This is a genomic window from Lactobacillus sp. ESL0701 (genome assembly GCF_029433445.1).
Classification (GTDB): Bacteria; Bacillota; Bacilli; order Lactobacillales; family Lactobacillaceae; genus Lactobacillus.
In genome coordinates this window covers 57,672-114,648 of record NZ_JAQTIC010000006.1, presented here as the reverse complement: position 1 = coordinate 114,648, position 56,977 = coordinate 57,672, and the positions used below count along the sequence as shown (strand labels likewise).

61 protein-coding genes and 1 riboswitch (2 of these 62 only partly in view) are annotated in these 56,977 nt (G+C 39.9%); of the genes, 52 read left to right on the top strand and 9 right to left on the bottom strand.

What is annotated here, in order from left to right:
* The 14 genes from PT281_RS05950 to PT281_RS05885 all read left to right on the top strand — a co-directional run.
* Positions 1–91: the 3' end of a MarR family transcriptional regulator gene (locus PT281_RS05950; RefSeq protein WP_277152891.1), read on the top strand. It extends 374 nt beyond the left edge of the window; 91 of the gene's 465 nt are visible here — the last part of the coding sequence; the start codon falls outside the window, past its left edge; the stop codon is at positions 89–91.
* A gap of 3 nt (positions 92–94) precedes the next feature.
* Positions 95–1,060, top strand: coding sequence for a beta-ketoacyl-ACP synthase III (locus tag PT281_RS05945; protein WP_277152889.1), 966 nt, complete (start codon positions 95–97; stop codon positions 1,058–1,060).
* Positions 1,061–1,083: 23 nt separating this feature from the next.
* The gene (locus tag PT281_RS05940; protein WP_277130883.1) at positions 1,084–1,332 is read left to right on the top strand and encodes an acyl carrier protein; all 249 of its coding nucleotides are present in this window, start codon (positions 1,084–1,086) and stop codon (positions 1,330–1,332) included.
* Between the two features lie 3 nt (positions 1,333–1,335).
* Positions 1,336–2,289 carry an enoyl-[acyl-carrier-protein] reductase FabK gene (gene fabK, locus PT281_RS05935; protein WP_277130882.1) on the top strand — a complete coding sequence of 318 codons (954 nt, stop codon included), beginning with the start codon at positions 1,336–1,338 and terminating at the stop codon, positions 2,287–2,289.
* A gap of 2 nt (positions 2,290–2,291) precedes the next feature.
* Positions 2,292–3,218, top strand: a complete 927-nt coding sequence (locus tag PT281_RS05930; protein WP_277152887.1) for an ACP S-malonyltransferase — start codon at positions 2,292–2,294, stop codon at positions 3,216–3,218.
* Complete coding sequence (fabG, locus tag PT281_RS05925; RefSeq protein ID WP_277152885.1) at positions 3,218–3,952, top strand: 3-oxoacyl-[acyl-carrier-protein] reductase; 735 nt, start codon at positions 3,218–3,220, stop codon at positions 3,950–3,952. The genes PT281_RS05930 and fabG overlap by 1 nt, the downstream gene beginning before the upstream one ends.
* A 12-nt stretch (positions 3,953–3,964) precedes the next feature.
* Positions 3,965–5,197, top strand: a complete 1,233-nt coding sequence (fabF, locus tag PT281_RS05920; protein ID WP_277152884.1) for a beta-ketoacyl-ACP synthase II — start codon at positions 3,965–3,967, stop codon at positions 5,195–5,197.
* Positions 5,198–5,620, top strand: a complete 423-nt coding sequence (locus tag PT281_RS05915; protein WP_277152882.1) for a biotin/lipoyl-containing protein — start codon at positions 5,198–5,200, stop codon at positions 5,618–5,620.
* 12 nt (positions 5,621–5,632) lie between these two features.
* Positions 5,633–6,079, top strand: coding sequence for a 3-hydroxyacyl-ACP dehydratase FabZ (gene fabZ / locus PT281_RS05910; RefSeq protein ID WP_277152880.1), 447 nt, complete (start codon positions 5,633–5,635; stop codon positions 6,077–6,079).
* A 10-nt stretch (positions 6,080–6,089) separates the two neighbouring features.
* On the top strand, positions 6,090–7,466 hold the full coding sequence (locus tag PT281_RS05905; protein ID WP_277152878.1) for an acetyl-CoA carboxylase biotin carboxylase subunit: 1,377 nt from the start codon (positions 6,090–6,092) through the stop codon (positions 7,464–7,466).
* Positions 7,466–8,317 carry an acetyl-CoA carboxylase carboxyltransferase subunit beta gene (locus tag PT281_RS05900; protein WP_277152876.1) on the top strand — a complete coding sequence of 284 codons (852 nt, stop codon included), beginning with the start codon at positions 7,466–7,468 and terminating at the stop codon, positions 8,315–8,317. Before PT281_RS05905 ends, PT281_RS05900 begins: the two co-directional genes overlap by 1 nt.
* Complete coding sequence (gene accA, locus PT281_RS05895) at positions 8,307–9,077, top strand: carboxyltransferase subunit alpha (RefSeq protein ID WP_277152874.1); 771 nt, start codon at positions 8,307–8,309, stop codon at positions 9,075–9,077. The genes PT281_RS05900 and accA overlap by 11 nt, the downstream gene beginning before the upstream one ends.
* 167 nt (positions 9,078–9,244) lie before the next feature.
* The gene (locus PT281_RS05890) at positions 9,245–11,386 is read left to right on the top strand and encodes an ABC transporter permease subunit (RefSeq protein ID WP_277152872.1); all 2,142 of its coding nucleotides are present in this window, start codon (positions 9,245–9,247) and stop codon (positions 11,384–11,386) included.
* Positions 11,383–12,120: an amino acid ABC transporter ATP-binding protein gene (locus PT281_RS05885; protein WP_277152870.1), complete on the top strand. Its 738-nt coding sequence runs from the start codon at positions 11,383–11,385 to the stop codon at positions 12,118–12,120. Before PT281_RS05890 ends, PT281_RS05885 begins: the two co-directional genes overlap by 4 nt.
* A 715-nt stretch (positions 12,121–12,835) precedes the next feature.
* Here PT281_RS05885 and PT281_RS05880 read toward each other — a convergent pair.
* Positions 12,836–14,026: a nucleoside transporter C-terminal domain-containing protein gene (locus tag PT281_RS05880; RefSeq protein ID WP_277152868.1), complete on the bottom strand. Its 1,191-nt coding sequence runs from the start codon at positions 14,024–14,026 to the stop codon at positions 12,836–12,838.
* 246 nt (positions 14,027–14,272) lie between these two features.
* Between PT281_RS05880 and deoC the strand changes: the two genes are divergently transcribed.
* The 5 genes from deoC to PT281_RS05855 all read left to right on the top strand — a co-directional run bounded on the left by deoC (position 14,273) and on the right by PT281_RS05855 (position 19,761).
* The gene (gene deoC, locus PT281_RS05875) at positions 14,273–14,926 is read left to right on the top strand and encodes a deoxyribose-phosphate aldolase (RefSeq protein WP_277152865.1); all 654 of its coding nucleotides are present in this window, start codon (positions 14,273–14,275) and stop codon (positions 14,924–14,926) included.
* Between the two features lie 19 nt (positions 14,927–14,945).
* Entirely contained in the window at positions 14,946–16,133 is a 1,188-nt protein-coding gene (locus tag PT281_RS05870) for a phosphopentomutase (protein WP_277152863.1), read from the top strand.
* Between the two features lie 186 nt (positions 16,134–16,319).
* On the top strand, positions 16,320–17,267 hold the full coding sequence (locus PT281_RS05865) for a sugar-binding transcriptional regulator (protein ID WP_277152861.1): 948 nt from the start codon (positions 16,320–16,322) through the stop codon (positions 17,265–17,267).
* 17 nt (positions 17,268–17,284) lie between these two features.
* Complete coding sequence (locus PT281_RS05860) at positions 17,285–18,583, top strand: pyrimidine-nucleoside phosphorylase (protein ID WP_277152859.1); 1,299 nt, start codon at positions 17,285–17,287, stop codon at positions 18,581–18,583.
* 107 nt (positions 18,584–18,690) lie between these two features.
* Positions 18,691–19,761 (top strand): ATP-binding protein, encoded by a 1,071-nt coding sequence (locus PT281_RS05855; protein WP_277152857.1) that lies wholly within the window; start codon positions 18,691–18,693, stop codon positions 19,759–19,761.
* Between the two features lie 54 nt (positions 19,762–19,815).
* Here PT281_RS05855 and thiW read toward each other — a convergent pair whose 3' ends face one another.
* From thiW to PT281_RS05840, 3 genes are all read right to left on the bottom strand, one after another.
* Positions 19,816–20,325 (bottom strand): energy coupling factor transporter S component ThiW, encoded by a 510-nt coding sequence (thiW, locus tag PT281_RS05850; protein WP_277152855.1) that lies wholly within the window; start codon positions 20,323–20,325, stop codon positions 19,816–19,818.
* A 64-nt stretch (positions 20,326–20,389) separates the two neighbouring features.
* A riboswitch (TPP riboswitch) is annotated at positions 20,390–20,481 on the bottom strand.
* Between the two features lie 64 nt (positions 20,482–20,545).
* Positions 20,546–21,190, bottom strand: a complete 645-nt coding sequence (locus PT281_RS05845) for a histidine phosphatase family protein (RefSeq protein ID WP_277152853.1) — start codon at positions 21,188–21,190, stop codon at positions 20,546–20,548.
* Between the two features lie 20 nt (positions 21,191–21,210).
* Positions 21,211–21,825: a matrixin family metalloprotease gene (locus tag PT281_RS05840; RefSeq protein ID WP_277152851.1), complete on the bottom strand. Its 615-nt coding sequence runs from the start codon at positions 21,823–21,825 to the stop codon at positions 21,211–21,213.
* A gap of 152 nt (positions 21,826–21,977) precedes the next feature.
* Here PT281_RS05840 and helD point away from each other — a divergent pair, with 152 nt between their 5' ends.
* Both helD and PT281_RS05830 read left to right on the top strand, forming a co-directional pair.
* On the top strand, positions 21,978–24,272 hold the full coding sequence (gene helD, locus PT281_RS05835; RefSeq protein ID WP_277152849.1) for an RNA polymerase recycling motor HelD: 2,295 nt from the start codon (positions 21,978–21,980) through the stop codon (positions 24,270–24,272).
* 12 nt (positions 24,273–24,284) lie between these two features.
* Positions 24,285–24,731, top strand: coding sequence for a GNAT family N-acetyltransferase (locus PT281_RS05830; protein WP_277152847.1), 447 nt, complete (start codon positions 24,285–24,287; stop codon positions 24,729–24,731).
* A gap of 40 nt (positions 24,732–24,771) precedes the next feature.
* Here the strand turns inward: PT281_RS05830 and PT281_RS05825 are convergent, their stop codons facing one another.
* A complete protein-coding gene (locus tag PT281_RS05825; RefSeq protein ID WP_277152845.1) occupies positions 24,772–25,332 on the bottom strand; it encodes a GDSL-type esterase/lipase family protein in 561 nt (186 codons plus the stop codon).
* Between the two features lie 95 nt (positions 25,333–25,427).
* Here PT281_RS05825 and coaA point away from each other — a divergent pair, with 95 nt between their 5' ends.
* The 5 genes from coaA to PT281_RS05800 all read left to right on the top strand — a co-directional run bounded on the left by coaA (position 25,428) and on the right by PT281_RS05800 (position 30,006).
* A complete protein-coding gene (coaA, locus tag PT281_RS05820; protein ID WP_277152843.1) occupies positions 25,428–26,342 on the top strand; it encodes a type I pantothenate kinase in 915 nt (304 codons plus the stop codon).
* A gap of 120 nt (positions 26,343–26,462) precedes the next feature.
* Positions 26,463–27,035: an elongation factor P gene (gene efp, locus PT281_RS05815; protein ID WP_277152841.1), complete on the top strand. Its 573-nt coding sequence runs from the start codon at positions 26,463–26,465 to the stop codon at positions 27,033–27,035.
* A gap of 240 nt (positions 27,036–27,275) precedes the next feature.
* A complete protein-coding gene (locus tag PT281_RS05810; RefSeq protein ID WP_277152839.1) occupies positions 27,276–27,773 on the top strand; it encodes a PTS glucose transporter subunit IIA in 498 nt (165 codons plus the stop codon).
* A gap of 34 nt (positions 27,774–27,807) precedes the next feature.
* Entirely contained in the window at positions 27,808–29,226 is a 1,419-nt protein-coding gene (locus tag PT281_RS05805; RefSeq protein WP_277152837.1) for a PTS transporter subunit EIIC, read from the top strand.
* Positions 29,227–29,241: 15 nt separating this feature from the next.
* Positions 29,242–30,006: a ChbG/HpnK family deacetylase gene (locus PT281_RS05800; protein WP_277152835.1), complete on the top strand. Its 765-nt coding sequence runs from the start codon at positions 29,242–29,244 to the stop codon at positions 30,004–30,006.
* A 39-nt stretch (positions 30,007–30,045) separates the two neighbouring features.
* Here PT281_RS05800 and PT281_RS05795 read toward each other — a convergent pair whose 3' ends face one another.
* Entirely contained in the window at positions 30,046–31,053 is a 1,008-nt protein-coding gene (locus tag PT281_RS05795; protein WP_277152833.1) for a choloylglycine hydrolase family protein, read from the bottom strand.
* 480 nt (positions 31,054–31,533) lie between these two features.
* Here PT281_RS05795 and trpX point away from each other — a divergent pair, with 480 nt between their 5' ends.
* The 6 genes from trpX (at position 31,534) to PT281_RS05765 (ending at position 36,707) form a co-directional block, all read left to right on the top strand.
* Positions 31,534–32,535 (top strand): tryptophan ABC transporter substrate-binding protein, encoded by a 1,002-nt coding sequence (gene trpX / locus PT281_RS05790; RefSeq protein ID WP_277152831.1) that lies wholly within the window; start codon positions 31,534–31,536, stop codon positions 32,533–32,535.
* Positions 32,532–33,434, top strand: coding sequence for an ABC transporter permease (locus PT281_RS05785; RefSeq protein ID WP_277152829.1), 903 nt, complete (start codon positions 32,532–32,534; stop codon positions 33,432–33,434). Before trpX ends, PT281_RS05785 begins: the two co-directional genes overlap by 4 nt.
* The gene (locus PT281_RS05780; RefSeq protein WP_277152827.1) at positions 33,424–34,203 is read left to right on the top strand and encodes an ATP-binding cassette domain-containing protein; all 780 of its coding nucleotides are present in this window, start codon (positions 33,424–33,426) and stop codon (positions 34,201–34,203) included. Before PT281_RS05785 ends, PT281_RS05780 begins: the two co-directional genes overlap by 11 nt.
* Positions 34,204–34,262: 59 nt before the next feature.
* On the top strand, positions 34,263–34,604 hold the full coding sequence (locus PT281_RS05775; RefSeq protein ID WP_277152825.1) for a hypothetical protein: 342 nt from the start codon (positions 34,263–34,265) through the stop codon (positions 34,602–34,604).
* Positions 34,605–34,733: 129 nt separating this feature from the next.
* The gene (locus PT281_RS05770; RefSeq protein WP_277152823.1) at positions 34,734–35,711 is read left to right on the top strand and encodes an amidohydrolase family protein; all 978 of its coding nucleotides are present in this window, start codon (positions 34,734–34,736) and stop codon (positions 35,709–35,711) included.
* Between the two features lie 21 nt (positions 35,712–35,732).
* The gene (locus PT281_RS05765) at positions 35,733–36,707 is read left to right on the top strand and encodes an NAD(P)-dependent oxidoreductase (protein WP_277152821.1); all 975 of its coding nucleotides are present in this window, start codon (positions 35,733–35,735) and stop codon (positions 36,705–36,707) included.
* Positions 36,708–36,835: 128 nt separating this feature from the next.
* Here the strand turns inward: PT281_RS05765 and PT281_RS05760 are convergent, their stop codons facing one another.
* Positions 36,836–37,276, bottom strand: coding sequence for a MerR family transcriptional regulator (locus tag PT281_RS05760; RefSeq protein WP_277152820.1), 441 nt, complete (start codon positions 37,274–37,276; stop codon positions 36,836–36,838).
* Between the two features lie 236 nt (positions 37,277–37,512).
* Here PT281_RS05760 and PT281_RS05755 point away from each other — a divergent pair, with 236 nt between their 5' ends.
* Positions 37,513–38,940 (top strand): MDR family MFS transporter, encoded by a 1,428-nt coding sequence (locus PT281_RS05755; RefSeq protein WP_277153021.1) that lies wholly within the window; start codon positions 37,513–37,515, stop codon positions 38,938–38,940.
* 3 nt (positions 38,941–38,943) lie between these two features.
* A complete protein-coding gene (locus PT281_RS05750) occupies positions 38,944–39,687 on the top strand; it encodes a DUF4811 domain-containing protein (protein ID WP_277152818.1) in 744 nt (247 codons plus the stop codon).
* A 64-nt stretch (positions 39,688–39,751) separates the two neighbouring features.
* Here PT281_RS05750 and PT281_RS05745 read toward each other — a convergent pair whose 3' ends face one another.
* The gene (locus PT281_RS05745) at positions 39,752–40,513 is read right to left on the bottom strand and encodes a DeoR/GlpR family DNA-binding transcription regulator (protein ID WP_277152816.1); all 762 of its coding nucleotides are present in this window, start codon (positions 40,511–40,513) and stop codon (positions 39,752–39,754) included.
* Between the two features lie 204 nt (positions 40,514–40,717).
* Between PT281_RS05745 and ulaG the strand changes: the two genes are divergently transcribed.
* From ulaG to PT281_RS05700, 9 genes are all read left to right on the top strand, one after another.
* Entirely contained in the window at positions 40,718–41,791 is a 1,074-nt protein-coding gene (ulaG, locus tag PT281_RS05740; RefSeq protein WP_277152814.1) for an L-ascorbate 6-phosphate lactonase, read from the top strand.
* Positions 41,792–41,828: 37 nt separating this feature from the next.
* Positions 41,829–42,305, top strand: coding sequence for a PTS sugar transporter subunit IIA (locus PT281_RS05735; RefSeq protein WP_277152812.1), 477 nt, complete (start codon positions 41,829–41,831; stop codon positions 42,303–42,305).
* Between the two features lie 4 nt (positions 42,306–42,309).
* On the top strand, positions 42,310–43,806 hold the full coding sequence (locus PT281_RS05730; protein WP_277152810.1) for a PTS ascorbate transporter subunit IIC: 1,497 nt from the start codon (positions 42,310–42,312) through the stop codon (positions 43,804–43,806).
* A 30-nt stretch (positions 43,807–43,836) separates the two neighbouring features.
* Positions 43,837–44,142, top strand: coding sequence for a PTS sugar transporter subunit IIB (locus PT281_RS05725; protein ID WP_277152808.1), 306 nt, complete (start codon positions 43,837–43,839; stop codon positions 44,140–44,142).
* An 11-nt stretch (positions 44,143–44,153) separates the two neighbouring features.
* Entirely contained in the window at positions 44,154–44,792 is a 639-nt protein-coding gene (locus PT281_RS05720) for a 3-keto-L-gulonate-6-phosphate decarboxylase UlaD (RefSeq protein WP_277152807.1), read from the top strand.
* Positions 44,793–44,867: 75 nt separating this feature from the next.
* The gene (locus PT281_RS05715) at positions 44,868–45,749 is read left to right on the top strand and encodes an L-ribulose-5-phosphate 3-epimerase (protein ID WP_277152805.1); all 882 of its coding nucleotides are present in this window, start codon (positions 44,868–44,870) and stop codon (positions 45,747–45,749) included.
* Positions 45,750–45,760: 11 nt separating this feature from the next.
* Positions 45,761–46,456 (top strand): L-ribulose-5-phosphate 4-epimerase, encoded by a 696-nt coding sequence (locus PT281_RS05710; protein WP_277152803.1) that lies wholly within the window; start codon positions 45,761–45,763, stop codon positions 46,454–46,456.
* 82 nt (positions 46,457–46,538) lie between these two features.
* Positions 46,539–48,443 carry a beta-glucoside-specific PTS transporter subunit IIABC gene (locus PT281_RS05705; RefSeq protein WP_277152801.1) on the top strand — a complete coding sequence of 635 codons (1,905 nt, stop codon included), beginning with the start codon at positions 46,539–46,541 and terminating at the stop codon, positions 48,441–48,443.
* A complete protein-coding gene (locus PT281_RS05700) occupies positions 48,430–49,830 on the top strand; it encodes a glycoside hydrolase family 1 protein (RefSeq protein ID WP_277152799.1) in 1,401 nt (466 codons plus the stop codon). Before PT281_RS05705 ends, PT281_RS05700 begins: the two co-directional genes overlap by 14 nt.
* A 48-nt stretch (positions 49,831–49,878) precedes the next feature.
* On the opposite strand, the gene PT281_RS05695 is transcribed toward PT281_RS05700, so the two are convergent.
* Positions 49,879–50,535 (bottom strand): hypothetical protein, encoded by a 657-nt coding sequence (locus tag PT281_RS05695; protein WP_277152797.1) that lies wholly within the window; start codon positions 50,533–50,535, stop codon positions 49,879–49,881.
* A gap of 61 nt (positions 50,536–50,596) precedes the next feature.
* Between PT281_RS05695 and yaaA the strand changes: the two genes are divergently transcribed.
* The 9 genes from yaaA to PT281_RS05650 form a co-directional block, all read left to right on the top strand.
* On the top strand, positions 50,597–51,364 hold the full coding sequence (gene yaaA, locus PT281_RS05690; RefSeq protein ID WP_277152795.1) for a peroxide stress protein YaaA: 768 nt from the start codon (positions 50,597–50,599) through the stop codon (positions 51,362–51,364).
* 62 nt (positions 51,365–51,426) lie between these two features.
* The gene (locus PT281_RS05685) at positions 51,427–52,029 is read left to right on the top strand and encodes a histidine phosphatase family protein (RefSeq protein WP_277152793.1); all 603 of its coding nucleotides are present in this window, start codon (positions 51,427–51,429) and stop codon (positions 52,027–52,029) included.
* A 124-nt stretch (positions 52,030–52,153) separates the two neighbouring features.
* Positions 52,154–52,675 (top strand): TetR/AcrR family transcriptional regulator, encoded by a 522-nt coding sequence (locus tag PT281_RS05680; protein ID WP_277152791.1) that lies wholly within the window; start codon positions 52,154–52,156, stop codon positions 52,673–52,675.
* Positions 52,675–53,736: an ABC transporter permease gene (locus tag PT281_RS05675; protein WP_277152789.1), complete on the top strand. Its 1,062-nt coding sequence runs from the start codon at positions 52,675–52,677 to the stop codon at positions 53,734–53,736. Before PT281_RS05680 ends, PT281_RS05675 begins: the two co-directional genes overlap by 1 nt.
* 1 nt (position 53,737) lies before the next feature.
* Positions 53,738–54,412: an ABC transporter ATP-binding protein gene (locus PT281_RS05670; protein WP_277152787.1), complete on the top strand. Its 675-nt coding sequence runs from the start codon at positions 53,738–53,740 to the stop codon at positions 54,410–54,412.
* 465 nt (positions 54,413–54,877) lie between these two features.
* Positions 54,878–55,099: a hypothetical protein gene (locus PT281_RS05665; RefSeq protein WP_277152786.1), complete on the top strand. Its 222-nt coding sequence runs from the start codon at positions 54,878–54,880 to the stop codon at positions 55,097–55,099.
* 89 nt (positions 55,100–55,188) lie between these two features.
* Positions 55,189–55,815 (top strand): TetR/AcrR family transcriptional regulator, encoded by a 627-nt coding sequence (locus PT281_RS05660; RefSeq protein WP_277152784.1) that lies wholly within the window; start codon positions 55,189–55,191, stop codon positions 55,813–55,815.
* Positions 55,816–55,952: 137 nt separating this feature from the next.
* The gene (locus PT281_RS05655) at positions 55,953–56,492 is read left to right on the top strand and encodes an NAD(P)H-dependent oxidoreductase (RefSeq protein ID WP_277152782.1); all 540 of its coding nucleotides are present in this window, start codon (positions 55,953–55,955) and stop codon (positions 56,490–56,492) included.
* A gap of 11 nt (positions 56,493–56,503) precedes the next feature.
* Positions 56,504–56,977: the 5' portion of an NADPH-dependent FMN reductase gene (locus PT281_RS05650; protein WP_277152781.1), read on the top strand. 75 nt of this gene lie beyond the right edge of the window; only the first 474 of its 549 coding nucleotides appear in the window; its start codon is at positions 56,504–56,506; its stop codon lies beyond the right edge, outside the window.

Genomic DNA, 56,977 nt, shown 5'->3' with positions numbered 1-56,977 from the left:
CAGTCAGATTGCGATTATTGAACGCGCCTTGTTGAACTTGCGCGCCTTCCTAGAATTTCCACCCCAAATAGACGGCAAAAAGGAGAAGTAATAAATGGGTCTAAAAATAACACAGACCGCGCATTATGTTCCTCCTAAAGTGGTAACTAATGATGATCTTGCGGCCATGATGGACACTTCGGATGAATGGATTTCCTCAAGAACAGGAATTAAACAGCGTCATCTTGCACAGCAAGAACAAACATCGGATTTGGCTATTAAAGTAGCCAAACAATTGCTTAAGCAAGCCAATTGTTCAGCTGACCAAGTGGATTTTATTATTGTGGCAACAATGTCGCCAGATTATCTAACACCGTCGACAGCTGCAATTGTTCAGGGTGCCATTGGTGCTAATGGAGCCTTGGCATTCGACTTAAACGCTGCTTGTTCAGGCTTTGTTTATGCCTTAGCCGCGGCTGATAAATTACTAACAACTTATCGGCGCGGGATTGTCATTGGTGCCGAGGTCTTATCCAAATTGGTTGATTGGCAGGAACGGTCAACAGCCGTTTTGTTCGGCGATGGTGCCGGTGGGGTCTTAGTTGAGCAAAGTCCTGAGCAATCATTGATTGCCGAAGACCTTACCACTTATGGTCAAGAGGGCAGCACCTTAACTGCTGGTTATCAGCCGGTTAATTCTGCTTTTAATAAGGATGAGGCTGCTGCTCATAAACATTATTTTGAGATGGATGGGCGAGCTGTTTACCGGTTTGCGACCCATGAAGTACCTAATTCAATTGAACGTGCCCTGGCTAAGACTGACTGGCAGCTAGCTGATGTTGACTGGTTTGTTTTACACCAAGCTAACGGTCGGATCTTGACTTCAATTGCACATCATTTGGGTGCAAACGAGCAGAAGTTTTTGAGTAATGTTGCCAAGTACGGCAACACCTCGGCTGCCAGTATCCCGTTATTACTTGATGAAGCAGTTGCGGCTGGTAAGATTCAGCCGGGACAGAAATTAATCTTAAGCGGCTTTGGCGGCGGTTTAACTGCAGGTACTATTGCAATTATTTTTTAACGAATTAAAAGGAGTTTTTTAACATGACAGATGAAGAAATTTTTAACAAAGTAAAAGAAATTATCGTTGATGAAACTGGTGAAGATGAAGAAGCTGTTACCTTAGAAGCTAACATCAAGGATGACTTAGATGCTGACAGTTTGGACATTTTTGAAGTAATCAATGAACTTGAAGATGAGTTTGACATCAAGATTGAAAGTGAAGAAGGTATTGAAACTGTCCAAGACCTAGTTGACTTTGTTAAAAAGCAACTAGCTGCGAAAGAAGGTTAGTTCATGGAATTAACGCCATTTATGAAAAGCCTCGGTCTTAAATACCCGATCTTTCAGGGTGGAATGGCTTGGGTTGCCGATGGAAAATTAGCTGCCGCGGTTTCTAATGCTGGCGGCTTAGGAATTATTGGTGCTGGTAATGCCCCAGGCAGCGTAGTTGAAGAAGAAATTAAAGTCGCTAAAAGCCTGACTGATCGACCGTTTGGTGTCAATGTGATGTTACTATCACCATACGCTGAAGACGTGGTAAAAGTGATTTTGGCTCATCAAGATAGCATTGCTGTTGTTACAACTGGTGCCGGTAATCCTGGTAAGTATGTTGCCGACTTTAAGAAGGCTGGAATTAAAGTGATTCCAGTTGTTGGTTCTGTTGCTTTAGCGCGCATGATGGAACGTGTTGGTGCTGATGCGGTCGTTGCCGAAGGAATGGAGTCCGGCGGTCATATTGGTAAGTTAACCACAATGGCTTTAGTACCGCAGGTTGTCGATGCCGTGAATATTCCAGTTATTGCAGCCGGTGGGATTGGCGATGGTCGCGGCATGGCTGCTGCCTTCATGCTTGGTGCCCAAGGAGTACAGATGGGTACGCGGTTCTTAGTCGCTACTGAGTCTAAAGTTCACCCTAATTACAAGAAGGCCGTTTTAAAGGCAAAAGATGCCAGCACGATGGTTACCGGTGATTTTGCGGGTCATCCATCACGGGTCTTAAAGAACAAGATGTCTAAGAAGTACATTAAGCTTGAAAAAGCTGAGGCACTCAAGGATAATCCAGACTTTGCGCAATTAGAAGAATTGGGCAGTGGTAGTTTACGCCGAGCTGTAATTGACGGTGATACTGATACAGGTTCATTTATGGCTGGTGAAATCGCTGGAATGGTTGAAAAAGAAGAATCAGCAGCTGACATTTTGAATGATGTTTACACGCAAGCTGATAAGTTATTGAGTGGCAAGAATTAACGATGATTGGCTTATTATTTAGCGGTCAAGGTGCTCAAAAAACGGGCTTGACGCAAGATCTTTATGAAACAGTTCCAACATATCGCAAGGTCATTGACCAAGCCGCGACGATTTTGGACTTTGATTTACCTAGTTTATTGTTTGATGAAAGCCAAGCTTCTAAACTTGCGTCAACGCGTTATTGTCAGCCGGCAATTTTAGCCATCAGTTATGGTTTGTACCAACTGATTGAAGCTAATTTGCCGGAAGCCAAATTCGGTATTGGTTTAAGTTTAGGTGAATACAGTGCTTTGGCAGCCAGCGGTCATGTTGATTTCGCGACGGCTCTGCGGCTGATTAAACGTCGCGGCGAATTGATGCAGCAGGCTAGTGACAATACACCAAGCAAGATGGCAGCTGTGATGAAGGCTGATCTGGCTGATGTTCAAGCTGCCTGCAAAGAAGCAACGAGTTTAGGGGCGGTTGGTGTTGCCAACGTTAATACTCCCCAACAGATCGTTATTGGTGGTGCCACTACTGCGGTTGACCAAGTTATTAGTGAACTAACAGCTGCTGGCAAGCGGGTTGTCCCGCTAAAGGTTAGCGGTGCTTTTCATACACCAGTAATGGCACCAATTCAAGCTGATTTAAACGCTGAATTGCGTACAGTTGATTGGCAAGCGGGGACTTTTCCTGTTTACAGTACCACCACGCAGATGGTATTTTCACCAGAAAATCTGACTGCTAATTTAACGCAGCAGTTAGTCTCAACTACCTACTTTGCTAAGACATTGTCTGAACATAAGGCTGATCTGACTGCGGTTATTGAAGTCGGGCCTGGTAGAACGCTCATTTCGTTTGCGCGCAAACTTGACCGTAAATTGCCAACTTATCGCTTGGACAGCAGCGTAGAACTGCAAAAGACCATTGCGGCATTGGAGGCACATTAATGGATTTAAAAGATAAAGTAGTCCTAGTCACGGGGAGTTCACGTGGCATTGGCTTAGCGATTGCAAAGGCTTTTGCTCAACGTGGTGCCAAAATTGTTTTAAACGCCCGCAAGCCAATTGCACCAGAGGTACTAGCTGAATTTGAACAGTTTGCGACACCGATAATTGATATTAGCGCGGATGTTACAAATCCCGAGTCAGTTAAAGACATGATCGCGCAGATTATCGCACAATTTGGTCAATTAGATGTTGTGGTTAATAATGCTGGCATCAATAAAGATGGTCTGCTTAACCGCATGTCTGAAGCTGATTTTAATGCGGTTTTGCAGACTAACCTAGTAGGGACATTTAACGTAATTAGGCAGGCTTTGCGACCAATGTATAAGCGGCGTTCGGGCTGCTTTATTAATTTGGCTAGTGTTGTTGGCTTAACCGGTAATATCGGTCAGGCTAACTACGCTGCCAGCAAGGCCGGCATAATTGGCTTGACTAAGTCTGTTGCTAAAGAAGCTGCTTTACGCAACTTGCGCTGCAATGCGATTGCGCCGGGCATGATTGATACACAAATGACGGCAGCTTTAAGTGAAAAGCGGCAAGAAGAAATTGCCCAGCAGATTCCACTTAAGCGGTTTGGTCAAATTGAAGAAGTTGCCGAGACAGCAGTTTTTTTAGCACAAAACGATTACATTACGGGGCAAGTTATCACCGTTGATGGCGGCCTGACAATGCAGTAAGGAGAAGGGTTAATGACAAGAGTTGTAATTACGGGGATGGGCGCATTGACGCCCATTGGTAATGATGTAGCCAGCTTTGAAGCCAGCATTAATGCGCAAAAAGTTGGTTTTAAGCCAATTACATATTTTGATGCTTCCGCAACCGGTGTTACTTTAGCTGGTCAACTAGATAACTTTGATCCGCTGGTTCATTTGAAGAAAAAAGATACCAAAAGAATGGATCTTTTTACGCAATATGCGGTTTATGCGACTGACGAAGCAATGGAACAGTCTGGCATTAATGCCGAAAATACAGACAGCAACCGCTTTGGTGTTATTTGGGGCTCTGGAATTGGCGGCTTGACCACCATTGAGCAGCAGACCATCAAGATGCATGACAAGGGAATTGACCGCTTGTCGCCAATGTTTATTCCAGTTTCGATTGCTAACATGGCGGCCGGCAATCTCTCAATTCGCTATGGTGCCCAAGCAATCAGTACGACAATTGTAACTGCTTGTGCTTCTGGAACCAATGCGATTGGCGAGGCTTATCGGCAGATTAAGGAAGGTCGCTGCGACGCGATGATTACCGGTGGTTCAGAAGCCGCAATCAACGCTGATGGAATTGGCGGCTTCGCGGCTTTATCAACCTTGTCCAAAGAAACGGATCCAGCTAAGGCAAGTTTGCCGTTTGATGCAAACCGTTCTGGCTTTGTGATGGGTGAAGGTGCTGGTTCACTAGTTCTTGAATCCCTTGAACATGCACAACAGCGTGGTGCAACCATTTTGGGCGAAATTGTTGGTTATGGTACATCTTCTGATGCTTACCATATTACCTCGCCAGATCCAGCGGGAACGCAAGCAGCGCGGGCAATGCAATTGGCAATTGCGGAAGCTGGTATAACGCCTAATGAAGTTGGTTATGTTAATGCTCACGGTACAGCTACTCAAGGCAATGATTCGGCTGAGTCCAAGGCAATTAATCAAGTCTTTGGTTCCGCTAGTTCGGTGTTAGTTTCAAGTACCAAGAGTATGACTGGGCATCTTTTGGGTGCTGCTGGTGCAATTGAGACCATTGCTAGTGTAGCGGCAATGAATTCGGGTCAATTACCTGTCAACGTTGGACTTACTGAACAAGCACCAGAATGTCCAGTGAATTTGGTTACAGCAGAGAATCGCAACTGCCAAGTTGATTACACGATCAGTAATTCGTTTGGCTTTGGCGGCCACAATGCGGTTTTAGCATTAAAAAGGTGGGCTAATTAGATGACTTTTGAGGAAATTCAAAAATTAATAAAACAGGTTAATCAAAGTAACATCACCAAGTTAAACTTGGATTTTGACGGTGGGCACATTGATATTGATAAAAAGCAGGAAGTAGTTGCTTCGGCTTCTAGTGCTAGTCTAGCGCCAGTTGAAAAACAATCTGCTCCCGCTGTTCCCGCAAAGTTGCCCCAAGTTAAATCGCCGCTAGTTGGCATTGTCTATTTGCAAGCTAATCCAGATGAAGCACCATATAAACAAGTGGGCGACCATGTGGAAAAGGGCGACGTAGTCTGCGTGATCGAAGCAATGAAGATGATGACTGAGGTCAAGAGCGACGTTAGCGGCACAATTAGTGAAATTTTGGTTGCTAATGAAGACGTTGTTGAGTACGATCAGCCGTTATTTACGGTAACGCCAGAATAGAGAGTGATGAACATGGTAGAACAGGCAACCCCGCAAACACTTGATATTACACAAATTGAAGAGATTATACCGCACCGCTATCCGATGCTTTTAGTTGATCGGGTACTGGATTATCAAGCCGGCAAGTATGCAATTGCGCGTAAGAACTTAACAATGAACGAAGCCTTTTTCCAAGGACACTTCCCAGGTAATCCGGTAATGCCAGGGGTTTTAATTGTTGAAGCACTGGCCCAGACTGGTGCGATTGCTCTATTGACCCTTCCAGAATTTAAAGGTAAAACCGCTTATTTTGGCGGGATTAAGAAGGCTCGTTTTCGCAAGATGGTGACTCCTGGTGATAGTCTGCGTTTGGAAGTTGAATTAGATAAATTACGTGGCAATGCTGGAATTGGTAAAGCTAAGGCGACAGTTGACGGCGAAGTTGCTTGCACGTGTGAATTAACGTTTGCGATTCAGTAGGGTGTGAAAAATGTTTGAAAAAGTATTAATTGCTAATCGCGGTGAGATTGCAATTCGAGTTATTCGCGCTTTACGGGAGATGGGAATTAAGTCAGTTGCCGTTTATTCGACAGCGGATAAGGATGCCCAGCACGTTAAAGAAGCGGATGAGGCAGTTTGTATCGGTGCCCCGCAACCCGCTGACTCTTATTTGAAGATGGAAAACATTGTCAGTGCCGCGATTTTAACTGGCGCGACTGCCATTCATCCGGGTTACGGCTTTTTGTCAGAAAGTCCTGAATTTGCCCAATTATGCGAAAAGTGCCATTTGACTTTTATTGGTCCGAAGTCGGAAACGATTGCGTTAATGGGCAATAAGGCTAATGCCCGTGAAGCAATGCGCCAGCACCAAGTGCCCGTTATTCCCGGCAGTCAGGGCTTTGTTAAGGATAGTGCTGAAGCGTTAGCAGTAGCTAAAGAAGTTGGCTTTCCGGTAATGCTTAAGGCAGTAGCTGGGGGCGGCGGTAAAGGAATTAGGCAAGTGAATAAACCTGAGGATTTGCCTAATGCTTTTGCTCAAGCACAAGAAGAAGCGCGTTTATCCTTTGGCGACGGCAGAATGTACGTTGAGAAGATTATTTCGCCGGCTAAGCATATCGAAGTTCAAATTATTGGCGATCAGAATGGTCATGTCGTGGCACTGCCTGAGCGTGACTGTTCAATGCAGCGTAATCACCAAAAGGTAATTGAAGAAACGCCTTGTTCACAAATTAATGACCAAGAGCGTGCTTATTTGCAGGAAATTGCGATTAAGGCTGTTCAGGCAATCAAATATGAGAATGTCGGAACAATCGAGTTCCTAATGGATCCAGAACACCATTTTTATTTTATGGAAATGAACACGCGGATTCAGGTTGAACACTCAATTACTGAGGAAGTAGCCCACGTTGATTTAGTCAAAGAGCAGATTAAGATTGCAGCGGGCATGGATCTGACAATAACGCAAGATCAGGTTAAGGTCCACGGCGCTGCTATTGAAGCCCGAATTAATGCGGAAAATCCGGCGAAAAACTTCCAACCACAAGCCGGTACGATTAAGCAGATGTCTTTGCCGGGCGGTTTAGGTATTCGGATTGAAAGCGGCGTTAACAGTGGCGATACTGTGTCACCATTTTATGATTCAATGATTATTAAAATCATTGCTCATGCCACGGATCGTCCACTGGCTATTCGCCGGTTAATTGATGCCTTAAATGAGTTTCAGGTTACTGGTTTGACAACTAACCGGGTATTTTTAGTTGAATTGCTGCAAGACAAGGTCTTTAATGCTGGTAATTATTTAATTACTTATTTAGACCAAACTTTTTTGCCGCAATACATTAAAGAAGCGCAAAAGGAGGACAAATAATGGCTGCTAAGTTTGCCCGCCATCCTAAGCAGGCGTTGAAAGATTACGAGGAAAAAGTCCCGAAGGGTATTTTTCGCTATTGTCAAAAATGTGGCGCTAAATTTTACTTCGCCCGTGCAGGTAAGTACCATGTTTGTCCTAATTGCGGTTACGGCTTTCGTGTGACTGCGCGTCAGCGGTTAAAGATGCTAACGAAGCAATTTACGGAATGGGATACAGATTTAACAACGACAGATCCCTTAAAGTTCCCCGGTTATCAAGAAAAACTGACCAAGGCACGTGAACAGACTAAATTACAAGATGCCGTGTTAACTGGTCAAGCCGAAATTAGGGGTCAGCAAGCTGCCTTAGGGATTATGGACCCAGCCTTTATTATGGGCAGTCTTGGCACGGCTAACGGCGAACGAATAACACGCTTGTTTGAAAAGGCTACGGAGTTAAGTTTACCTGTAATTATGTTTACCGCTTCTGGTGGAGCCCGAATGCAGGAAGGTATTCAATCGCTAATGCAAATGGCCAAAATTTCGCAGGCGGTTAATGACCATCGCGCGGCTGGTCTTCCTTATATTGTTGTAATTATGGATCCGACAACTGGTGGGGTAACCGCCAGCTTTGCTTCGCAAGCCGATATTATTTTGGCTGAACCCAAGGCGATGGTAGCATTTGCTGGTCGCCGCGTTATTGAGCAGACAATTCATAAGAAGTTGCCACAAGGGTTTCAAAGTGCTGAAAATGCTTATCAAAATGGCTTTGTTGACGCAATTGTGCCAAGGTCGCAGCAGGTGGATAAGTTAGGGCAGTTATTGACGATTTTTGCTGGACAAAAGTGGAGAGGCGCTAATGGAGAGTAAAAAAATAGCAGCCATTATGGCTGGCGCGCGTGAAGATAGCAAGACTGATATGCGGGCACTGATTAATCAATTGTTCCCCGACTTTTTTGAAATGCATGGTGATCGCGCTGCCGGTGATGATGCGGCAATTGTTGGCGGTTTTGCTAGTTGCGGCGGGCGCAGCGTCTGTGTGATTGCAACTAATAAGGGTAAGGACATGCAGGAGCGTTTGGCGACTAACTTCGGTAGTCCCGAACCGCAAGGCTATCGCAAGGCACTGCGGATCATGAAGACAGCTGAAAGTCTCAACTGTCCGATTATTACACTGATTAATACACCAGGAGCTTATCCCGGTGCTGATGCCGAAGCAAGTGGTCAAGGGCAGATTTTAGCCGAAAATATTAGCGCAATGTTACAATTAAAGGTACCATTGTTAGCAATTATCATCGGCGAAGCCGGTTCTGGCGGTGCCTTAGCTCTAGCATGCAGCGATCAAGTTTGGATGCTGGAACATAGTATGTATACCGTGGTTTCGCCAGAAGGCTTTGCTTCAATTATGTGGAAGGATGGTCAGCGTGCGCAAGATGCCGCGCAACTAATGCATATTGAACCAGAATGGCTTAAGAAGCAGGGCGTAGTTGAGCGCGTTTTACCGGAAAATATCCTGGCTGACAATGCTTCTGCCTTGAAGCAACTGATTAATGAGCAATTAATTGACTTTGACCAAATTGGGTTAGAGCAGTTATTAGCCCAGCGTCATGCACGTTTTCGCAAATTTTAAGAGAATTAACGAACTTCGCTTAGTAGTTGAAGCTCGTTTTTTAATTTTCTTATTAGATTGGCTGTTGATTACCATCCAAGCTAATAAGTATGGTAAGATGAATAGCAAGTTATACATTTGTTTTTGATTAAATATATAATTTAGTTTTAATTTTGGGAGCGAAGTTTATGCACAAAAAATTGCAAAAAAGCTTTTTTGGGATGATAATCCTGGGAATGATGTTGATGTGCTTTAGCATTTTTGCGACAAAAGCAGATGCTAAAACCTATGAAATTGGGACGGACGTGACCTATCCGCCGTTCGAATTTGCCAATGATAATAATAAATATGTTGGTATTGATATTGACATTATTAATGCTGTGGCCAAAGAAGAAGGCTTCAAAGTTGAAACTAAGCAAGTTGGTTTCAATGGAGCAGTACAATCCGTGCAGTCTGGTCAACTAGACGGGATTATTGCTGGGATGACGATTACCAAGGAGCGGCAAGCCAAGTTTGACTTTAGTACACCGTACTTTAAGACTGGGGTTGTCATGGCCGTTGGTAAGAATAGTAACATCAAGAGCTTTGCTGATTTGAAGGGTAAGCGGGTGGCTATTAAGACTGGTACCGCAGCTGCACAATATGCAACTAGCTTGAAGAAAAAGTATGGCTTTAAGACAGCTACCTTTGATGATTCCGACAATATGTATCAGGATGTTTTAACTGGTAATTCTGTTGCCTGTTTTGAAGACCAACCAGTCATGCAATATGCCATTAACCAAGGCATGAAGCTGAAGATTGTCACTAAGGCAGCTAATACTGGCTGGTATGGTTTTGCGGTTAAAAAGGGTACCCATCCAGAATTAATCAAGAAGTTTAATGCTGGTTTTGCCAAAATTAAGGCTAATGGTACTTATAACAAGATTGTGGGTAAGTATCTTGGCAGTAAATTAAACCCAGACTTGAAGGGTAAGACTTTTACAATTGGTACAGATGTAACTTTCCCACCATTTGAATTTGCTAACGCCAATAATCAGTACATCGGCATTGATATTGATATTTTGAAGAATATTGCCCAAGAGCAAGGCTTCAAGGTTAATATCAAGCCGATGGGCTTTAATGGTTCACTGCAAGCACTGGAATCCGGTCAGATTGACGGAATGATTGCGGGAATGTCAATTACACCGGAGCGTGAAAAGAAGATTGACTTCTCTGATCCATACTTTATGTCGGGAGTTATTATGGCAACCTCGACTAAGGGTAAGATTACCAAGTTATCACAATTACGTGGTAAAAAGGTTGCGATTAAGACTGGGACAGCTGGCGCTCAATACGCTAATAGCATTAAGAAGAAGTATGGCTTCAAGACAACAACGTTTGATGATTCTAACAATATGTACCAAGATGTGTTGACGGGTAACTCAGCTGCTTGTTTTGAAGACCAACCGGTCATGCAATATGCTATTAAAAAGGGTACCAAGTTACGCATTGTGACTAAGCCTGCAGTTAAGGCACCATATGCTTTTGCGGTTAAGAAGGGGCAAAATAAGGCATTGCTGGCTGCATTTAATGCTGGTTTGAAAGACTTAAAGTCCAGTGGTACTTACGATGATATTACTGCTAAGTATCTAGGAACTACTGATAAAAAAGTTGCTGATAATGGTCAAGGTAATGAAGACCGCAGCTTTGTTGGTTTACTTAAGCAAAACAAGGATGCATTATTGTCCGGCTTCGCGGAAACAATGTGGTTAACAGTCGTTGCGATTATCTTTGCTACAATTTTTGGCGTTTTGGTTGGTCTATTGGGTGTTCTGCCGAATAAGTTCTGCAATAGTCTTTCCAGCACTTTGATTTACATTTTCCGGGGAATGCCGCTCTTAGTTTTGGCATTATTCATTTACACGGGAATCCCAAGTTTAACCGGACAAAAGATTCCCGCCTTTGTCGCTGGTGTTCTAACGTTAACCTTAAACGAAGGAGCCTATATTGCTGCCTTTGTTAAGGGGGGAATTAATGCCGTTGATTCTGGGCAAATGGAAGCTGCGCGCTCATTAGGATTGCCGTTTGGCAAGGCGATGCGCAAAGTTATCTTGCCGCAAGGAATCAAGATTATGGTGCCGTCATTTATCAACCAATTTATTATTACCTTGAAGGATACCTCAATCTTATCAATTATCGGTATCCTAGAATTGACGCAAACAGGTAAAATTATTATCGCGCGGAACCTTGAAGGCTTTAAGGTTTGGACAATTATCGCGGTAATTTACTTAATTGTTATTACATTGCTGACTTGGTTATCAAATTGGGTACAAAAGAGGACGAATGTATGAGTGCGAAAATAGAAGTAAAGAATTTAGTTAAAAATTATGGCAGTAATGAAGTTTTAAAAAATATTGATTTAACTGTTGATGATAACGAAGTTGTTGTTATTATCGGGCCGTCTGGTTCTGGTAAAAGTACTTTATTGCGGACACTTAATAAACTTGAGGAGCCAACTTCAGGAACTGTTGTTGTTGATGGCATTAATATTGCCGATCCTAAGACTGACATGAACAAGGTGCGCGAAAATATTGGCATGGTGTTCCAGCACTTTAACTTGTTTAACAATTTGTCAGTTGGTGATAATATTATGCTGGCTCCTGTGGAGTTAAAGAAATTGGACAAGGCTGCTGCTAATAAACAAGCTAAAAAATTGCTTGAAACTGTTGGTCTAGCTGATAAATTTGACGCCACTATTCAGTCATTATCAGGTGGTCAGCAGCAGCGGGTGGCAATTGCGCGAGCACTAGCAATGAATCCTGACGTGATGCTCTTTGACGAGCCGACCTCGGCACTTGATCCAGAAATGGTCGGAGACGTTTTGGCTGTTATGAAAAAATTAGCTAAAGAAGGAATGACAATGGTGGTTGTCACTCACGAAATGGGCTTTGCCAAGGAAGTTGCCGATCGCGTGGTCTTTGTCGCTGATGGTAAGATATTGGAGCAGGGGACACCTGAAGAGATGTTTGACCACCCACAGAATCCGCGTCTGCAGGACTTCTTGGATAAGGTCTTGAATGTCTAATAATTGAATAAACTAAAAAGCGAACCTTGAAAGAGGTTCGCTTTTTTTAGTTGCGAGTATTGTGTTTACCAATGACAACAAAAAAGCAGTCTATTGTGACTGCTCCAGGTACCTTGCGATTGATAAGGTCGCTTGTACACTTACATGGATGATTAGCCATGTACTACTATTCTTAAAGTTATTATAGCATGTTTTCTAAGATCTGATAAACTTAAAAGGTACGCTTTTGGCGCACCTACTTGAAAGACTGATTATCTTTCGTAATGAGGAGGTGAAGAAGATGTTTGGTCAGATCGTACTACTATTCTTACTGTACTCTGTGCTTTCAAAGGCTGAGCAGGTGTTGAGTGACATTCTTGTCATACTTGATAAACTACTCAAGTAGTATAGTGAAAGACGCAAGATATTCTTGCGCCTTTTTTGTTATCATTTTGCATTTTGCCAATAATAACAAAAAAGCAGTCTATTGTGACTGCTCCAGGTACATTGCAAGTAGCTAACTTACATGCACACTTTGTTTTTATACAAGACGTACGTGTATAAATTTTCATCTATAAAAATTATATCATAATTTTTATTGTTATGATTGTCTAACCTATTAAAATTGTATTTTTTTAAATGTTAATTTAGAGCGACTAGATATAAACAGGAACATTAATGTTCCTGTTTTGTTGAGAAAATTAGAGTTATTTTTTCAAAAGCTGTTGTATATAAGTTAGAAGTAAAGCCCAACAATGGTACCAGTTAGAATTGAGGCTAATGTTGCTCCTAGGAGCAATTTCATTGAGAATTTAGAAACTAACGTTCCGGATTTTTGACTGATAGATCTGATTGAACCGGTAATAATCCCAATAACACTAAAGTTAGCGAAGGATACTAGATAAGAAGAAATGATTGCATTGGCCTTTGGTGATAGAGTAGCCGCAATTTTATTTAGTTCACCTAGTGCCACAAATTCGTTAGTTAAAATCTTGGTTGCCATCAACCCGCCGACTTTGGTAATGTCTGCTGCAGGTACGCCCATCAGGTAGGCAATCGGGGCAAAGATATAACCCAAGAAGTTAGTAAAGCTAATATGGAAAATCAGGGCAAAAGTATTATTTAAAAAGGTAATTAGGGCAACAAAGCCGATTAACATGGCAGCAACGGTAACAGCCAGTTTAAAACCGTCTTGAATATAATTGCCGACAACTTGGAAGAATGGTTCTTTTTCAATGCCAGTTTCAATGTTGTTAATTGAAATATCTTCAGCTGAGACATCGTATGGATTAACAATACAAGACACGATTAAGGCAGATAAGATATTGAGAAAGACAGCAGTTACTACGAATTTGCCGGGCACGAGCTGCATGTATGAAGCTAGTACAGCCGCGGAAACAGCACTCATGGCTGAGGCACAGATAGTATAGAGCCGTTTTTCGTCAAGTTTAGGAATAATATCTTTAATCGTTAAGAAAACTTCGGGTTGACCTAAGATTGCCGTCGATACGGCAAAGTAACTTTCGAGTTCGCCCATACCAGCTAGTTTATTGAGGATAAATCCGGTCCATTTAATAATAAAGGGTAAAATCTTAAGGTAATTAAGGATACCAACTAGTGCGGAAATGAAGACAATGGGCATCAAAACGTTAAGAAAGAAAACGGAGGCTCCCTTTTGAATAACTAGACCGCCGAAGACGAAGTTGACCCCGCCAGCTGCTTGAACCATTAGCCAACTGAAGAAATTGGAAATGGCTGCCATTGTGCTGACCCCGCCAGAAGTTTTAAGACATAAAAACGAAATTATTAATTGCAAAATGAACATTACAGCCATTTTGCGGTATTTAATATGCTTACGATCATTGCTGACGAGCCAGCCAATGATAAATACGAAGGCTAGACCAGTTATTAAAAATAAAAATTGCATATTTAACCTACTCTTACTTTCAACTATAAATATCTATTCAAAATTAATTATTGCTTTATTAATAAGCGCTTACATTAATTTGCTAATTAGTTTACCATGATTTTTATTAATTGTAAATATTTTTATTGAAATTATGTTCAAGAAGTAAACATTCGCCTTAAGAATGTTTCTTAAACAAATGTTCAAGTAAAAGCATTTACATTTGTAAAAAACGAGTTATACTTTAGGCGAAAGGAGTTGTTAAATATGGATAAAACAACATTAGCAAAATATTTAGATCATACACTTTTAAAGCCAAATGCAACTAAGGAGGAGATCATCCAAATTTGTAATGAGGCTAAGCAATACAACACGGCTTCTGTCTGTGTTAATTCCTACTGGGCAAAGCTTGTCACTGAAGAATTAGCAGGTTCAGATGTTAATACTTGTTGCGTTGTTGGTTTTCCTTTGGGAGCAATGAGCAGTGAAGCAAAAGCGTTTGAAGCTACAAAAGCAATTGCAGATGGCGCCGAAGAAATTGATATGGTAATTAACGTTGGTGAATTGATTGCCGGTAATGATGATGCCGTACTTGCTGATATTAAGGCAGTAGTGGCCACTGTTCACCAGGAGAACAAGTTACTTAAGGTCATTATTGAAACTTCATTTCTTAACCACGATCAAAAAGTACGCGCTTGTGAGCTTAGTGAAGAAGCGGGTGCTGACTTTGTTAAGACTTCAACCGGTTTTAGTTCCGCAGGTGCAAAGGTAGAAGACGTTAAATTAATGCGTGAAGTTGTTGGCGACCGTTTAGGTGTTAAGGCATCCGGCGGAATTCATTCTTACGATGAAGCAATGGCAATGATTGAAGCAGGTGCTAGTCGTTTGGGTGTCAGTGCAACCTTGCAAATTTTGTCTTAATTATGACGAGGCTTAAAAAATGAAATATAAGCGTATTTTTGGGTTAGTAATGGACTCCATTGGTACTGGTGAAGCACCAGATGCCGCTGATTTTGATGATGTGGGTGCTGACACATTAGGTCATATTGGCGAATACTTTAAGGGCGACTTAAAGTTGCCTAATTTTGCCAAGTTGGGTTTGTCTAACTTGCGGGACACGCCAATTGCCGGTGTTCCTGTTCAAGATAAGCCCGTAGGTTACTTTGGTAAGATGCAAGAAGTATCTGTCGGTAAGGATAGTCTTGATGGTCACTGGGAAATGATGGAAATGCCAGTAATGCAGGAATTAAGCTTTTTCCCGAATGGCTTTCCGGATGAATTATTAGACAAGATTGCGGCATTTTCAGGTCGTAAAATTGTGGGTAATCGTCCAGAATCTGGGACAAAGATTATTGACGAATTGGGCGAGCACCAAATGGCAACAGGTGACTTGATTATCTACACTTCGGGTGATTCAGTCTTGCAAATTGCAGCCCATGAAGACGTGATTCCGGTTGAGGAACTTTACCGTATTTCTCGTTATGCCAGAAGTTTGGTCAATGGTCCTAAGTATCGCGTTGGTCGAATAATCGCGCGGCCATATGTTGGCAGTGGTAAAGGTCACTTTACTAGAACCGCCAACCGGCATGATTTTACCCTAGAACCAACTGGAAAATCAGTTTTGGATTATTTGCAAGATGCTGGTTACCATACAATTGCTGTTGGTAAGACAATGGATATCTTTTCAGGTCATGGCATTGATGAAAATTACCATAATGAAAGCAATATGGACGGCATGGATCATGTTGACCATGTAATGAAGGAAGACTTTACGGGCTTTTGCTTCATTAACTTAGTTGACTTTGATGCCATGTATGGTCATCGTAGAAACACAATTGGTGATGGCGAAGCTTTGATGGCACTTGATAAGCGACTAGGAACTGTAATGAACAACATGCATGACGATGATTTGTTAATTATCACGGCTGATCATGGTAATGATCCAACTTACAAGGGAACCGACCATACCAGAGAATATGTTCCGCTACTTGCTTATTCGCTAAGTATGAAGAATCCTGGCAGTCTGGGTACACGCGAAACATTTTCTGATTTTGGCGCGACTGTTTTAGCTAATTTTGGTGTTAAGGGCAATGATGTTGGTACAAGTTTTTTAAATGATTTGCAATAAAAATATTAGAGTAATTCTTTTGTAGCCAGTTTTAGTGATTAAGTAATGGAATCAATGTTTGATCAGCTGTTTCAAGAGTGACATTTTAATATATTGGTTAATTTTATACAGGATTATGGTAAAATTATTAAGCTGAATAAACTTGGATTTTTCGGCAATAGTTACGATAATAATGGAGAAATTTAAATGGCTGATAAATATGATAAAAAGAAATTGGCACAGAGTGCGGCCATTGCTAGACTTTATTATGAAGATGACTTGGATCAAACTGAAATAGCAAAGCAGGTTGGACTTTCACGACCAACGGTTTCACGGTTATTGAAATTAGCACGTGAAACAGGAGTAGTTAAGATTCAAATTTCTAATCCATTAATTAACGAAGATCATTTAAGTGACCGCTTATCAAAGAAATTTAATTGTAAAATTTCAGTTGTTCCCAGCAACTTCAATGGTGAATTAACAGCTCTTGATGGTGTTGGTGCTTATACGGCGCAATATCTAATGCGCCTGATTAAGCCGCATGATATTGTTGGTCTTGGCTGGGGAGAAACCATGCATATGGTGGCAACCAACTTAGAAAAGCGCGCCGTTTCTGACGTACAGGTTGTCCAGCTCAAGGGCGGCGTCAATATCAATAATGAGGAGACATACGCTGATGAGAGTGTAACCGAGTTTGCCAATGCTTTTGGTGCCACGGCGCATTTTTTACCGCTGCCGCCATTTTTTGATAATAAAGTTACTAAAGAAATTGTTGAAAAAGATCGTTTTATTAACAAGACATTGCAACTTGGTCGGGCTGCAAATATTGCGGTTTATAGTGTTGGGACGGTGCGCAAGGATGCACTGCTGTTTCAATTAGGCTACTTCAATAAAACGCAGAAAAAACAGCTGCAGGAAAAGGCAGTGGGTGATATTGTCTCACGCTTTATTGATCGTGATGGTAATATTGTTAGTCGCGGGCTTGATGAACGTACTGTCGGCATTGAACTGAGTGATTTAAAATCGAAAAAACATTCGATTTTAGTTGCTAGTGGCATTTTAAAAGCGCCGGTTGTCTACGCCGTTATTAAAGCAGGATACGCAAACGAACTTATTTTAGATCAGGCAATTGCACAAGAATTACTCACCTATTAATAATGAGGTGAGATGCCATGAGAATGGTAGATATAATTGATAAAAAGAGAAATAAGCAAGAATTAACCGACGCTGAAATTCAATTCTTTGTTGATGGTGTCGTTAGTGGTGAAATTCCAGACTATCAGACAAGCGCGTTGTTGATGGCGATTTTCTTTAATAATATGACTGACCACGAACGCTCAACGTTAACGTTAGATATGATGAATTCTGGTGATCATCTAGACCTATCTGGAATTCCGGGAATTAAAGTTGATAAGCACTCAACTGGTGGTGTTGGTGACAAGGTTAGTTTGCCGCTGGCAGCGATGGTTGCTGCTATTGGCATTCCGGTACCAATGATTTCTGGACGTGGTCTAGGTCATACTGGTGGTACGCTTGATAAGCTAGAAGCAATTCCTGGTTTCAAGGTAGAAATTGGCGAGCAGGATTTTATTGATCAAGTTAAGCAGGAAAAGTTGGCAATCATTGGTGCCACAGGTAATATCGCACCGGCAGATAAGAAGATTTATGCTTTGCGGGATGTCACTGATACTGTTGATTCAATTCCGTTAATTGCCAGTTCAATTATGAGTAAAAAAATCGCATCAGGAACTGATGCGCTGGTAATTGATGTTAAGACTGGTTCTGGTGCCTTTATGAAGACTTTGTCAGAGTCCGAAGAATTGGCTCATGCCTTAGTAGAAATTGGTAAGGGTGTCGGTATGAAGTGCATGGCACTGATTTCTGATATGAACCAGCCACTAGGCAACAAGGTCGGCAATACCTTAGAAATTGAAGAAACGCTTGATCTGCTTAAGGGTAATGGTCCACAAGACCTACTTAACCTAGTCCTAACTCTTGGCAGTTACATGGTTGTCTTAGGGCAAAAGGCAGAAACAGTTGAAGAAGCCCGTAAAATGCTTGAAGCGACAATTGCTGATGGGTCAGCTTTAGATCGGTTTAAGGCAATGATAATTGCTCAAGGCGGCGATAGCAGTGTGATTGATGATTACAGTGTTATGCCGCACGCGCAATTTAAGATTGAACTGCCTGCTAAGCAAGATGGTTACTTAGCACAACTATCAGCTGATGAAGTTGGGATTGCCAGCATGAAACTCGGCGGCGGTCGTGAAAAGGCTGACGACCAGCTTGACTATGGTGTTGGAATCGAATTGCACAAGAAGGTTGGCGACAAGGTCAAGAAGGGCGAATCCTTATTGACAATTCATGCCGATAGTTCAGATGTTGCTGAAGTTCAAGAGATGCTTTACAATTGCATCAAAATTGCGGATGAAGCCAAGCCTTACCAAATGATTTATGAAGTAATTGAATAATTAAAAATAGCGTAATTAGATTGCAGGTCAGTCTGATTCACGCTATTTTTATTGGCAAAAAGTCTAAAATAAAAATCAAAGTCTAAAAAAGTCTAAAAGGAGAATTTATGATTAATCCGTTTAATCCAACTTTTGGTGATGTACCGCCAATTTTTTTGGATAAAAACAAACAGGTAAATGATTTAGTAAAATTGATTAAGAAAAGTCAATTTTCGCGTTCTTTTTTTATCACAGGTGTCCGTGGTTCTGGCAAAACAGCATATTTAACCCAGTTAGCAAAACAATTTAAACAAGATGATAATTGTTATTATGTTGATTTGCTTAATCGTAGTGGTATTTTAACGAGCTTGGCACATAAGTTAGATCATCAGGTTCATTCTAAAGCAAATAGGCTATTTAACAGTCTCAATTCTTTGAGTTTGGGTGGTGTATCAATTAGCCGTGAAATTGAAGTTCCTGAAGTTGATGAGATTTTGGAAGACTTAATGTCCGAAATTAAGCAAGAAGGGAAATTTGTGGTTGTCACGATTGATGAGGTAAATAATTCTAAGGCAATTCAAGACTTTGCCCAAGTTTATAATTCACTTAAGCGAGCTGAATATCCAATTTACGTTGTAATGACCGGATTGCCTGACCTTATTTTGGATATTCAAAATGAAGATAAACTGACTTTTTTGCTGCGTTCAGAAAAAATAGTAATGATGTCGTTGAACGCTGCGGATATGGTGAATACTTATCAAAAAGTTTTTGCGTGCTCCTTAACTGTTGCAAGCAAAATGGCACAGATGACTAAGGGTTACTCTTATGGCTTTCAATTATTGGGTTGGCTGTATTTTGAAGAGTTAAATGGTCGTGAACCAACTATAGAAGTATTAAACGAAGTTAAAGTACAATATCAACTAAAGCTTTTTGAGAATGCTTACCAAAAGATCTTGAAGGGCTTGTCGGAAAATGATCGTCAATATTTGATAAATGTTAATGACCATTGTAAGTTCAGTGATGTTGTTGCCAAAATGAAGAAGACCAAGGGCTATGTCTCACAATATCGGCGTCGAGCATTAGAGCGGCAGTTAATTACTCCAAGTGGTCACGGTTATGTTGATTATACGTTGCCATTTTTTGGTGAATATTTAAAGCAAATCCAAAATCCAGATTCGGTATATTATTTGGGTTATTAATTATAATTATTCTTAGTAAAAAACGACAGCCCCTATAAGGAGCTGTCGTTTTTTCTAGAAAAATAATTGCTGGATTTTTTGGAATTGCTTTGCCTTGTTTAAGCTTAATAGAACAATAGTGGCAACTACTGATCCGATAACAGCAGCCCCGATAAAACGCGGGGTGTAGACAAACCAATACAGGTTATTGGAGCTGCCTGTGAACCAGACCATGACTGGATAAGAAAGCAGCGAGCCGATAATTCCGGTACCGATAATTTCGCCGAGACAGGCTGCCCAAATTTTTCTAGTTAATTTATAAAAAATCCCAGCTAATGCCGCGCCAAAGATGGCACCAGTCAGTGCCAGCGGCGGAATCCCCATGATTAACATTCTGATAATTCCGCATAAGGTTGCCATAATTGTCACGTAAACAGGTCCCAGCATGGTAGTGCCAATAATGTTGATGACACTGGACATGGGCGCCATTCCTTCCACGCGAAAGATCGGCGATAATACCACGTCTAGTGCAATCATAATTGCCAAAATAGTAAGTTTTTCTGTCTGTTTTCTCTTATTAGTCATTTCTAACTCCCTACTTCTAACAAGCGCCTACAAAAAAATCCCATTCGCGCATAGCGAACGGGATTTTGCTTAATTAGCCTATCCCTTGCGCTAGTATTATCTAGATCAGGTTCATGGGTTTAATCTCAGCTTAAATAAGCACCCCATAGACTCTTGTATATTAATGTTAATTTGATTATAGACTTTCAATGATGAAAAGGAAAGTACAAATTCTATTTTCTTATAGTTTCATTTGATTATATGATGTGATTTTTCTTTGCTTATCAGTCATCGTCATCATGGTAATTGACGCGTTACGCGGACCGCTGGTAACATCAAAATTGCCAAACCGCTCGGCAATACTACGAATAGTAAAGCCGTGAGTTACTAACAAAATATTTTCGGCACCATCAAGCTGACTGATTAAGTCAAACCCCTGGTCAAGGCGGTGCCAATATTCCTTGGCATTTTCCGCATCATGAAACGGATCAGCTTCCTTAATCCAGTCGGTTGCCGTATCAATTGATTCGTTCTTGAACAGATCATAGTGGGTCTTATAGCCGTGAGGTCCACCAATCATTTGCCAGGCCATGTCAGTATCCATTCCTTCAAAGTAACCGTAGAAGTGTTCGCGAAACAGCGGGGTGGCAAGATGTTGGATTTCATCACGGTTAACATTGTGCTTAATGATAATGTCGCAAGTATCGCTTGCCCGCTTTAAGTCGCTAGAGATGGCGATATCAAAGGGAATATTCTTTAGTGTTTCTCCTGCCTTGTCGGCACCAGCAATGCCGTCTTCGGTTAGGGGAGTATCACACCAGCCCTGCATCTTGTTGTAACGGTTAATATAAGTTTGTCCGTGGCGGACAATGTAAATTCGCTTCATTTTTAAACTCCTTACTCTAATTATTTTTCGTGATAAATTTGTTTAACTTTTGCGATATCCTGTGGCTCAATTGGGTAAACAGAGCCGGCAGGATACATAACGGACTTGCCATTATTGTGTTTGAGGCCGATGGCGTGTCCCAATTCATGCTCGACGGTGTTGACAATACGCTGATAAGAATAAGCATACATAAGATTCTGCAGATAATAAACATTTAATTGGATTTTTGCTTTATTAAGCAGCTTGGTCTTGTGATTGTAAGTGATACTTGCTTGACCGGCGGCTTTGGTATCGGGGTCAAACATCGGCTCAATTGTGATCTGGGCATTTTTCTTCTTGCTGGTTTCAGTAAAGGTAAAGCTATCAGTGTCATTCCAAGCACTGATAGCAGCTTGAGAGGCCTGAGTTAATTGCTGGTTATCCGCCAAATCAAGATAAACTTTGGCGGAATTTTTTGACCAGTGACAATTTTTGCCCGCATTTTTAGCAGTTTTACTTACCTGATGTGTTTTGGCTAGGACCACATGGCTGGGTGTCTTAGCGGGTCTAATTGCCGGGATAAACGTGCTGCCTAGAGAAATCCCAGCGACTAGTGCACAAGATAATTTACGTAAAAAATGTAAAATATTTTTCATAATAAAGACCATCTCCAATATAGAAAATTATAGAAGTAAATTGGTTGATTTTCACTACTTTTTAATAATCTTAGTAAAAGAGTTTTAAGAATTATATATTAAGTTCGTTTCATGTTAAAATAGTATGCAAGTTTTGAAGAACAGGTGACTTTATGACAAAAGCGATGGATGAAAAACAGTTTGAACAGAAGCATCTCGACGGTATCTTAAAGATGATTAAAGAGCGGCGAGGAGAATTAACTGCGGCAATTAAATCAGCTGAAGGTGAAGCGCGGAACCTTAATTCGCACTTCTTCGATGATGTCCGCTTAGATTATGACGGCTATTCCACCTCAATGGAAACGGCGCTCTCGATCCACCAGCAGCAACAATTGCTTGATGAACGTGAGAATGCTTGGCAGCATTCTGCCAAACAGTTAGGGACGGTTCAAAGACTGGAAAAGAAACCATATTTTGCCCGGGTGGATTTTAAAGAAGGCAGTGAAAAACCAGAAACGATTTATATTGGTTTGGGTTCATTTGCGGACAAGGATAACCACTTCTTAATTTATGATTGGCGGGCACCGATTTCTTCAATTTATTATGACGGCAAGCTAGGGCAAGTTTCGTATTTGTCCCCAGATGGTGAGATTACCGTTGACATGACGAAGAAGCGGCAATTCATGATTGAAGATGGTCAAATTGTAAACATGTTCGACACCAATGAATCAATCGGTGACCAAATGCTCTTAGAGGTGCTGGGTGAAAAATCCAGCACCCAGATGAAGTCAATTGTGACGACAATTCAGCGTGAGCAAAATAAAATCATTAGAAATACTAGTGCTGATTTGTTGTTTGTCCAAGGAGCCGCGGGGTCAGGGAAGACATCAGCGATTTTGCAGCGGATTGCGTACCTGCTTTATCGGTATCGGGGCAATTTGACCAGCAGCGACGTGATTATGTTTAGTCCCAACCAATTGTTTAATGACTATATTAAAAATGTGCTGCCGGAAATGGGCGAGCAAAATATGGTTCAAATGACTTATTGGCAGTTCGTGGCGCGGCGGTTGCCAGGGATGGACGTAGAAAACCTGTTTGACCAGTTTGAGGATCAGACTGCTGATACGGCAATTGGCAAGTTTAAGGATTCTACGGCTTTCTTTAAACTGGTAACGCGGTATGCTAAACATTTGAACAAGCAGGGGGTTGTCTTTAAGGATATCTTTTTCCGGAATAAGAAGCGGCCATTCTTTGCTAAAGAAAAAATTAACGAGCTTTACTATTCATATAACTCTAATTATAATTTAAATAATCGGATTGACGCAACGCGTGAAGAATTGATTAAGACGCTTAATCGTAAGATTAATGCAGAAACCAAGAAGTCTTGGGTGTCAGAAGCCATTGAAAGCTTGAGTAAAGAACAGTTAAATGCCCTTTATGATCGTCCAGACCAAGAGTTTGAATCTGAAGAAAAAGAAGAAAAATTCTTGGGTCGTAAGATTGTAGTTAAGGCCTTGGACAAGGTTTACCAGCAGATTCGCCGTAATAATTTTATTAATATGCGGGCACAATATTTGAGCTTTTTGCGGGCAGTTCCGAAAATGACTGACCTGAATAAGTGGCAGATTAGTGCTAGTGATTGGGCTAAGCACGTTGAGGATGTGAAGGCCAGCTTTAAAAAGCATTACATCCACATGAATGACGTTTCGGCTTACTTATATCTGTATGATTTAATTACCGGTCGCCACGTTAATTATGAGATGCGTTATACTTTTATTGATGAAATTCAGGACTATACGCCGTTTCAATTGTGCTATTTGAAGTATAACTTCCCGCGGGCCAAGTTTACGATGCTCGGCGATTTGAACCAGGCGATTTTTACAAAAGATGAAAGCCGCAGCCTATTAAAGCAGATTAGTGGGTTGTTTGACCCAGAGAAGACGACGGTAGTGCAATTAACCAAGTCCTACCGGTCAACCAAGCAATTGACCGACTTTACCAAGCAAGTTTTGCGGCAAGGTGAAAAGATTGAATCCTTTAATCGGCAGGGACCAAAGCCTGTCTTCTGGCAGAGTAAGAATGATAATGCGGCAATTGCGGTTTTAGAGCAGGTCTTGCAGGATAATACTGCTGGCAAAGTGACCACGGCAATTATTACTAAGGATCTGGCAAGTGCCAAGTTTGTCAGCCAAAAACTGCAAGATGACGGTGTTAAGGCAACGTTAATTGCGACTGCCAACCAGCGGCTGGTTGATGGTACCTTAGTTATCCCATCATATCTAGCTAAGGGGTTAGAGTTTGATGCGGTTGTCATGTGGGATGCTTCTAAAGCCAGCTACGATCAAGAAGATGAAATCCAACTGGTTTATACAATTACTTCACGTGCAATGTACAAGCTTGATTTGATTTATACGGGAGAAAAGAGTCCGTTACTCGCGGTTGACCCGCGGACGTATGAGGAAAAGTAGGAGGCAGTGCTAATGGCACAGGAAAAATTTACTTTTAAAAAAATTGACGAAATGTCAGGTCGCGAAATGTTTTGTATCGCCCGCTTGCGAATCAATACTTTTGTAACCGAACAAGAAATTACCGTGCCAGAATTAGACGATGAAGATTTAACAGCGATCCAAGTTTACTTGTTAAATGAGGATCAGACGATGGCATTAGCTGTTTGCCGGATTTTTCAAGAAGACGGCAAGTGGATGCTGGGTCGAGTTGCCGTTGCCAAAGCAGCTCGCGGTCAAAAGCTGGGCAGTAAAATGATGGCGCAGGTTCACGCATATTTAAAAGACCGCGGTGCTGATCGCTTATATTGTCACGCGCAATGGCAAGCTAAGCCATTTTATGATTATTTGGGCTATAAGGTTCAGGGCGAGCCGTTTGATGAGGCTGGCATTAAGCATACAATGATGTATTACGAATTATAATAATTAAAAAACTCACGTAATTACGTGAGTTTTTGTTTGCTTATTTTTCTTTAATTGCGCTAGCTACTAGATTAATTAAAACCTCGTTACCTAAGTCAGAAAAGTGTTGCCCGTCTGTTTGATAGTAGGACCCAATCTGCGGCAACTTGCTAAAGTTAGCAATTAAATCAATAAAGGGAATGTTATGTTCTAGTGCTGCTTTTTGCGCGATTTGGTTATAACGGTTCAAAGTTTCCTGCGTGTAATATTGCATAATCGTTTTGTTTTTGGGATTAGGATAAGAAGGTCCAACGAGCAAGCAGCGACTAGCGCCGATTGCGGTAATCATTTTTTGTAAATTTTGGGCATAAAGATTGCTGGGCACCCCCCAAGTAGCAGCTGAATCGTTAGTGCCAAATTCTAAGACAACTAGGTCGGCATCTTCATCAATCAGCGGCAGCCGCATTAAGCCGTCGGCAGTAGTAGCGCCGCTTTGGGAAAGATTGGTTACGTGGAAGTCGCTACCAAGAGCTTTTTGTAAACCATTAGTAATTAAGTTAGTGTCGCGACCATTACAGTACCCGTTAAATAACGAGTCGCCAAATAAAATTATATTTTTCATCTAAGTCTCTTTTCGTTTTTTATTAAAGCTTAAACATTTTAGTGTTAATATTTATTTACTTTATAATATAAGAAAACGAATTGAAGGACAATTAAATGAAGAATTATTTGCAGTTTAATCGGGATCAGTGGGCATCATTTTCCGCGGGCGATCAAGTTAAAATTAGTCAAGATGAATTGGCAAAGATTAAATCCCTAGGTGATGTAGTCAATTTAACAGATGTCCGTGAAATTTACGGTAGCTTGATTAAGTATTTGTATCTAGTTTACCAAGAAAAACGATCTTTGCAGAATCAGCAGCGTGAATTTTTACACGAAAAAGTGGCAGCTGCTCCTTTTATTATCGGTATTTCGGGGTCAGTCGCCGTAGGCAAGTCAACGACAGCACGATTATTGCAGGTATTATTAAGTCGGACTTATCCAGGACTAAAGGTTCACTTAATGACAACCGATGGTTTCATCTATTCCAATCAAGAATTAAAACGGCGGAATTTATTTGAGCGTAAAGGTTTCCCTGAAAGCTATAACATGAATTTACTGACCAGTTTTTTGCAGGACGTAATGTCTGGCAAAGACGATATTGTCTATCCGCTGTATTCGCAGGAATTGAGCGATATTGTTCCGGGACAATACGGTCACGTCAAGAAGCCAGATATTTTAATTGTTGAAGGAATTAATACGCTGCAATTGCCGACTAATGGTCAGATTGTGACCAGTGACTTTTTTGATTTTTCGATTTATATTGATGCCGCGGAAGAATTAATTGAAGAATGGTTCATGCAGCGCTTTGTTCGGGTATTAGAACTGAACAAAAATAACCCGAATAATTTTTATTATGAAATGGCTAATGGTCCAAGAGAAGCTGCCATGCAATTAGCTCAAGAAACTTGGCAAATGGTTAACTTAGTTAATTTACGTGAGTATATTGCGCCAACGAAGCAGCGAGCAAGTCTAGTTTTGCATAAAACTGATGGACATTTAATTGATCAAATCTACCTGAGACACTTTTAATTTGCTATACTAAGGGCATGAAGATTTATTTATTATTAATTAAAAAATTCGCTTTACCTCCAGCGTGAATGACTTTGAATTTAGGCATTGAATATTTTGAAAATTTAAAGGAGTATAAACATGGTACAAGCAATCAACTTAAAAAAGGGTATGGTTTTTAGTCAAGATGGTAAATTAATTCGGGTATTAAAGGCTAACCACCACAAACCTGGCAAGGGCAACACGGTAATGCAAATGGATTTGCGCAACGTTGAAAGTGGCGCAGTTGTTCACAAGACAATGCGCCCAACAGAAAAGGTTGACTTGGTCGACATTACGAAGAAAAAGGCTCAATATCTGTATAGTGAAGGTGACACTTATACCTTTATGGACACGGAAACTTACGAGCAATACGAAGTTTCTGGTGACCAATTAGGTGACGACAAGCTTTACTTAATTCCAAATATTGAAATTCAATTGGAATTTGCCAATGGTAGTAAATTGCTAGGGGTTGAACTGCCATCAACGGTTGTGATGAAGGTTGCTCAGACCGAACCAGGAATTAAGGGCGCAACTGTTACTGGTTCAGGTAAGCCAGCGACAATGGAAACTGGCTTGGTTGTTCAAGTGCCAGATTTTATTACTGAAGGTGAAGACTTGGTAATCAACACAGATGGTGGTGTTTACAAGTCAAGAGCTGAAGGTAATAAGTAACATAATGTAAGTTTTAAGCTGTAGTTTAATTGACTGCGGCTTTTTCTGTGCGTAAATTTTTGTAATTAACATTGGTTGCGGTAAAATATCTAGGTGTTGTTATTAAAAACGCTTGCAGTTGCGCATAGCTGTGAGAGTTTAATAATGGGTTGTTGCTCTTTGAGGCATACCATTAGCTAAGTATTTTTAGCATACTTTCTAATAGCTTGTTTCAGGGAGTTTTTTTATTGGAGGGAAATTGTGTTTAGATTTTTAAAGAAGAAAAAGCCTGAGTTCATAGTAACTGCACCAATAGCAGGAGTAGTTACTGACCTAAGTGCGGTTAATGATCCGGTTTTTTCACAAAAGTTAATGGGTGACGGCTTTGCAATTAAGTTGGCAGCTGATGCGGATACAGTTAGTGCTCCAGTTGCCGGTGAAATTGTGTCATTACCGGATTCAAAGCATGCAGTAGGGCTAGTAACGCCAGCAGGTGATGAAATTTTAATTCATATTGGGATTGATACAGTCAGTCTTAATGGTGCTGGATTTACGGCTTTGGTTGAGCAAGGAGACAGCGTTAAGCAGGGACAAGAATTGATTAAACTTGATCGTCAGAGTTTAGCTGCAAATAATGCCGACTTAACCACGATGGTGATTTTTACTAAATTAGCATCAGACAATCAAAATTGGACGATGACAAAGGATTTTGGCACGCAAACTACCAGTCAGGACATACTTATTAAGCAAAACCAGTAATTATTTATCTTACTTAACATCAAAGGAGAATTAAATGAGTAAAGATTACCGAGAAATGGCTAAGCAGATTGACCAAGCTGTTGGCGGCAGCGGAAATGTTGCCAGTGTTACGCATTGTATGACACGGTTGAGATTTAATTTGAAGGATATGAATGTTCCTAAGGATGACGAAGTTAAAAAGATCAGCGGTGTCCTTGGTGTTGCTCGTTCAGGCGGTCAATACCAGATAGTAATTGGTCAGACAGTTAATGAAGTTTACGATGCCGTTGTTGCAGAAGGCAATTTTACTTCAGCTGCCCCAGTTAATGAGAATTTGGATCAGGCAGCTACTAATAAACCAGAGAAGCGCACGTGGAAGTCTGTTGGTAATGCAATCTTAAATAAAATTGCCGGCAGTTTAACCCCGTTAATTCCAATGTTAATTGCGGCTTCAATGTTCAAAATGCTGGTTGCTGTCTTGGGACCAACAATGTTGAACGTAGTTTCAGTTCATAGTGATTTATATCAGCTATTTACTTTTGTTGGGGATGCCGGTTTTTACTTCTTCCCGATTGCAATTGGTTATACTGCCGCTAAGCAGTTTGATACGTCACCAATTTTGGGGATTTTCTTAGGCGCGATTATGCTGGATCCTGGTTTAGTTAAAATTGTAGCTGCTGGTAAACCATTCACGGTTTATGGTTTGCCAATGCATTTAACTAATTATGCCAGTACAGTATTACCAATCCTGTTATCTGTTTGGATTATGTCTTATATTGAACGCTTCTTTAACAAGCACATTACGGCGTCACTAAGAACCATCTTTGCCCCAACATTGACGATTGCAATTATGTTGCCGTTATCACTCTGCATCTTAGGACCTTTGGGTGGCTTTTTAGGTGAATATGTATCTAAAGGAATTATCTCCTTTGGTGAGTTGGGCGGTATTGCAGCCATTATTGGTGTCGGTTTAATTGGTGCCTTCTGGGAATTACTGGTAATGACTGGGATGCACTTGGTCTTAATTAGTGCGATGATTACAATTGTCGCGCAGACCGGACATGATAACTTTATTTTGCTTGGTTCAATTGCAGCCAGTATGGCAGTTGCCGGCATGAGTTTAGGTGCCAGCTTACGCTTAAAGGATAAAAAAGAAAAATCCTTGGCATTCAGCTACTTCATTGCTAACCTAATTGGTGGTGTTACTGAACCAGCACTATATGGTTTGGCAATTAAGTATCGCCGACCATTTATCGGTATGATGCTTGGCGGTTTTGCTGGTGGTATTTATGCGGCAATAACTCACGTGTCAGCTTATGTAGTTGTACCAGTTGCTAACTTTATGTGTTTAAGTGGTTATGTTGGTGGTTCAACTACTAACTTAATTAACGGGGTAATTAGTGGTGTGATTGCACTACTAGTTGCTGCAATTGCAACTTATCTTATTGGAGTTGAACCAAAGACTAAGAATTAAGAAAGGAACATATTGATGCATAATTTGATTATTCGTGCTGATGATTTAGGTTATTCTAAGGGCGTTAACTATGGTATTTATGAAGCCGTGAAAAATGGCATTATCAATAATGTTGGGGTCATGGTTAACATGGCTGATACTGTTCATGGCTTAGATTTATTAAAAGGCTTTGATTTTGATTTAGGGATGCACACGGTAATTTGCGCAGGTCGTCCAATTACTGATCCAAAACTAATTCCAAGTTTGGTGACGGCTGATGGTTCTTTTAAGCCATCAAAGGTATACCGTCAGGCCGAACATGATTTAGTTAATTTAGACGAAGTTGTTATGGAAATTGAAGCACAGTACCAGCGCTTTTTACAACTAACAAATAAGAAACCTGATTACTTTGAAGCACATGCAGTTTATAGTGCCAACTTACTCAAAGGATTGACAATTGTTGCTGAGAAGCATAATTTGCCGCTATTGCCATTTGATTTGGAGTTAGATCCAGTTGAGTTTAAGTCGCAAACGACAATTACGACCTTTATGGATAGTATGAAGCCAAATTATGATCCTTACCGTACTTTTGAACATGCCGTTGATTTTGCATTAAAAACTTCTGCTGATGACGTGCCAATGATGGTTTGTCATCCAGGATTTTTAGACCAAAGTATTATGCAGCAGTCAAGTTTGACAATTCCGCGCACGCAGGAAGTAGACTTCTTGTGTGATCCGCAATTGCCACAACAAATTGCGGAAAAACAGATTCACTTGGTTCGCTATACAGAATTAAATTAACAAAAAAAGCTTAGCCATTAATTTGGCTAAGCTTTTTTGTTAATTCATGTAATCAATGTCTTCTTTAGGGTTAACCTTGAATTCTTTGTAATCAGTTTCTTGTAATAATTCCGGAGTTAAGCGCACGCAGCGAATCCGTTGGTTATTGTAAGTTGAGTAGTAGTAGCTTCTAGATTCAGCACAGATGTAGGCACTGTAACAAGTGTAATCAAAGGTGTTGTTAGGTGTAACAACGATTCCGCGCGGAATGCTGACAGGTTCAAGCATATGGTGAGCAAGGCTGACAGCAGCAGTTTCATCAGCTGGCTGCTCGACGTTGTTTTTCATGAAAGCAGTTCTAACAAAGCGAGAAACAGGAGTGTAATCACCTGGCAAGCCGAAGGTACCAGAACCCTGACTGAATGGCTTTAAAGTTTTGCTTAAAAAGTTAACATCGTCATGCTGCTTAGGTGTTACTGATAAGTAATTCCGTAAGTTAGTTTCGTGCCAATGATAATCAGGACTGTTGGTCATGACACCAATTGAATCCTTGATGATATGAACGCCATCTTCTTCGGGCTCAACAATTAAGCTGGCACCAGTAGTATCTGAAAAGATAAAGTGCAGTGGTGAGACAGCTTTAAGCGTTGGGTTGGCATCATTAACAATGGTGATTTGCTCTTGGAAAAGCTCGGCAACATCATCTAAGTTGGCAGCTTGTGACAAAATTACAGAAATCACTTTGTCGGGTGAAACTGCCCAAGTACCAGCTTGGGCAGTTTCATGGTAGCTGGCATAACCAGGGAAGTACAGGGTCGCACCCATGAGGCCTTTGTCGTTAACACCATCAAAAGTTACAGGGGCATTGTCGTATTCTTGGATTTCCCCTAAGCCGATAAAGGCTCTCTTGCTGGTGATTTCTTGCTCAACGCTGTAAGCAACTTTAAAAGTTTTCTTGATGGGTGTGTAAACGACCTGCTCAGCCATTTCCATCATAAAGTCCATTGTTCGTGACAAAAAGTGCTTTTTGTCCTTAGTTTCTAGTGTAAAACTACTGCAACCAATCATTGGTTCTCCTCCGTAAATTAAAATATTATGTTTCTAAGATTATAAGAAATGATTATAGAAGTTTTGGTAAGATGATTCAAGAAGATGAAATAAATAATTATTATTAATTATTTTCTTTAATTGCATGATTAATCTTACTGATTTTTTAAATAATGTCATTGTAAAAATTCTTGACATTAACGTAAAATGAGATAAACTTAGAATAATTTATTGGAGAAAGGAAATAATTATGATTCAATCGTTCACATTAAACTTGAATAAGAGTTGGCAAAGCCAGCAGGATTGATCGTAATCGTCTTGAACGGATACGATCTGGCAAACAGTTTGTATCCGTGCTGACTACTTTTAACTTGACGAAGTTTGTTTGCATGGTAAAACGTGCAGCAGGCTTTGCGTCCTTAGGGCAAACCAGAGCAACATGCTGGTTTGCCTTTTTTTGTTGTCAAAAAGCCCTGATTTAACAAAAACTAAGGAGAAAAAATGAAACGAATGCTCGCATTTATTGGTGCTATTCTATTATTTTTGGGAGTTGACTTGGCGATAGCTCCTAGAACTGCTAGTCAAACAGCATCTAAATTAGAGGTCGTCCATGTCGGCATCCTGCAGATGATGACCCACCCCGCACTTGACCAGATTCATCGCGGGGTGGTCGCTGGCTTAAAAGAAGAAGGATTAACTACTGGCAAGAATCTCAAGATTGATTTTTTGAATGCTCAAGGTGACCAAAGTAACTTAAAAATAATGTCCCAGCAGCTGGCTAATAAAGATTCACTCTTAGTGGGCATTGCGACACCGGCGGCGCAGGCTCTCGCCAATAGTGCCCCGAAAACAACGCCAATTATTTTGGCGGGGATTTCGACGCCAGCAGCCAGCGGTTTAGTCAAAAGTGAGGCGCATCCCGGCGGCAATATCACAGGGACTTCCGGTCTTAATCCAGTATCTAAACAATTTGCATTGCTGCACGCGATTATGCCGCGGGCTAAGAAAATCGGTATTATCTATACTTCATCGGATCATGGCGGGCAGACTAATGCTCAAGCATTTGCGCAAGTTGTTAAACGGGCAGGTTTAATCCCTAAAATGTATACCATTGCCAACACCAATGATCTTCAGCAGGTAGCTAATCAGATGGTAAGTCAAGTTGACGCGATTTATGCCCCGCAAGATAATGGTGTGGCTTCGGCAATGAAGACACTGGTAAATGTTGCTAATAATGCCAATATTCCGGTCTTTCCGTGTGCGGAAACGATGATGCCGGACGGGGGTCTTACTTCTTACGTTATTAGTCAACAAGAGATGGGCAGAATTGCGGGTGTGATGGCAGCCAAAGTCTTGCGCGGTAAGAATCCGGCAACTTATCCGGTTGCCACAGTCAAAAGCGGCTACTACATGATAAATGAAAAGGAAATGCGTAAATTACATATTAAGATTCCAGCAGCGATTGTTCGAGCTGCTAGACAACATGGGAAGGTGATCAAATGAATTTAATAACTTCAAGCATTGGGCAAGGATTGTTATGGGCGTTATTAGGGCTTGCCTTATTTTTAACATTTCGCATTCTGAATTTTGCCGATATGACGGTTGAAGGGACGTTCCCACTAGGCGCGGCTATTACCGTGACGGCAATTACTAAGGGAGTATCGCCGCTCATAGCAACACTTCTGGGATTTTTAGGTGGCGCGGCAGGTGGGTTAATTACCGGTTTACTTTATACCAAAGGCAACATTCCAATTTTGCTGGCGGGCATCTTAGTAATGACGGGCTGTCTGTCAGTTAACTTGCGAATTATGGGCGGTTCTAACGTCTCACTGCTAGGGCAAAAGACCTTTTTCTCAGCTAAAATCTTCCAAACTCTTCCGCGGTACTTTGATAGTGTATTAATTGGCGGCGGGACAATTATTCTAATTACCATTTTGATTGCCCTATTTTTAGAAACTGATTTAGGGCAAGCCTTCATTGTAACGGGCGATAACCAGATGATGGCGCAGTCCTTAGGGGTTAATACTGATAATATGACAATTTTAGGCTTGACCTTGTCTAACGGTTTGGTCGGTCTGGCTGGGGCACTAATTGCGCAAAATAATGGTTATGCAGATGCCAATATGGGCATTGGGATTATCGTAATTGCGTTAGCTTCAATTATTATCGGTGAGGTCGTCTTTGGCTATTTAACGCTTAATCAGCGATTAATTGCCGTGATTTTAGGCAGTATTATTTATCGGTTTGTCTTACTGATTGTTTTGCAACTAGGCTTTTCAACTAATGACCTCAATCTGATTTCAGCTATTATTTTAGCTATTTGTTTAATGCTGCCGAAATTGCGGCACGCGTTAAAGTTGGACGGAATTTTACGTAAAGGAGTGAGCCAACATGGAAAGTAAACAGGCAGTTTTAACTTTGGATAAAGTGACAACCGTTGTTAACCAGCACACGCCAGCAGAAGCGAAAATTTTACGTGATTTGACATTAACAATTAATCAAGGCGACTTTATTACCATCGTGGGTGCCAATGGTGCCGGTAAATCAACGCTTTTTAATACCATTAGCGGGTTAATTACCCCCACAGCAGGAAGAATACTGCATCAGGGGCAGGAGATTACTCACCAATCAGTTGAAAAAAGGACCAGTTTTATTAGTCGCGTTTTTCAAGATCCTAAGATGGGAACGGCACCGCGAATGACGGTTGCGGAAAATATTTTACTTGCTAAAAAGCGCGGTGAGCGTCGCGGTCTACATTTGCGCAAGTTGGCTGCTCATAAAGAGCAATTGCGTGAAATCGCGACTCAGATGGGTAATTCGCTGGCGGATAAGTTAGACACGCCGACGGAACATTTGTCAGGTGGTCAAAGGCAGACGTTAAGCTTCTTGATGGCAACAATTAAACGCCCGGACATTCTCTTATTAGATGAACATACGGCGGCGTTAGATCCGAAAACTAGTCGTAAGTTGATGGCTCAGACCAGCCAGATTGTGACCACCCAAAAGTTAACCTGTCTAATGATTACTCATAGTATGGAAGACGCGCTTAAATATGGTAATCGGCTGCTAGTTTTGCGCTCGGGTCAAGTGGTAGCAGATCTTGACAATGAGCAAAAAACAAAGCTGAATTTGGATGAACTAATGGCAACCTTTAATGATACTGACGATTAATTATGAAAAGCCTGTGATTTTCACGTAATATATTTGTATAATAATATCGAGGTGAAATTATGGAATTAGGTTCAATATCAGAATGGGTGACAGCATTTGCTGAGATTGCAGCTGTTTGTGTAGCATTATTTTTGCCATATTATGAAAAACGTCAGGAACGCAATAAGCGGTCACGTAATTTGCGGCTGATCTTTAAGAGCTTTATTAAAGATGCGCTAGAAGAAGATAATGCTAAAAAGCTAGAATCATATTTTAAAATTAGCTATTTAATTAATGATAATGAAAATGATGCGCAGGTATTTTCTTTGGTACAACAAGCGATTAAGATCATTAATGATCATCAGATTACGCCTGAGCAAAAAAATAAAGATATTCAAGAAATTATTGATTGTCTTAATTAAATAAAACCACGTCTAGTATTTAGGCGCGGTTTTTAGTTTATAAATATTTGTGATAGCGGGGCTGAAAGTTAATTTGAAAAATACCAGTTTATTAGTAGTAAACTAGGGATTAACAACGGAGGTTTAATAATGAAGAAGATTGATGCACACTTTCATCTAGTGCGTTCACTTGCCGGCTTTAATGGTAAAGGCAGTTTGACAGCTTTAGGCAATGGTCGTGCGATTTGGGATAATAATCAAGCAGTACTGAAGTTATTTCCTGATGGCTGGGGGGACGATACTTTTACTGCTGAGTCAGCGCTAAAAGTCTTGGCAGCTAATGGAATTGATAAGGCTGTTTTACTGCAGGGCAGTTTGTATGGCTTTCAGAATTATTATTCTTATCAAGCAGTTAAAAAGTATCCTGACCGTTTCATTGGGGCCTTTTCTGTCGATCCTTTTAGTGAATTTTACATGCAGATTGTAAAACGGCACGTTGAAGAATTGGGCTTTAGAGCAATGAAATTTGAAATCAGTCAGGGTGGTGGTCTGACTGGTTATCACCTGACAACGCCGTTTCGCTTGGATACGGATCCGCGCGTTGGTCAAATTTTTCATTATCTTAGCGATTATCCCGGCTTTGTGGTAACTGTTGATTATGGTGATTATACCCAAGCTAGTTATCAGCCGGAGGCAATTGCCAATTTAGCTAGAATGTACCCAGAGCTGGATTTTGTGGTTTGTCATTTATCGTTTCCAAGTGCGGACCATTTAAATCGTTTGCAAGCTGCACTTAATCAGTGGCAGCCTTATCCGAATATCTACACTGATATTGCCGCAATTCAGGATATTGAAAATGAAACTACGGAGCCATTCTTGCGTTGTCAACAAGATGTTGCTCTTGCTAAGGAGGCTTTGGGTGCTAAGCGGATTATTTGGGGCAGTGATGCACCATGGTCAGCTACGTTTAATTCTTACCATAGTCTATCAACGTGGTTAGAACGCACGTCAATTTTTACAACCGAAGAACTAGCGGATGTGATGTACAATAATGCTGAACGGATTTATTTTAAAAAGACGGCAGTTGCTGCTGTTGAGGCAGCCAATGATCCAGCTTTGAAAGTTTAATTGTTAGAAGGAGAAAAATTAATGCCACAGTCAAAAGTATTAGTAACGGGAAAAGCTCCGGACCAAGTAATAAAAAAATTACAGGAAGTATTTGATGTTACGTATCCACAGAATAAACAGTTTTCGCGTGCGGAAGTATTACAAATGCTGCCAGAATATGATGGTGTGCTCTTAGCAGGATTAAAAGGTGACCGCGAATTAATTGATGCGGGCGCTAATTTGAAAATTATTGCGACCGTTGGTGTGGGCTTTGATCATATTGACATTGATTATGCACAAAAAAAGGGTATTGTGGTAGCTAATACGCCGCAAGCAGTACGGATGCCAACGGCTGAAATGGCAATTGCATTGATGCTTGCATCAGTGCGCCGCTTGCATGTGTATGACCAAGATTTGCGTGCGGGCAACTGGCCTGATCTTGGCGAGCCCCGGAATATGGGAATGAGTCTAGCTGGTAAAACTTTGGGTATTTATGGCATGGGGAGAATTGGCAGTACGGTTGGTCAATTTGCCCAACTATTAGGGATGAAGGTTATTTACAATAATCGACATCAGTTAAGTTCTGCTGAGGAACAGAAACTTAATGTTAACTATGCCGATTTTTCGACTTTAATTAAAAATTCTGATGTTATTACACTGCATGCACCTTTAACGCCGCAAACCGAGGGTGTTTTCAATAGTAGTGTTTTTAATGAAATGAAACCAACTGCTTATATTATTAATACAGCACGGGGAAAGCTAATTAATCAGGCTGATTTAATTACAGCTTTGGAGAATAAGACAATCGCTGGTGCTGGACTTGATGTGTTCGCGGAAGAACCTGAAGTGCCAGCAGCTTTAGGTGCATTAGATAACGTTGTATTGACGCCGCATGCTGGTACCGCGACACTAGAAGCACGCACGGCAATTGCTAACGAGGCTTCGGAAAATATCATTGCCTTATTGCGTGATGGACATGCTAAAAACATGGTTAATCAGGTTGCGCAGTATTTATAATTAAGTAAAGCCGCATTAGTTATAACTAATGCGGCTTTTTATTATTGATGAAAATAACGTATTAATTTTTAAAGTAAAAAGCCGTCAAAATTGGCGGCTTAATTAACCTGACAGTTAAGATTGTCAGGTTAATTTTTTTCTTTTAAAACGAATTTGATATCTTCTTGGCTTTCGATACCATAAATATGCTGTTTAGGGTTAGTAGCTAGGGGCCCTAAATCAAAAATTGTCTGGTCGTTTTCTTGTTTAATGTCATGAATACTACCTAAGAATAGGTGCAGGAGTGAGTGGACATTTTTTTGATATTCGGTCATCTTTTTAGCTGCTGCAGGTAAAGTATACCCTTCATTCAAAAAGAATTTAATCATTCTAATTTTTGCAATTTGATTAAAGGGCAGCTTAATTGCGCCATTTTCTGCTTTAGTAGTTTTAAGGTAGCCCATCTTGATCCAATAGCGTACCTGAGTATCAGAAACATCGCTTGCTCTGGCGGCATCACGAATACTAAGGTAAATTTTATCAGGTTTAATGATTTGGTTTAGCCATTCTGCATAAGTCTCTTGTTTCATTTGTTGCTCCTAATTTACTTAGTATTATTATAAAACTTTTTGGCATAATTTATTAGCTAGTTAGGAAGTATTTTAACATAAAAAGCATCAGTGTTAATTTTTTAACCTCAATATCAAATATTTGACATTAAGTATGAACTATTTTATATTAGAAAACATCTTGTTTAAAAATATGAAAGAGGGAAACTGTTTTGGCAAAAATTGCTGATAATAAAACAAGTTCATTTGGTAGAGCAATGTTGATTATTGTGCTTTTAGTCGGAACCTTCTGTACGGTTTTGAATCAAACACTACTTTCAACAGCATTACCTAAATTGATGTCGACGTTTAATATTTCAACTGCTACAGCGCAATGGCTGACGACTGGATTCTTGATGGTTAACGGGATCATGATTCCTTTATCAGCGTACTTAGCAACTACAATTAACACTAAGTGGTTGTATACAAGTGCCATGGTAATTTTCCTTGGCGGTACAATTTTAGCTTACAGTGCACAAAACTTTGGTACACTGCTGACAGCACGTTTAATTCAGGCTGTTGGGGTGGGTATTTCAATGCCGCTTTTACAGACAATTATGTTATCAATCTTTCCAGCTAATTCACGTGGGGCTGCTTTAGGTCTTGTAGGAATTGTTGTTGGGGTAGCACCAGCTATTGGACCAACCTTATCTGGCTGGATTATTGATAATTACAACTGGCGTGTTCTGTTTGGTATGTTAATTCCATTGATGGTTATCGTTATTGTATTGTCACTTTTCTTCATGAAGCCGGTACTTAAGACAACTAAACAAAAGCTTGATTGGTTGTCATTAACGCTTTCAACAGTAGGTTTTGGTAGTTTACTCTACGGCTTTTCTGCTGCGGGTAATGATGGCTGGGACGCAAAGAATGTTGATATTGCTCTAGTCGTTGGTGTCATTGTGACCGCGTTATTTGTTTGGCGGCAATTAGTAATTCCTAAGCCATTTTTGCAATTACGGGTATTTAAGACTAAGGAATTTACTTTAGCATCAGTAATGGCCTCAATTTCAACCATTGCGATGCTAGGGGTTGAATCTGTCTTACCATTATATTTGCAAATTGTTCACGGCATGAGTGCACTTAACTCAGGTTTGACTTTACTTGCCGGTGCCGTTGTTATGACTTTAATGAGTCCAATTACCGGTCGTTTATTTGATGAAATTGGTGGTAAACGGTTAGTTACATTGGGCATGACCTTACTTATTTTAGGGACGTTGCCATTTTTATGGTTGACTTTGGATACACCAGATATCTACATTGTCTTCTTATATGCAATCAGAATGTTTGGTATTTCAATGATTACGATGCCGGTAACCACTTCAGGAATGAATGCTTTACCTGATAATTTAATTGCTGATGGGACGGCTTCAAACAACACAGTTCGCCAGATTGCTTCATCAATTGGTTCAGCAATTATGATTACTTTGTTAACTAATGTTACTAATGCTAAGGCACCAGGTAAGTCATTATTAAAGGCAGCACCGTTTAGCTATAAGCAAAAGTACCTAACGGCAACTTTAGATGGTTACCATGCTGCATTCATGTTCTCATTAGTCTTTGCAGTTATCGGTTTATGCCTTTCATTCTTCTTAAAGGATAAACGGACACCTAGTCATGATATTAAATTAGAAGGCGGTGAATAATAAATGATTTTGGCAACATTAGTTATTGGGGCACTTGCAGCTTTTATCAGTTATATCTTTATTAAAACGCCGAAGTGGCGAATTACAGCAACAATCGTTTCAGCAGTAATTTTAATTAGTTCACTGGTCTTTTTGACTTTGAATAGTCATGAGCATTATGGTATGCATCAGGAAACGACAACCAAGACTGTACAAGTTTATCCAGCAAGTGCTAAGAATGGCTTGAACATGGTTCTGTATAAGCCAGTTGGGACCAATGGTAAAGAAACAGTTGTCGTTTATAAAAAGACCTTAGACCAAAAGAAGCCTAGTCATACACAAGCTAATGAATTAACGGCAGCTAATAACCACGTTAAGCGTGTATCAGGTAACACGGCAACGTTAAAGGTTAAGGAAACTCGTTGGCGCTTTGATTCAAGTGCAGCTAAATTATGGTTTGGTGTTTCTGGTTTAGAAAATAAATTAGTTAAACGTTCAAATACATTCTATTTACCTAAATCTTGGTTCTATTTATCAACTGATCAAGTTAAGGCAATGCAAAAGAAAATGGCTGCCATGAAGTCTAAAGCAGCTCAGCAAAAGCTGAAACAGCAGGCACAGCAATATGTCATGGCGCAAGTTAAGCAAGCTATGATGAAGAATCCAGCTTTGGCAACTGATAAGGCTAAGCAAGCTAGTCTAGCTAAGCAGTATGCTCAAGAATTTCAACAGCAAATGTTTAAAAAGGTTATTAAATCTTTAAAATAATTAAGTAGATTAAAACAGCAAAAAGTATAAAGCATACTTTTTGCTGTTTTTGTTTGCTTAAATTTTATAGCTGCACTTGAATGACCTGAATGCCAGCTTTAATAAAGCCGGCAATAATCTTCTTGGGTGTAAAAGAGTCAGTGATTAGCAAATCAATGTCGGTTGCCTGACAAATGGTAAAGTTAGAAAACTGGCTGAATTTGCTATAATCTGCAACCACAATTAGTTTGCGCGCATGCTTGATAATTGCTCCGTTAACCTTGGCTTCTTCAATAAATGGTGTGGCAACCCCGCGATTTAAGCTAATTCCGGCACAGCCAATGATTGCCCAATCGGCATAAATTTTTAAGAAGGGCTCAACTGCTAAGTCACCACTCATAATCATTTTGCGGCTGACATTGCCGCCGCTCAAGATGATTTTGCTATTGCTGGCATGCATGTCTAAGTTTCCGGCATAACCATTATTAGTTAGAATATTAACGTCTTTTTTCAATAAATATGGTATTGCTTCAAAGGCAGTTGTACTTGAATTAATAAAAACCCAATTATGCTTTTCAATATGAGATGCAGCTTCCTTACCAATTCGTTGCTTGATGTAACTGACGGAATCTGTAAAGGGAATTTCTTCTGGTTTAACTAGTGAAATAATGCCTTTTTCCTGTTCAATTTGCCCTTGATTGGCTAAGTTACTACAATCTCGGCGAACAGTCATGATTGAGACACCGAGTTTTTTGCTGAGATCATCTAATGAAATACTTTTTTCATGATTGAGTAAATCAATGATTTTCTTTCTTCTGTTTTTAATTTCTTGATATGAATTCTTCATTTTGTTTTCCTATATTAACATTATTCTCCTAAAATTTATTATCAAAAAATATCATAAAAAGATATCAAACACAACATTTTGCTTTTTATAATGATAAAACACCATAAAATATTTAAATTATCATAAAATATGATTGAAAGCGATAACATTATACAATATAATCTGTTGTGAAAACAAACAAGATAAACTTTTAGGAGGAAAAAGATGACAAAACCGACAAATATAAACGAAGTTACACCTGCTGTATTTGCAGAGAATAATTTCCCTGAATGGGGAACATACTTAAATGAGCAAATTGCCGAAAAGAAAGTGCCAGAAAACTCATTTTCAATTTGGTGGCTTGGCTGTATGGGGATGTGGCTGAAGACTCATGAAGGAACGAATATTGCTATTGATATGTGGAATGGTACTGGTAAACATTCACATGGTGATGGCAAGATGCGTAAGGGTCACCAGATGATGCGGATGACTGGTGGTGAAGCTCTACAGCCTAACATGCGTAATAAGCCATACGTGATTGATCCCTTTGCAATTAGAGATTTGGATGCCTTGTGTGTTACCCATACGCATCACGATCACTTGGACATTTACACTGCAGCTTGTGTAAACAAGTTCTGTCCGAATGCTAAATTTATTGGCCCTCAAGGAGTTGCTGATGAATGGAAGTCATGGGGTGTTCCTGAAGAAAAAATTATCGTTGTCAAGCCAGGCGATGAAGTTAAAGTCGGCGCTGTAACGATTAAAGCACTAGAAGCTTTTGACAGAACTGAATTAGTAACTGAAGATGACCCTAATGTTAAATTGGCCGGTACTAAGCCAAAAGAAATGGCCAAGTTAGCCGTAAATTATCTGCTTGAAACTTCAGGAGGCAACCTGTATCACTCAGGGGACTCACACTATTCTAATACTTATGTTAAGCATGGTAACGAAAATAAGATTGATGTTACTCTGTGTGCTTACGGTGAAAACCCTCGTGGTATCACTGATAAACTAGATGATTCCCAAGTATTGCGGATGGGTGAAGCCTTGAATACTAAGGTAATTATCCCAATGCATTATGATATTTGGTCAAATATTTACAGTGATCCGAAAGATATTTTGGTCTTATGGAATAGAAAGAAGTACCGTCTGCAATACAAGTTTAAACCATATATTTGGCAAGTTGGTGGCGAATTTAACTATCCACAGGATAAAGATAATTTTGAATACATGTACGATCGCGGATTCCATGATGCATTCAAGAATGATCCAGATCTGCCATTCCCAGAATTGTTATAAGCCTATTTTTTAGTTGCTTATAAGGTAGGAGGGAGTTATGCTACGTTATTTTTTAGAAAATCATTTGATTAATATCAGTGCTAAACAGCCAAAAGATTGGGAAGATGCACTTAGAATTTCAGGTGAAATTATGAAATCGAATGATCTTGTTACTGATAAATATATTGATCAAGTTATTGCTGATGTTAAAGAATATGGTCCGTATATTGTAATTGTACCTGGAGTGGCAATGCCACATTCACAAGCAGACAGTTCAGGCGTTTTGGGAACAGGAATTGGTTTAACTATTTTTCCAAAAGCAATTTCTTTTGACCAAAATGATCCAGAAAAAGATGCGCAATTGTTCTTTATGTTAGCTGCTAAAGATAATAAGCAGCATATGGAAAATATTGCTAATTTGTCCAATATGCTGATGGAAGATGGTTTAATTGATGATTTGCGGCAGGTAAAGACGTTGGCAGATTATCAAAAGGTCATTGATAAGTATGAACTAGCTGAAGAAGAGAGTAGGTAAACAAATGCAAAATGTTTTAAATGTTTTACTGTCCATTTGGAGCTATTTTGCCACTAATGTTTTAGGACAACCTGCATTTATGATCGGTTTTATTGTTTTAATCGGTTATATTTTGGAACATAAAAAGTGGTATGAAGTCTTGTCTGGCTTTTTAAAAGCCACAGTGGGCTACTTTATCTTGTCAGCTGGATCTAGTGGACTAGTTAATACTTTTAGACCAATTTTAGTTGGCTTGAAGGATCGCTTTCATTTAAGTGCTATGATTATTGACCCTTATTTTGGTCAAAATGCTGTTAATTCGGGAATTATGCAACGCTTCGGTCGCTCCTTTGCGGACACGATGCTGCTACTATTATTTGCCTATATTATCAACATTTTGCTGGTTCGTTTTTCGAAGTACACCAAGTTAAGAGCGGTTTTTACAACTGGTAATGTGCAGGTTCAACAAGCTGCTACTGCTTTCTGGTTAATTCTGTTTTGTTTTCCAAATTTAAACAGAATATCAATTTTAGCAATTATGAGTTTAATCTTAGGTCTCTACTGGGCTGTAGGTTCTAACCTAACAGTTGGGATTACGCAAGAGTTAACTGATGGTGCCGGCTTTGCTGTTGCCCACCAACAAATGTTTGGTCTGTATTTCTTTGCCAAGATTTCGGAAATGCTTGAAAAGCATTCCATGAAAAAGGGTAAGGAAAATAAGAATAAGCGGCTTGAAGATATTAAATTACCGAGCTTTATGTCAATTTTTAATGACAATATGGTTTCAACTTCATTATTAATGCTAGTGTTCATCGGTGCAATTTTAATCGTCTTGGGACCAGATTACTTAACTAAGGCGCACTTTATGCAAAAGGGACAAAGTTTTGTCTTTTACATTTTACAAACGGCTCTGCAATTCTCAGTTTATCTGGCTATCTTACAGTTAGGTGTTAGAACGTTCGTTAACGAATTAACAGAATCCTTTACGGGTATTTCTGATAGATGGCTACCTGGTGCAGTTCCTGGTATTGATGTTGCCGCAATTTTAGGTTTTGGTTCGCAAAATGCGCAAACAATTGGTTTTATGTTTGGTGCTTTAGGACAATTCACGATGATTTTCTTATTGCTGATTTTCCATTCACCGACTTTAGTAATTGCCGGCTTTATCCCGCTATTCTTTGATAATGCAGCGATTGGTTTGTACGCTAACGATCGTGGCGGTTACAAGTATGCCATGATTATGCCGTATATTTCTGGTTTAATTCAAGTTGCGGGGTCAGCACTGATTGCTACTTGGGTTGGCATGGCTCGCTATGGTGGTTACCTTGGCATGTTCGACTGGGCTACTGTTTGGCCATTCTTTACTGTAATTATGAAGTACTTAGGTTACTTTGGTGTTGCCATTATCATTATTGCTTTATTAGCAATTCCACAATTACAGTATCGCGCAGATCCAGAAGGTTACTTCTTAATTACTGAAGATTACTCAGCTTGGAAAAAGTTAAATCATAAAGAAGAATAATATTTGTTTTAGGTTAAAGGAACGAGAATTATGAAAATTTTAACTGCATGTGCTAACGGTTCAGGAACTAGTTTGATGTTGATGAGAACTGTTAAAAAGACAATGGAAAAAATGGGTTATCAGATTACGCAGGCTGATCATACTTCAATTTCGGAAGCTAAGGGCATTGCCCGCAACTATGACGTTGTTTTTACATCTGTTCCGTTTGTCAAAATGTTTGATGAAGTCAAAAAGCGTGGCGGCGAAGTAATTGGAATCAAAAATGTGATTTCAGCTCAAGAAATTGAAGATAAAATTAATGATTCCGATATTCCAACCAAATTTAAGAAGAATTAAAGGAGATAACAATGGCAATACCAAAATTACAAGTTGCTTTAGATAGTGATAATACTGCGCAGGCAATTAGCGTTTTACGCAAGGTTGAAGATTTAATTGATGTTGTTGAAGCGGGAACGATTTTAGTCTATCGCGATGGCTTAAGTGCCGTGAGAAATTTACGGGCGATGGCTCCTGACAAAATCCTTTTGGCAGACGTTAAGTGTGCTGACGCTGGAACTAAGTGTGGTAAATCATGCAAGGATGCCGGTGCTGATTGGATGACCTGTATTAATGCGGCAACTGTTCCTACAATGAGTAATGCTCAAAAAGAAATCGAAGTTCAGGTAGAACTTTATGAAGGCTGGGATGATCAAGATAGGATGCAGGAATGGCTTGATAACGGCATTCACCAGGTTGTTTATCATCAAAGCCGTGATGCGAAGTTTGCTGGACAAAAATGGTCTGAAAAAGATGTTGAGAACGTTAAGAATCTAATCAAGATGGGCTTTAAAGTCTCCGTTACTGGTGGCGTTCATCCGGAAATCCTTAAGTTATTTAAAGGTGTTCCTGTTTATACCTTTATTGCCGGTCGAGCAATTAGAGAAGCTGATGACCCACGTGCTGTTGCCCAACAGTTCAAGGACGAAATTAATAATATTTGGGGTTAATTAATAATTAGGGAAACTGGTGAATTTCAATTCATGGTTTCCCTTTTATTTTAAATTTGGTAAGGAGCAAACAGTATGACAGTAAATTCGTTAGGCATTTATGAAAAAGCTTTGCCGCAGGATTTGTCTTGGGAAGAGACCTTTAACTTAGTTCATCAATTAGGCTTTAACTTTTTAGAATTTTCAATTGATGAGAGTGACAAGCGGCTGGCACGGCTTGATTGGACGCGAGATGAGCGCCAACAATTTCGTGATTTAATGTGGTCAACTAATACCAGAATTAATAATTTGATGTTGTCAGGACACCGGCGTTTTCCGCTAGGTTCATCTGATCCTGGGGTGCGGCAGAAGTCACTGGAGATGATGGCCAAGGCAGTCGACTTGTGTGTGGACTTGGGTATTCATAATATTCAGATGGCTGGTTACGATGTTTATTATGAAGAAAAGACAGACTTGTCACGTGAATATTACGTCGAGAATTTAATTAAATGTGTTCACATGGCAGCTAAGAAAAATATTATGTTGTCAATTGAGACGATGGATGATCCGTTTATTAATAATTTATCCAAAATCGATCATTATCATGAATTGGCAAAAAGTCCATGGCTGCAGGCTTATCCAGATTTGGGTAATTTAAGTGCCTGGCCGGAAAATGATGTCCCAGCTGAAATTGAAAATTATATTGACACGATCTGTGCAATCCACTTAAAAGACAGTAAAAAAGTAACGCCGAATTTCAAAGGGCAATTTAAAAATGTGCCTTTTGGGGAAGGCTGTGTCGATTTTGTTGGTTTACTGCGGGAATTAGTGCGTCTTGATTACAATGGCAGCTTTACCATTGAAATGTGGTCAGGTGATAACGGCGACGAAAATGCACTTGGGGAAGTTAAGGCGGCAAAGACCTTCTTTGATAAGATTTTTGCCCAAGTTGGTATTACGCAAGAAGCAGTTGAATAGGAGAGAATAAGATGCTTGAACAGTTAAAAGAAGAAGTCTACCAAGCAAATATGTCATTGCCCAAATTAAATTTAGTAACTTTTACATGGGGCAATGTATCTGGAATTGACCGTGATGCTGGATTATACGTGATTAAGCCGTCGGGAGTGCCCTATGAGGAACTTAAGCCGGATGATTTGGTAGTAGTTAACTTAAAGGGTGAGGTTGTGGAAGGCGATAAAAATCCGTCATCAGATACGCCGACACATACGTATTTATATAATCATTTTCCCAAAATTGGCGGCATTGTTCATACTCATTCACCTTGGGCAGTGTCATTTGCGGCAGCTAAAATGGATATTCCTGCACTGAATACCACACATGCGGATACATTTTATACTAATATTCCGGCAGCTGACGCCTTAACTAAGGAAGAAATTGAAGAAGATTACGAGGGCAACACTGGCAAAACAATTGTTAAAACTTTTAAGGAGCGGCATCTAGATTATGAGGCAACGCCAGCAGCTTTAGTCAGCCAGCATGGGCCATTTGCTTGGGGCGAAAATCCTGAAAAGGCAGTGTATAATGCGAAAGTTTTAGAAATTGTTGCCGAAGAAGACTTTCATACTTTAGAATTAACACATCAAAACTCAGAATTGCCGCAGTACTTGCTTGATAAGCATTATTATCGTAAACATGGACCAAATGCTTATTATGGACAAAAATAATAAAAAAAGTTAAAGTTAAATTATTTTAAAGTGTGTTATTAAAATTTAATATATTTATTTTTTAGGAAAGGTAATATATAAGATGGATTTCCAAGCTTTAGCTCAAAATATTTTGACTAATGTCGGGGGTAAAGAGAATATAGTTAGTCTGGAGCGCTGTTTTACGAGATTACGTTTCGTTTTAAAAGATAACAGTAAGGCAAACAGCGATCAAATTAGTCATTTAGAGGGCGTTATTCAAGTGTTAAACGCCAATGGCCAGTTTCAGGTTGTACTTGGCAACAATGTTGCTAAAACCTATGAGGCAATTGAACCAATGATTGGTGAAGTAACTGCGACTTCTGCAGCTGAAGATACTGAATCCAAAGAAAAGGTTGGTTTAGGAACTAAGATTATTAATACAATTGCCGCAATTTTTACGCCAACTGTCCCAGCAATTGCTGCTTCAGGGATGATTAAAGGGATTTTGGCGATCGCAGTTATTGTGGCGACTAATGTTTATCATACGGATATTACTAAGTTTGATACCTATATTATTTTAAGTGCGGCATCAGATGCACTGTTTTACTTTATGCCGATTATTTTAGCGAGGTCTTCTGCTAAAGTTTTCAAAACCAACGAATATATTGCAATGGTAATTGCGGCGACGCTTTGTTACCCATCAATTGTTAGTTTGATGACGGGCAAAGCAACGGTTACTTTGTTTGGCTTGCAGATTACTAAGGCAAGTTATACCTCATCGGTTATTCCAATTATTATTGCCGTCTTTATTTTGGCTTATGTGGAACGCTTTATTGACCACATCATGCCAGATGTCTTAAAGATTATTATGGTACCGACACTTTGTCTGTTAATTATGGTACCGGCAACCTTAATGCTGTTTGGACCAATTGGCATTTATCTTGGTAACTTTATCAACTGGCTTTACTACTACATTATGCACTTTAGCCCGATTTTATTGGGTGCCTTTATTGGAGGCATTTGGTGTGTATTGGTTGTCTTTGGTGCTCACCGGGCAATTATTCCGATTGGGATTAATGATGTTGCTAAAACCGGTCACCAAAATTTACTAGCCTTTGCAGGTGCGGCCAACTTTTCTCAAGCTGGTGCTGCGTTAGGTGTTTTCTTAAAAACTAAAAATAAAAATCTGAAAACTGTTTCTGCTTCGGCAACAGTAACGGCACTATTTGGGATTACTGAGCCGGCAATCTATGGTACTAACTTACGGTTGAAACGCCCGATGGTCTATGCGGTTATCAGTGGTGCATTAGGCGGCGCTTTAATGGGCTGGGGCGGTTCGTTTGGTAATGCCTTCGCCAATCAAGGTATCTTGACAATTCCCGTTTATGCCAGCAGCGGCGTGAAAGGCTTTGTTTGTTATCTATTAGGATGTGCCATTGCCTTCTTTGGTGCCTGCATTTTGACGGTTGTCTTGGGCTTTGAGGATTTACCAGAAAAATTACCAAGTCAAAATAGTGAAGAATTAGCGACGATTCCAGTCGCCGCAACTGAAGATGAAAAAATCACGGCGCCGTTAGCAGGAGAAGTAATTGCTTTATCCCAAGTTAAAGATGAGGTCTTTTCATCAGGAGCAATGGGCAAAGGAGTTGCGATTATCCCGACAAATGGCGAGGTCGTGGCGCCTGAAGATTGTGAAGTGCAAGTTTTATATCCAACAATGCATGCCATCGGCTTATTATTGGATAATGGGATTCAATTATTAATTCATATTGGTCGTGATACAGTTGAACTAAAAGGTAAGTACTTCACCAGTCATACTGAAGTTGGTGCACACTTAAGAAAGGGTGACCCAATTGTTAGTTTTGATTGTGCTAAGATTAAGCAGGCCGGCTATGATCTGACAACACCAGTAATTATTACTAATGCTAGTTCTGATGCAGAAATTACAATGACAGATGAAAATGAAGTGACGCCAGACAGTGTCCTAATGGAATTTAAGGGTAAGGTAACAAATGAAGAAGTTTAATGATAATTTTTGGTGGGGTGCTTCGTCGTCCGCCTTTCAAATTGAAGGTGCCTGGAATGAGGATAGCAAGGGCGAATCGATTGCGGATTATAATTCGTTTAAACATTCAGACCAACAAGCTGATACCAAGGTCGCCAGTGACTTTTATCATCATTACCAAGAAGATATTAAGTTAATGAAGCAGATGGGGATGAAGGCTTACCGCTTCTCGATTGCGTGGACTAGAATTATTCCCGATGGGGACGGAATCGTCAACCAGGCGGGAATTGACTTCTATAATCATGTGATTGATGAGTGTCTTGCTAATGATATTATTCCCTTTGTGACCTTGTACCACTTTGATTTACCGCTGGCTTTAGTTAAAAAATACAATGGCTGGGCTAGTCGCGATTGTGTTAGAGCTTTTCGCCGGTATGCACAGATTTGTTTTAAGGCTTTTGGCGATCGGGTCAAGAACTGGCAGGTAATTAATGAACAAAACTTGATGGTGCGGGTCAATGAGCGAATGAATATGGATAACGTACCGCAAGATGAGGTCGAGAAGGTTCGCGCCCAGATGGATTATCACATGTTCTTAGCTTGTGCGTATGCCATGAATGATTGCCACCAAATGGTTGCTGGCGGCAAGATTGGCCCCGCAATCTCATCGACAATGACTTATCCAGTCAGTGACCAGCCGCTTGATGTCTGGGCTGCTAAAATGAACGATAATTTTAAGACTAATTATGCTTTGGAAATGTATTGCTTTGGTAAATATCCGGGTTACTACCGGCATTTTTTGCAGGAGCAGGGTATTTATCCGCAAACTGCCAGTGGTGATGATGCAGTCTTAGCAAGTGCTCATCCTGATTTTATTGCGGTTAATTATTATCGGACATTAGCGGCAGAATATTTACCAGCTGACCAAGAACATCCAGTTGGGCAGCGCGTTAGTGATATTGATTTTGACCTTTATGGTTACTTCAAAATCAAAAAGAACCAGCATTTAAAGGCAACTGAATATGGTGCCCAAATTGATCCACTGGGCTTGCGCCTGGTTTTGAATGAATATTATGAAAAGTATCGCCTGCCAATGATTATTACTGAGAACGGCTTGGGCACGGCAGATAAACTCACTGAGGATGGCAAAGTTCACGACCAATACCGAATTGATTATCTAAAAGCCCATATTGAAGCGTGTTATGATGCAATTCAGGATGGTGTTGAGCTGTTTGGCTATTGTCCGTGGTCAGTAATGGATATCTTGAGTTCTCACCAGGGTTTCAAGAAGCGTTACGGGTTTATTTATGTTAATCGCACCGATTTTGACTTAAAGGACATGCGCAGAATACCTAAGGATAGCTATTATTGGTATCAAAAGGTAATTAAGAACAATGGCTTAGAATAATAAAAAAATACTACGTTTGAAATTAATAAACGTAGTATTTTTCGTTATTTAGAATTTGGTTTCAAGAATATCATCTTCAGGACGGTGTTCTTGAATCCGTAGAACCTGCCAAGGAAATTCTTCAACTGGCTCGGCTAAGTCAATTATCAGTGTGTTATCTTCATAAGTGAACTTAAGGTCAACACGCTTTTCAATCCATTCAACGCGGTTAGGTTCATGTGTTAGACCAGTAATGGTAATCTTTGTTGGCAATGGCTGCTTGACGAAAACATATTTTTGATAATGCATGTGACGATTTTGCAATACAAAACTATCGCCGTCAGCACTGATTGCGCAAGGCTCACTTTCATTGAAGGCATGACCAAACATGTGCATCCAGTCATTAATTGGCGTTAAAAGTTTTTTACTTTCGTCGGTTAATTCACCGTTGTCTGCAACGGTCAAATTAATTACCGTGGCTTTGCCGGCTTCACGCTGCTTCATCATTGCATCGATTACGTTATCTGGTAGATAACTTTGTCCAAGACCCTCGTTAACTAGGGCAATCGTGTACTTGGCGCAGGCAGCTTGAAAAGCTTCTTGGGCACCATCAGCTGCGACGGCGCGTGCACCAATATCACGTGCGGTTTTGACTAGTAAGTCAGCGTTGACCTTTTCGGGGTTAGTTAGTTTAAAATTTAAGACAATTGCAAAATCAGGATTCATCGAATCTCTCCTTAGATATAATAATATTAAGTTTAACTCTAAAAGAAGGAAAATACGAAAAATGAAAATTATTATTTCACCAGCCATGAAAATGAAAGTTGACCGTGAAGCTTTTCCAGTCCGGTCAACGCCGCAATTCTTACCGCAAGCTGAGCAATTAGCAGGATACTTAAAAAGCTGCAGTTTAGAGCAATTAAAGGCTATCTGGCAGTCAAGTGAACGAACAGCTAAAGAAGGGCAAAAGCAGATTGCACAACTTGATTTAAAGCAGAGTGATAATTTAACGCCGGCGGTTATTTCTTATTCCGGCATCCAATATCAATACATGGCAGCCGATTTGTTTACTACACCTGCACTTGATTATTTGCAGGACAAGGTGCGGATTTTATCGGGCTTATATGGCGTTTTGCGGCCATTTGACGGTGTGTGGCCGTATCGCTTAGAAATGAAGAATAAAGTAATTGGTTTTGAGCAGCCGAATTTGTATAAATTTTGGGGCTCGACGATTGCAGATAATTTATTTAATGATGAAACAGTGTTAATAAATTTGGCCTCTAAAGAATATTCCAGAAATATCAGGCCATATTTAACAGCTAAGCGGCGCATGATTAACATTGATTTTCAAGAGTTAAAGAATGGCCAATGGAAGACTGTTGGTGTGCATGCCAAAATGGCGCGTGGCGAAATGACGCGCTTTATTGCGGAAAATCAGCTGACTAAGCCTGAGCAATTACAGGACTTTAGTGATTTTGGCTTTCAATTTATCCCAGAAGAAAGTAATGCCGCTAATTATGTTTTTCGGACAGAATTTGATTTTAAGAGACGGTAAGTGGGTGTTAATTATTCCAGACTAATAGTAAAATATACCTAGTTGATAGGTGAGGTTTAAGTATGGAAATTGTTTTTGTTCGTCATGGTCAAACTGATTTAAATAAGACGGGGCGTATTCAGGGCTCGCGTTTTGATAAGGACTTAAACGCGGCGGGGCGTGCCTATGCCGAAAAAGCCGCGGCTCATTTTGATCCATCTGCGTTTGATGTCGTCTTTTCAAGTCCAATGAAGCGGGCACTTGAAACTGCACAGATTTTCACCAAGGGGCAAAAGAAAATCAAGATTGATAAACGCTTAGTCGAATTTAACTTTGGCGAATGGGATGGGCAATTATTAACAGAATTGGGTCAAAAATATCCTGATGCCGTTGATCCTTGGGGTAAGGCGAATGCGAATTACATCAAATATGCCCCGCATGGCGAGAGCAATGAGGAATTAAATAATCGCTGCGGGCAATTTTTAGATGATCTCACGCAAAATTATGCTGGTAAAAAAGTGTTGGTGGTTTGTCATGGCACGTTAATTCGGATGATGTTCGCGCATTATTTTACCAATGGTGATTTTACTTACTTTGATACAATGAAAAACTGTGCTTTAGCTAAAATCTCGTACCGTGACCATACACCACGCATTAACTATTATAATCAAATATTAGCGCTTTAATAAATTATAAAAGATCCTTATGGATCTTTTTTATTTGCATAATATTTGACTATGCAAGTTTGATACTGATATCATTTTATAAAAGTGACACTGTGTCACTTAACTAGAAAAGGGTGGTAACGGAATGGTCAAGGCAACTTTTATCAACTTGCCGCAAGTAAAAAAAGACCTCATTACACAGGCGCTGCTTAGCGAATTTAGTCATTATCCACTTCAAGAAGCACAGGTGGCACGAATTGTTAAGGAAGCACAAATTGCTCGTGGGGCCTTTTATAAATATTTTACAGATTTGCTTGATGCTTACAGTTATTTATATGGGCTGGCACTTCGCGAAATTCATGCCGATATCAAGGTTACGCCTCAGTTTGAGCCGCAGATTTTTTATCTGAATGTGGTCAATTTTGTTGAAAAAACACATGCCAGTAAGTATGCACTCTTAATCAAAATGCATGTTTTATATAACGAAAGCATGCTGGCAAAGCCGGCGCAAACTGCTAAGCAGGCAGAATTAAGTCCGCAGAATTGGAGCGCGATGGTCTTAAGCCACGCTGCTATTCGAGCTGTGCTCACAAATCCTAGTCAAAAAGACGACATTTTGCTTCGTTTTAAGGCGAGTTTAGAACTATTACAGAAGGGGTCAAATTAATGTTTTTAGCAATTAAAGAAATTAAACGAGAAAAATTGCGTTATGGCCTAATTGTTTTGATGATTTTTTTAATCAGTTACTTGATTTTTATCTTATCGTCACTATCAATTGGTCTGGCAAGTGAAAATACGCAGGCATTAGAATCATGGGACGCACAAGCAGTGGTCTTGAATAAAAATGCCAATGTTAGTATGAACCAGTCGGTATTAACCAAGTCTGACTTGAAAAATGCCACAATTGGCAAAAATGAGGCGCTGGTTGGGCAAACAGCGGTAGTTGTTAAGAATAAGAAACGGCCGCAGATTTCCGCTCAATTTATTGGTCTTAAAAAGAATCAGTTTATTTATCATGCCCAAGAAATAATTGCTGGTCGTAAGGCTAAAACCAAGCAGGAAGTGGTTGCTGACCAAACCTTTAAGATTAAGGGCTACAAGCTTGGCGATAAATTGGCATTAAATGGTTCTAAGAAAAAGTATATGATAGTCGGCTTTGCCAAGAATGCCAAGATTAATATTGCGCCAATTGTTTATGGCTCGCTTAATTCGTGGAAGACGCTGCGCCAAGGAATGCCTGACATGCAGGCTTCGGCAATCATTTCCCGTAATTCTAATTACAAGTATCATCATGCCGACAGCAAGACTTACCCAATTAAAACCTTTATTAATAAGCTTCCAGGTTATACTGCCCAGAATATGACCTTTGAGCTCATGATTGGCTTTCTTTTTGTGATTTCACTGATTATTATTGCCGTCTTCATGTATATCCTAACGATGCAAAAGATGCATAACTTTGCGGTGATGCGTGCGCAAGGAATTCCTAGCGGTACGCTGGTTAACGCAACAGTTAGTCAAGCAGTTATCTTAGTGGTTGTTGGGGTAGTAATTGGCCTAGCCGCAATGTTATTGACTGCAAAAGCCTTACCAGCCGCTGTGCCAATGAGCTTCACGCCGGCAATTATGTTGAGTGGTGCTGGCGGAATGCTTTTGACAGGAATTATCGGCAGCTTAATTCCAATTAGATCAATTTTGAAGGTAGATCCAGCAAAGGCAATAGGTGAATAAGATGGCAGTCATTGAATTAAAAAATGTCCAAAAAATTTATGGTAAAGGTGCCGCGGAAGTTAAGGCACTTAAGAATATTAATTTTACGGCTAATAAAGGTGAAGTTGTCCTAATTATGGGTCCATCTGGTGCTGGTAAAAGTACTTTTTTAACCATTGCGGGTTCACTGCAAAAGCCAACATCTGGTGAAGTCTTAATTAACGGGCAAAATATTGCTCATTTAACGACTAAGCAAAGTAACCATCTGCGGCTTAATCAGATTGGTTTTGTCTTGCAAGCTTATAACCTAGTACCATTTTTAACGGTCAAGGAGCAATTTGAATTAGTTGATCGAGTTAAAAAGCAGGGCAATATCGATCAGGCTACTTTGACAAAATTGCTAAAGCAGTTAGGAATTACAGCTTTAGTTAATAAGTATCCTGGTGAATTATCCGGTGGTCAGCAGCAACGAGTCGCAATTGCCCGCGCCTTATATGCTAATCCGGAAATTTTGCTGGCGGATGAACCAACAGCATCTTTGGACAGCAAGAATGTTGACGAGGTTGGTCAATTATTTAAAAATTTGGCCAAAAATTATGACAAGGCAGTCTTACTAGTAACTCATGATCCTCGTTTAGAGCAATATGCCGACCATATTTACGAGATGATGGATGGTGAAATGACACAAACAAAATGATCGTTATTTAATCTTTGATAAAAATGCACAATGCTTTAATCAATAAAAGAATTGTGTGTTTTTTTGTTGATTATAGAAAAATAGAGATAGTTAATGCGCTTTTTTTGAAAATTACCACATTTTACTTTATTACTTTTGTTGTTATTATTTATTAAAGTTAATTATTTGTTTATATTCTATAAAAGTTGTTCTTGACAAAGAGCTTTAAAGTTTATTATCCTAGTTAATATATGACTTATTTGTTATTTTTAGCATGATAAAAGAACACAGCGATTTTAAGCGAGATTTTTAGGTTAATATTGAAAGCGCTGATGGTACTGATAGATAAAGGATACATACTCATCATAAAATAACTAAGAGCCATGAATTGATGTGTACTTAATTGTTATATAATTGTGCGAAAATCACGTGATTATTATTGATTATAATTAAGTGATGAGCCGTTAATTTAGAGTGAGGCAAAAAATGAACGAAGTACCAAAAGATAAATCAATTGAGTTAACAACAGATTATCAAAATCAAAGTATCAATATTCAGTTTTCGGATGAATTAACAGATGATCGTGAACGTGGGTATATTTTATCGGCAGCTTTCTTTTCCTTTTGTGCTTCTCAAGGGTTGAGCAAATCGGAAGTAAGTGAGATGGTTTCGTCTTATTATGATCAATTTTTAGAAAATAATAAGTGATAAGTATTCAATTTAATTAGCAGTACTAAATTGACCAACCAGTCTTAAGCATTCGAATGGATAGTTTTGAAAGTTTTAAGGGAAAAACGATGGCGAGAAAAAAAGAAATAGGAAGAGACAAGATTTTAAATATTGCCTACAAAATGATAATTAGAGATGGCGTTGAAAGCTTGACGGCACGTAATATCGCAAAAGAAGGGCATTTTTCAACACAGCCCTTATATCTTGAGTTTAGTAGTATGGATGAACTTAAGGAAGAAGTACTAGATAAAATTGCGGAAAACTTACAAGATAATGTTTTGCAAAAAGAATATACGGGTCAACCCTTGATTGATATGGATTTGTCCTATATTGACTATGCTCAAAAACATCAAAATCTTTTTCGGGCGACGTTTGTGGACGGCAAATTAGGTAGTAAGCGAATTTCCAACATGTTGATTGATTTGGGCGTCAAAAAATTCAATGACCAATACCAAGACACTGATTATAGTGAAGAAAAAATCGTGAATATTGTTGTCGCTAATTGGATTACCACAATAGGTATTGCTTCACTACTTGTTAATGAAATTGCTACTTTTTCGCGTACCCAAGTTATTAATGTTTTAACAGCCCAAATTAATGATGCGATTTTAAATGATTGGCTGAGTAAAAGTAAGAAGATTCCGCTATTTGACGTGAAAGATTATAAGAAGCAAAGAAAAAGTATCAATGCTTAATCTTATTAATGATTAGCGCAAAGCATCTATATTATATTTGTTTGGCTTGATAAATAAAAGAGCAGGTTAATGTTCAAAAAATCTCATATAGGCTATAATAAATTATAGAAATTAGTTTTTTTGAAAGGTGGGTTTTTATGAAAATCCTAGCATTATCTGGCTCAAATGCCAATAATTCGTTTAATGAAGCATTGCTTAAGTTTATTTCTAAGCATTTTGCTGATAGATATGATTTTAAACTGGCAACTGTAAAGGGCTTGCCAATGTTTAAAGAAGGTCAAGATGAACCTGAATCAGTTACTGCTCTTGGTAAAGAAATTGAAGCAGCTGATTTAGTATTAATCGGTTCTCCTGAACAACAACACTCAGTTACTAGTGCTTTGAGTAGTGCACTTGAATGGTTATCAAGTACTTCTCATCCATTTACTAAGAAACCAGTTGTAATTGTTTCAACTTCACCAATGCCACAAGGTGCTGCACGTTCACAAAGCCGGTTAAAGAACTTATTGACTGCTCCTGGTTTTAAAGCAGTTGTCTTTAATGATGACGAGTTTATGATGGGTAACGGACCAAAACAATTTGATGCTAATGGTGATCTTGTTGATGAAGACACTGTTAAATTCTTAGGTCAATTCTTTGACGAAGTTGACGAATGGTACGCACAAGTTACTAAGTAGGAGGACCAAGAATGAAATTATTAGCAATTGTTGGTACAAATGCAGACTTTTCATATAACCGCTTTTTAGCAAACTTCATTGCTAAGCGTTACAGTGATAAGGCTGAAATTGAAGTAAAAGAAATTGATAAATTGACACCATTCTGCAGAACGCAAATGGCTGATGATACGATCAAGGCTTGGATTGAAGACATCAAGTCAGCTGATGGTATTATCATTACTACTCCAGAATACGATCACACTATTCCAGCTCCATTAAAGAGTGCTTTGGAATGGCTTGGTTCACATGCTGGTCCTAATGTAATGAAGATGAAGCCAGTTGCCGTTGCTGGTGCTTCATACGGTATGCAAGGTTCTAGTCGTGCTCAAGAAGATATTCGTGAAATCTTACTTTCACCAGATATGAGTGCTAATGTTTTGCCAGGTAATGAAGTTTTAATCGGCGGTGCCGCAGATAAATTTGATAAAGAAACTGGCGAATTAACT

What these genes read in the sequence shown, in the direction of transcription:
- PT281_RS05785 (WP_277152829.1), top strand. Translation starts at nt 32,532, where the DNA reads ATGAATTTAATAACTTCAAGCATTGGGCAAGGATTGTTATGGGCGTTA.
- PT281_RS05840 (WP_277152851.1), bottom strand. Translation starts at nt 21,825, where the DNA reads ATGAAAAATATTTTACATTTTTTACGTAAATTATCTTGTGCACTAGTC.
- helD (WP_277152849.1), top strand. Translation starts at nt 21,978, where the DNA reads ATGACAAAAGCGATGGATGAAAAACAGTTTGAACAGAAGCATCTCGAC.
- accA (WP_277152874.1), top strand. Translation starts at nt 8,307, where the DNA reads ATGGAGAGTAAAAAAATAGCAGCCATTATGGCTGGCGCGCGTGAAGAT.
- PT281_RS05945 (WP_277152889.1), top strand. Translation starts at nt 95, where the DNA reads ATGGGTCTAAAAATAACACAGACCGCGCATTATGTTCCTCCTAAAGTG.
- efp (WP_277152841.1), top strand. Translation starts at nt 26,463, where the DNA reads ATGGTACAAGCAATCAACTTAAAAAAGGGTATGGTTTTTAGTCAAGAT.
- PT281_RS05860 (WP_277152859.1), top strand. Translation starts at nt 17,285, where the DNA reads ATGAGAATGGTAGATATAATTGATAAAAAGAGAAATAAGCAAGAATTA.
- PT281_RS05780 (WP_277152827.1), top strand. Translation starts at nt 33,424, where the DNA reads ATGGAAAGTAAACAGGCAGTTTTAACTTTGGATAAAGTGACAACCGTT.
- PT281_RS05905 (WP_277152878.1), top strand. Translation starts at nt 6,090, where the DNA reads ATGTTTGAAAAAGTATTAATTGCTAATCGCGGTGAGATTGCAATTCGA.
- PT281_RS05700 (WP_277152799.1), top strand. Translation starts at nt 48,430, where the DNA reads ATGAAGAAGTTTAATGATAATTTTTGGTGGGGTGCTTCGTCGTCCGCC.
- PT281_RS05720 (WP_277152807.1), top strand. Translation starts at nt 44,154, where the DNA reads ATGGCAATACCAAAATTACAAGTTGCTTTAGATAGTGATAATACTGCG.
- PT281_RS05885 (WP_277152870.1), top strand. Translation starts at nt 11,383, where the DNA reads ATGAGTGCGAAAATAGAAGTAAAGAATTTAGTTAAAAATTATGGCAGT.
- PT281_RS05765 (WP_277152821.1), top strand. Translation starts at nt 35,733, where the DNA reads ATGCCACAGTCAAAAGTATTAGTAACGGGAAAAGCTCCGGACCAAGTA.
- PT281_RS05735 (WP_277152812.1), top strand. Translation starts at nt 41,829, where the DNA reads ATGCTACGTTATTTTTTAGAAAATCATTTGATTAATATCAGTGCTAAA.
- yaaA (WP_277152795.1), top strand. Translation starts at nt 50,597, where the DNA reads ATGAAAATTATTATTTCACCAGCCATGAAAATGAAAGTTGACCGTGAA.
- PT281_RS05900 (WP_277152876.1), top strand. Translation starts at nt 7,466, where the DNA reads ATGGCTGCTAAGTTTGCCCGCCATCCTAAGCAGGCGTTGAAAGATTAC.
- PT281_RS05760 (WP_277152820.1), bottom strand. Translation starts at nt 37,276, where the DNA reads ATGAAACAAGAGACTTATGCAGAATGGCTAAACCAAATCATTAAACCT.
- fabK (WP_277130882.1), top strand. Translation starts at nt 1,336, where the DNA reads ATGGAATTAACGCCATTTATGAAAAGCCTCGGTCTTAAATACCCGATC.
- PT281_RS05845 (WP_277152853.1), bottom strand. Translation starts at nt 21,190, where the DNA reads ATGAAGCGAATTTACATTGTCCGCCACGGACAAACTTATATTAACCGT.
- PT281_RS05800 (WP_277152835.1), top strand. Translation starts at nt 29,242, where the DNA reads ATGCATAATTTGATTATTCGTGCTGATGATTTAGGTTATTCTAAGGGC.
- coaA (WP_277152843.1), top strand. Translation starts at nt 25,428, where the DNA reads ATGAAGAATTATTTGCAGTTTAATCGGGATCAGTGGGCATCATTTTCC.
- fabZ (WP_277152880.1), top strand. Translation starts at nt 5,633, where the DNA reads ATGGTAGAACAGGCAACCCCGCAAACACTTGATATTACACAAATTGAA.
- PT281_RS05890 (WP_277152872.1), top strand. Translation starts at nt 9,245, where the DNA reads ATGCACAAAAAATTGCAAAAAAGCTTTTTTGGGATGATAATCCTGGGA.
- PT281_RS05665 (WP_277152786.1), top strand. Translation starts at nt 54,878, where the DNA reads ATGAACGAAGTACCAAAAGATAAATCAATTGAGTTAACAACAGATTAT.
- PT281_RS05655 (WP_277152782.1), top strand. Translation starts at nt 55,953, where the DNA reads ATGAAAATCCTAGCATTATCTGGCTCAAATGCCAATAATTCGTTTAAT.
- PT281_RS05855 (WP_277152857.1), top strand. Translation starts at nt 18,691, where the DNA reads ATGATTAATCCGTTTAATCCAACTTTTGGTGATGTACCGCCAATTTTT.
- PT281_RS05770 (WP_277152823.1), top strand. Translation starts at nt 34,734, where the DNA reads ATGAAGAAGATTGATGCACACTTTCATCTAGTGCGTTCACTTGCCGGC.
- PT281_RS05880 (WP_277152868.1), bottom strand. Translation starts at nt 14,026, where the DNA reads ATGCAATTTTTATTTTTAATAACTGGTCTAGCCTTCGTATTTATCATT.
- fabG (WP_277152885.1), top strand. Translation starts at nt 3,218, where the DNA reads ATGGATTTAAAAGATAAAGTAGTCCTAGTCACGGGGAGTTCACGTGGC.
- PT281_RS05830 (WP_277152847.1), top strand. Translation starts at nt 24,285, where the DNA reads ATGGCACAGGAAAAATTTACTTTTAAAAAAATTGACGAAATGTCAGGT.
- PT281_RS05930 (WP_277152887.1), top strand. Translation starts at nt 2,292, where the DNA reads ATGATTGGCTTATTATTTAGCGGTCAAGGTGCTCAAAAAACGGGCTTG.
- deoC (WP_277152865.1), top strand. Translation starts at nt 14,273, where the DNA reads ATGGATAAAACAACATTAGCAAAATATTTAGATCATACACTTTTAAAG.
- ulaG (WP_277152814.1), top strand. Translation starts at nt 40,718, where the DNA reads ATGACAAAACCGACAAATATAAACGAAGTTACACCTGCTGTATTTGCA.
- thiW (WP_277152855.1), bottom strand. Translation starts at nt 20,325, where the DNA reads ATGACTAATAAGAGAAAACAGACAGAAAAACTTACTATTTTGGCAATT.
- PT281_RS05730 (WP_277152810.1), top strand. Translation starts at nt 42,310, where the DNA reads ATGCAAAATGTTTTAAATGTTTTACTGTCCATTTGGAGCTATTTTGCC.
- PT281_RS05695 (WP_277152797.1), bottom strand. Translation starts at nt 50,535, where the DNA reads ATGAATCCTGATTTTGCAATTGTCTTAAATTTTAAACTAACTAACCCC.
- PT281_RS05825 (WP_277152845.1), bottom strand. Translation starts at nt 25,332, where the DNA reads ATGAAAAATATAATTTTATTTGGCGACTCGTTATTTAACGGGTACTGT.
- PT281_RS05705 (WP_277152801.1), top strand. Translation starts at nt 46,539, where the DNA reads ATGGATTTCCAAGCTTTAGCTCAAAATATTTTGACTAATGTCGGGGGT.
- PT281_RS05865 (WP_277152861.1), top strand. Translation starts at nt 16,320, where the DNA reads ATGGCTGATAAATATGATAAAAAGAAATTGGCACAGAGTGCGGCCATT.
- PT281_RS05710 (WP_277152803.1), top strand. Translation starts at nt 45,761, where the DNA reads ATGCTTGAACAGTTAAAAGAAGAAGTCTACCAAGCAAATATGTCATTG.
- PT281_RS05745 (WP_277152816.1), bottom strand. Translation starts at nt 40,513, where the DNA reads ATGAAGAATTCATATCAAGAAATTAAAAACAGAAGAAAGAAAATCATT.
- PT281_RS05870 (WP_277152863.1), top strand. Translation starts at nt 14,946, where the DNA reads ATGAAATATAAGCGTATTTTTGGGTTAGTAATGGACTCCATTGGTACT.
- PT281_RS05680 (WP_277152791.1), top strand. Translation starts at nt 52,154, where the DNA reads ATGGTCAAGGCAACTTTTATCAACTTGCCGCAAGTAAAAAAAGACCTC.
- PT281_RS05755 (WP_277153021.1), top strand. Translation starts at nt 37,513, where the DNA reads ATGTTGATTATTGTGCTTTTAGTCGGAACCTTCTGTACGGTTTTGAAT.
- PT281_RS05685 (WP_277152793.1), top strand. Translation starts at nt 51,427, where the DNA reads ATGGAAATTGTTTTTGTTCGTCATGGTCAAACTGATTTAAATAAGACG.
- PT281_RS05915 (WP_277152882.1), top strand. Translation starts at nt 5,198, where the DNA reads ATGACTTTTGAGGAAATTCAAAAATTAATAAAACAGGTTAATCAAAGT.
- PT281_RS05805 (WP_277152837.1), top strand. Translation starts at nt 27,808, where the DNA reads ATGAGTAAAGATTACCGAGAAATGGCTAAGCAGATTGACCAAGCTGTT.
- fabF (WP_277152884.1), top strand. Translation starts at nt 3,965, where the DNA reads ATGACAAGAGTTGTAATTACGGGGATGGGCGCATTGACGCCCATTGGT.
- PT281_RS05725 (WP_277152808.1), top strand. Translation starts at nt 43,837, where the DNA reads ATGAAAATTTTAACTGCATGTGCTAACGGTTCAGGAACTAGTTTGATG.
- trpX (WP_277152831.1), top strand. Translation starts at nt 31,534, where the DNA reads ATGAAACGAATGCTCGCATTTATTGGTGCTATTCTATTATTTTTGGGA.
- PT281_RS05775 (WP_277152825.1), top strand. Translation starts at nt 34,263, where the DNA reads ATGGAATTAGGTTCAATATCAGAATGGGTGACAGCATTTGCTGAGATT.
- PT281_RS05670 (WP_277152787.1), top strand. Translation starts at nt 53,738, where the DNA reads ATGGCAGTCATTGAATTAAAAAATGTCCAAAAAATTTATGGTAAAGGT.
- PT281_RS05940 (WP_277130883.1), top strand. Translation starts at nt 1,084, where the DNA reads ATGACAGATGAAGAAATTTTTAACAAAGTAAAAGAAATTATCGTTGAT.
- PT281_RS05660 (WP_277152784.1), top strand. Translation starts at nt 55,189, where the DNA reads ATGGCGAGAAAAAAAGAAATAGGAAGAGACAAGATTTTAAATATTGCC.
- PT281_RS05675 (WP_277152789.1), top strand. Translation starts at nt 52,675, where the DNA reads ATGTTTTTAGCAATTAAAGAAATTAAACGAGAAAAATTGCGTTATGGC.
- PT281_RS05750 (WP_277152818.1), top strand. Translation starts at nt 38,944, where the DNA reads ATGATTTTGGCAACATTAGTTATTGGGGCACTTGCAGCTTTTATCAGT.
- PT281_RS05715 (WP_277152805.1), top strand. Translation starts at nt 44,868, where the DNA reads ATGACAGTAAATTCGTTAGGCATTTATGAAAAAGCTTTGCCGCAGGAT.
- PT281_RS05795 (WP_277152833.1), bottom strand. Translation starts at nt 31,053, where the DNA reads ATGATTGGTTGCAGTAGTTTTACACTAGAAACTAAGGACAAAAAGCAC.